The sequence below is a fragment of the Arthrobacter sp. NPDC093139 genome (assembly GCF_044754165.1).
Lineage (GTDB): Bacteria > Actinomycetota > Actinomycetes > Actinomycetales > Micrococcaceae > Arthrobacter.
Map to the genome: position 1 here is coordinate 1 of NZ_JBIVOO010000012.1, position 56359 is coordinate 56359.

Genomic DNA, 56359 nt, shown 5'->3' on the forward strand with positions numbered 1-56359 from the left:
TTTGTGTTCGCTCTCGACAAGCACCACACAACACCCGGAGGTCCTCTTATTGCTTCAAGTAAATCCCCGTGTCACCAACCTGCCGGGACAATACAGCTAGGGAGCCGGCCTGTCGCCAGGCCTGTGCACCCGGAACCAGCGGTAACCGTAGCGTCCCAGTTCAACGATGAACCCGCCGTCGGGCTCCAAGTCTTCGTTGCCGCCGTCGAGCAGGTCCATCAGGACGGCGCTCTTGAAAGCCCTCGGCGGGCCATCCTTTGGCCCCACGTTCCCGCTGACCTTTACGGTGTCCTCGCTGAAGTTGTGCAGCAGCACCAGGGTGGTCCCGGCCGAGCTGCAGGTGTGCGCGAAGACCGCCGGCTCGGGCTGGTCGATGACGGCGAACTCTCCCCAGCCCAGTTCAGGGCACTCGCGGTAGCGCTGGATGAGGGTGGCCATGAAGTTCCACAGTGACTCCGGGTCGCGCTTGGCAGCCGCCGCGTTGACGTTGTCCGGGCCGAAGTCCCCGCGCACCACAGGAGCCATCAGGTCGGAGGCCTTGGCATCCGAAAACCCGCCGTTCTTCTCGCTGGTCCACTGCATGGGCGTCCGGACCGCAGCCCGGCTCTTCTGCCGCAGGTCCTCACCCATCCCGATTTCTTCGCCGTAGTACAGCACGGGCGTGCCCGGCAGCGAGAACATCAGCGAGTAGACCATCCGGATCCGGCCGGCATCGCCGCCCAGCATCGGCGGCAACCTGCGCCGCAGGCCCCGGCCGTATACCTGCATGTTCTTCTCCGGGCCGAACGCGGCAAAGACCTCCTCCCGCTCGCCGTCACTGAGCTTGTCCAGGGTCAGCTCGTCATGGTTGCGGACAAACATGGCCCACTGGTTGTCCGGATTCAGCGGCGGCCGGGCCTTCAGCGTCTCCGCCAGCGGCCGGGCATCCTTCCGGGCCAGCGAAAGGTAGAGGTGCTGCATGGACATGAAGTCGAACTGCATGTTCAGCTCGTTGCCCTCGGCCCCGCCGAAGTATTCCAGTTGCTCCTTGTACGGCAGGTTCACCTCGCCCAGCAGCACCGCGCTGCCCTTGCGCCGGTCGAGGAAACTGCGCAGGGCGGCCAGGTAGTCGTGCGGATCGATGTTGGCGGCCTCATCTTTGGGCTGCCCGCGGGTTTCCAGGAAGAACGGCACGGCATCGAGCCGGAAACCCTCCAAGCCCAGCTCCAGCCACAGGCCCATGGCCTTGGCTATCTCATTTCGGACCTTGGGGTTGGTGACGTTGAGGTCCGGCTGGTGCTCGTTAAACATGTGCAGATACCACTCGCCGGTGGCGTCATCCTGGGTCCAGATGGACGTCTGTTCCCCCGGGAACACCACTTCCGAGGAGGTATCCGGCGGGGTGTCCTTGCGCCACACATAAAAGTCGCGGTACGGGTTGTCCACGGACTTCCTGGCTTCCAGGAACCACGGATGCTGGTTCGAGGTGTGGTTGACCACGAAGTCCGCGATCACCCGGATGCCGCGGTCCTTCGCCGTGCGGATGAACTCCACCAGATCGCCCATGGTACCCAGCCGGCTGTCCACGCTGAAAAAATCTGTGACGTCGTAGCCGTCGTCCCGGTCCGGCGACGGGTAGAACGGCATGAGCCAGATGCAGCTCACCCCCAGCGCCGCGAGGTAGTCCACACGCTGGGTGAGTCCGGCGAAATCGCCGGTGCCGTCACCGTCGTCGTCGAAAAAGGTCTCGACGTCGAGGCAGTAAATGACGGCGTTCTTCCACCACAGGTCCGAAGTCGCTGCGATTTTCATGCGGCGCGCACCTCCCGCAGCTGGGGCAACACCTTTCCGGCGAACGCATCGATGAACGGGGCCTGCTGCTGTCCCACGAAGTGGAGATACAGCTCGTCGAAACCGAGGTCCGCGTATTCCCCGAGCCACTCGGCATGCTGGTCCAGGCTGGCGGAGATGTTCACCGATTTGCGGAGCTGTTCCTCGCCCACCTCTGCGCTGACCCCGTCGAAATGGGCGGCGGTCGGCAAATCCCAGGGGATGGGCGGGGCAAAGACGTTGGACCGCCACTGGTCCCCGGCAATGGCCACGGCTTCCTCCTCTGTGGGGGCCCAGGACAGGTGGATCTGCAGGATCGCTTTGCCCCGGCCGCCGTGGTCCCGGTACGCGCTGAGCATCTCGCGGAGCTTGTCATGGGGCTGGTTCACGGTGACCAGCCCGTCCGCCCAGGCGGCGGAGCGTCGGGCGGTCTCCACGCTGATGGCAGGGGCGATGAGCTGCGGCGCGGGGTCCGGGACATCCCAGATCCGTGCCTGTTCCACCGTGACCAGCCCATGGTGCGTGACCTCCTCGCCGGCGTGCAGGCGACGGATTACGCTGACACACTCTTCCAGCCGCTGCTGGCGGGTCTCCTTCAGCGGCCATGGGTCCCCGGTGATGTGCTCGTTCATGTTCTCTCCGCTGCCCAGAGCCACCCAGAACCGCTCCGGGAACATCGAGGCCAGCGTGGCTGAGGCGTGGGCGATGATGGCGGGGTGGTAGCGCTGGCCCGGTGCGTTCACCACTCCGAACCGCATCCTCGTAGTTGCCAGCGCCGCCCCCAGCCAGGACCAGGCGAATCCGGAATGCCCCTGCCGCGCGGACCAGGGTTCGATGTGGTCCGAGCACATGGCGGCGTCGAAGCCGGCCTCCTCTGCGTGCTGGACATCCTTCAGGAGCTGTCCCGGGCTGATCTGTTCATGCGATGCGTGAAAACCGATGGCTGCCATCGTTAATGTCTACCGGCGGCCGTTGCCAGTGTCGAGGGCCGCCTCTGGCCCCGCTCCCGATTCAGCCCTAACCTATCGGGCAGGAGCACACGTCAATACACGGCCGTCCGCTGAACGGCGGCGCGAGGAGCAAACGGAGGCGCTACCCGTGGGACAGGACAAAATAGCCACCGCCATAGCGGCTGCGCGCGAATATCTCACCGCCAACCCCGAAGAGGCGCGGTACCGGGACAGTGCTGCCACGGCTGTGGTTGAAAACGGCCTCCGGATAAACATAACCGGCGTAGACGGCTCCTCCACCGTGACGGACATGGTCGCAGGCGTGGGCGGTGGCGGGACCGCGCCGTCCCCGGGCTGGCTTTTCCGCGCGGCCTACGCGTCTTGCGTGGCCACGCTCATTGCCATGCGAGCAGCAGAATCGGGGATCACCCTGGACCGGCTGGAGGTCACGGTGGACAGCGAGTCTGACGACCGGGGCATCCTAGGGATTGCAGCAGACATCCCTGCGGGGCCGATCCGCGCCGGGGTTGCCGTTCGGGCAGCCGCCGCCGGCGTTGACGCGGAGACACTGCGCGGGATCATCAGCTGGGGCGTGGCCCACTGCCCCGTTGACGATGCAGTGAGACGTGCCGTCCCCGTGGAACTTCGGGTGGACATCGGCTGATCCGGAGTAGGCCTTGCCATCTGTCGTTGCCCATAGGCAACCGGCCGCTTGCCACGGAGGGGGTGGCGTGGGAGCGGGCCGCGGGTAAGAATGGGGCCTATGCAGCTGCCGGTCATGCCTCCCGTTTCTCCGATGCTCGCCAAATCGGTGGCCACCATCCCGGACGGGGCCATGAGCTACGAGCCGAAGTGGGACGGGTTCCGGTCCATCATCTTCCGCGACGGCGACGACGTGGAGATCGGCAGCCGCAACGAAAAGCCGATGACGCGCTACTTCCCCGAGCTCGTGGAAGCGCTGAAGGCGAACCTGCCGCCAAAATGCGTGCTCGATGGCGAGATCGTGCTGGTGGGGGCTTCCGGGGACCGGCTCGACTTCGACGCCCTGCAGCAGCGGATCCACCCGGCCGCGAGCCGCGTGAAACTGTTGTCCCAGCAGACGCCCGCCAAGTTCGTGGCCTTTGATCTGCTGGCACTGGGCGATGAGGACTTCAGCGGCAGGCCCTTCGCGGAGCGCCGCGCAGCCCTGGAGGAAGTCTTCACCGCCGCCAGCGCCCCGGTCCACCTGACTGCCGCCACGCAGGACCGGGAGCTGGCCGGAAAATGGTTCCACCAGTTTGAGGGCGCAGGACTCGACGGGATCATCGCGAAACCCCTCAATGGCGTGTACCAGCCGGACAAGCGGGTCATGTTCAAGGTCAAGCATGAACGCACGGCCGACTGCGTCCTGGCCGGGTACCGGCTGCACAAGAGCGGCCCGGCTGCCATCGGATCCCTGCTGCTGGGCCTGTACAGGCCCGACGGCGAATTGGCCAGCGTAGGGGTGGTCGGCGCCTTTCCCATGCAGCGGCGGAAGGAGCTTTTCGAGGAGCTGCAGCCGCTGGTCACGGACTTTGACCACCACCCGTGGGCCTGGGCCAAGCAGGAGGAAGGGACCCGCACGCCGCGCAATGCCGAGGGCAGCCGTTGGAGCGCGGGAAAGGACCTGTCCTTCACCCCGCTGCGCCCGGAGCGGGTGCTGGAAGTGAAGTACGACCATATGGAGGGCGAGCGGTTCCGGCACACGGCGCAGTTTGTCCGCTGGCGCCCGGACCGCGACCCGGAGTCGTGCACGTATGAGCAGCTGGAGGAGCCGGTGAACTTCGATCTGGCAGAGGTGCTGGCAACGGGGTCGCCGTCGTGACCTTCTTTGAAGCTAAGCCCGCCGAATAGACGGGGGACTCGCCGTGTCATGGGGCGTTTGGCAGGCAAACGGGGTCACGACGGCGGGACGTACCTGCGCCGGTGCGAAGCCTGCCATCAGGAAGCCCAGCTGGGTGCCGATGGCCAGGCCGGAGAACCGGACCTTTGTGCTGAACATCTCGGCGTAGAAGGACGGCCAGACCGCGTTCGAGGCCGCGTAGCCGCAGGAGAAGAAGCCGATGGCCGCCAGGAATATCAGCGGCACGGTGCCCGACTCGAGGCTGAGCAGGAAGACCGGGGTGAGGACGGCGCTGGAGAGTGCGCTCGCCACCGCTGTTCCGGTGTTCCGCCTCACCTTGGAAGCCCTCGTGGCGCTGGTTCCCCTGCCGCAGCGCTGACTTGCCTGCTCATTTGTGTTCGTATGTAGAACAATGGTGCATGATGTGAACTTCTGCTGTACCGTAATTCCTATCACCTGGTTAGCCGGCGTGTCCTGCTCCCTGCAGGCCGTGTGCCGTTGTCAAAGGAGCCGCACGCATGAGCAATCGAACTGAGTCCTACCTCGTGGGACTGATCGGCGATGGCGTTGTGCCGTCCCGCTCCCCCCGCATGCATGAACACGAAGGCGATTTCACCTGGACGTTCCGGCCGCACCGCCGGTCTGCACCGGCAGGTCCAGTGCCTCGAGCCTGCGGGCCAAGGCGGCCAGTCCGGAGAACCCACTGAGCTGCCTCGCCAACACTGCCTTCAAGACAGCGCAGCAGGTTTTCCATGCAATGGAGAACGCTGAAATGGACAACACACCAATGGACAACACCGAAATGGACAGCAATTCATGAACCAGGCTTTTGTGTACGACGCCGTACGCACTCCTTTTGGAAAGTTCGGCTCCGGCCTTGCCGGCGTCCGTCCGGACGACCTCGCCGCCCACGTGATCAGGGAATCCGTAACGCGTGCTCCCGGTTTGGACCCCGAGCGGATCGACGAGGTCGTTTTCGGCAACGCCAACGGCGCGGGCGAGGAGAACCGCAACATCGCCCGGATGGGAACCCTGCTGGCAGGGCTGCCGGTGTCGATCCCCGGGACCACCGTCAACCGGCTCTGCGGCTCGTCCCTGGACGCGGCGATCATCGCCTCCCGGCAGATCAACGCCGGCGACGCCGAGCTGATGCTGGTGGGCGGGGCCGAGTCGATGTCCCGTGCCCCGTGGGTGCTGCCCAAGACAGAGAAGCCCTACCCGGCCGGGGACATGACCCTGGCCTCCACCACGCTGGGCTGGCGCCTGGTGAACAAGGCCATGCCGAAGGAGTGGACCATCTCCCTGGGCGAGGCCACCGAACGGCTGCGCGAGAAGTACAAGGTGACCCGGGCGCAGCAGGACGAGTTCGCCGCGAACTCCCACAACCTGTCCGCCGCAGCGTGGGACGAGGGATTCTACGACAACCTCGTCGCGCCGGTTCCGGGGACGGACCTCGTGCGCGATGAGGGCATCCGGCCCGGCTCAACTGCGGAGAAGCTCGCCGGGCTGAAGACCGTGTTCCGGACCGAGAACGGCGGGCCTGAGGGTGGCACGGTCACCGCGGGCAACGCGTCGCCGCTGTCCGACGGCGCGTCCGCGGCCTGGATTGGGTCCGAGAGTGCCGCCGGGCTGCTGGGCATGGAGCCGCTTAGCCGGATCGCGGGCCGGGGCGCACACGCCAACGACCCCCAGTACTTCGGCTACGCCCCAGTGGAAGCGGCCAATAAGGCCCTCGCGAAGGCGGGCATCGGCTGGGACCAGGTGGGCGCCGTCGAACTTAACGAAGCGTTCGCCGCCCAGTCCCTGGCGTGCATCAATGCCTGGGGCATCGACTCCTCGATCGTGAACCGGCACGGGGGCGCGATCGCCATGGGCCACCCGCTGGGCGCGTCCGGGACCAGGATCTTGGGCACGCTGGCCCGCAGCCTGCAGGCCTCCCGTGAGCGCTGGGGCGTCGCCGCGATCTGCATCGGCGTCGGCCAAGGCCTGGCCGTGGTCCTGGAAAACGTGACTGCCGGAAAGGGCTGAGCCATGGTGAACTTCGTAGATACGGTCCACGAGGCCGTCGGGGCCGTCAAGGACGGCTCTACCGTGATGATCGGCGGGTTCGGTAACGCCGGGCAGCCGTTCGAACTGATCGACGCGCTGCTGGACAGCGGCGCCACCGAGCTGACCGTGGTGAACAACAACGCGGGCCAGGGCGACCAGGGCCTGGCGCTGCTCATCAAGGAAGGCCGGGTCCGCAAGATGATCTGCTCCTTCCCGCGTCAGTCCGATTCCTGGCACTTTGACGCCAGGTACAAGGCCGGGCAGATCGAGCTGGAACTCGTGCCGCAGGGCAACCTCGCTGAACGCATCAGGGCGGCCGGCGCCGGCATCGGCGGCTTTTTCACTCCCACCGGCTACGGCACCATGCTCGCCGAGGGCAAGGAGACCCGGATCATCGACGGCCGCGGGCAGGTTTTTGAGACCCCGATCCATGCCGATGTCGCGCTGATCAAGGCGCTCAAGGCCGACGGCGTGGGGAACCTGGTGTACCGCAAGACCGCCCGGAACTTCGGCCCCATCATGGCCGCCGCGGCGAAGCACACCATCGCCCAGGTGGCCGAGCTCGTGCCCACCGGCGGGCTGGACCCGGAGAACGTCGTGACCCCCGGCATTTACGTCAACAGCATCGTTAAGGTGGCCTGACGTGAGCATCCAGACAGCACCGATCCAGACCAGCGAAATGTCCCTGGGCCGGGACGACCTTGCCCGGCTGGTGGCCCGCGACATCGCCCCTGGCTCTTTCGTGAACCTGGGCATTGGCCAGCCCACGCTGGTGTCGAACTACCTCCAGCCCGAGCAGAACATCACGCTCCACACCGAGAACGGCATGCTGGGCATGGGCCCTGTCGCTGAAGGGGATCAGATCGACGGCGACCTGATCAATGCCGGCAAGATCCCCGTAACCGAGCTGCCGGGCGCGTCCTACTTCCACCACGCCGATTCGTTCGCGATCATGCGCGGCGGGCACCTGGACATCTGCGTGCTGGGCGCCTTCCAGGTCTCCGCTGGCGGTGACCTCGCCAACTGGCACACCGGAGCCCCGGACGCCATCCCTGCTGTGGGCGGGGCAATGGACCTGGCCACCGGAGCCAAGGACGTGTTCGTGATGATGACGCTCCTGACGCGCGACGGCGCCTCCAAGATCGTCGAAGCCTGCACCTATCCGCTCACCGGCGTGGGCTGCGTGACGCGCGTCTACACCGACAAAGCAGTTTTCCTGACCGGCCCCGACGGCGTGCAGGTCCGCGAAACCTTCGGCTGCACCCTCGAGGAACTGCAGGCCCTGGTGCCCGTCCCCCTCACAGCAGCCCCCGCCGTCGACCGCTAACCAGACCACCCGCCTCCCCCTTCCCGCACGAACTGGCAGCAAATGCCTTCAAATCCGCATTTTGCGGGCATCACCTGCCAGTTCGCGCATGGGCACGGGGGTGGGCGCTTAAGTGTTCGTTCGCGCCAATAGGATTGGTAACCATGAGCGACGCAGCAGCAGGCACCGCGCCGGGGGCAAACCGCACGCCGAAGGCCGGAGCGGCACCGGCGGCGAGTGACCAGTACGTGCAGTCGCTGGCACGCGGGCTTGCCGTGATCCGGGCATTCGACAGCGACCACTCCGAAATGACCCTCACGGAGGTGGCCGCCCGCACCGACCTCACCCGGGCGACTGCACGCCGTTTCCTGCACACTCTGGTGGAGCTCGGCTACGTCCGCACCGACGGGAAGACCTTTGCACTGACCGCCCAGGTGCTGCAGCTCGGCTACGCCTACCTGTCGGGCCTGTCCCTTCCGCAGCTGGCGCAGCCGCACCTCGAGGAGCTGTCCGTGAAGCTCGGTGAGTCCACGTCGGCGGCCGTTTTGGACGGGACCGACATCGCCTACATCGCACGGGTGACGACCCGCCGGATCATGACCATCGGCATCACTGTGGGCACGAGGTTCCCCGCCTACGCCACCTCGATGGGCAGGGTGCTTCTCGCAGGCCTCCCGCCGGAGCAGCTCAAGCAATACCTGGCCGCGGCGGAGGTCAAGCCGCTCACGCCCCGGGCGGTCGGCACCGTGAAGGAGCTTTTGGCCGTCCTCGACACGGTACGGGCCCAGGGCTGGTGCCTGCTGGACCAGGAGCTCGAACTGGGGCTGATGTCCGTCGCCGCGCCCGTCTATCACGGCACGAAGGTGGTGGCGGCCGTCAACGTTTCGCTGCAGGCCCAGTCCGTGGCGGCCAAGCCGGATCCCGAGGGGTACCTGGATTCGGTCCGCAAGGAAACAGTGGCGACGGCTGAAAAAATCTCGGCCGACTTCTCGGCCGGACGGTAGCGCGCACGTGGCGGCAAACCGGCCGCTCCCGCTGAAATTTGCCCCCATGAATGACGTACCGCCCGGCGTCCCGGGGCCATAGACTCTAGCCAACTACGTGCAGCAGCGCCGCTCCGTGAATCCTGCCCCGGGCGGGGACCCCGAGGAGCGGGAAGCGCCGCTGCACCCGTTGGAAGGAAGTGGCGGGTGAAGCTGGGCATCGCGCGGGAGCGCAGGGAAGGCGAACGGCGGGTCGCCGCGACGCCAGAGACCGTGAAACAGCTGGCCGGACTGGGGCTGGAGGTGCTGGTCGAGTCCCGGGCGGGGGTCTTCGCGGGGCACGGTGACGACGACTACCTGCAGGCCGGTGCCCTGGTGGTTCAGGACCTGGACCTCGGGGAACTCGATGTGTACGCCCATGTCCGTCCGCTCGAACTTCCGACGGCGGCAGCCTTGCGCCGCGGGGCCGTCACCGTGGGACTGGCGTCGCCGTCGTCCGAACTCGCCACCGTGAGGGAACTCGCCGACGGAGGCGTCACATCGTTCGCCCTGGAGCTTGTCCCGCGGATCTCGCGCGCGCAGTCCATGGACGCCTTGTCCTCCCAGGCGCTTGTGGCCGGCTACCGCTGCGTGCTGGAGGCGGCCATCCGGCTGCCCCGCTTCTTTCCCCTCTATATGACTGCCGCCGGAACCGTCCCGCCCGCGCGGGTCCTGGTCCTCGGCGTCGGCGTGGCCGGGCTGCAGGCCATCGGCACGGCGAAGAGGCTCGGCGCGCGTGTTTCGGCCAACGACATCCGTCCCTCCTCTGCGGAGGAAGTCACCTCGATGGGCGGCACGTTCATCAAACTGGACCTTGAGACGGCGGAGGCGTCGGGCGGGTACGCACGCGAGCTCAGCGCCGACCGCGGGGCCCTGCAGCGCCGGCTGCTGGCGCCGCACGTCGCCGAGGCGGACGTGCTGATCACGACGGCGGCCGTCCCCGGACGGCGGGCACCGCTCCTGGTAACCCGGGACATGGTGGAGGCTATGCGCCCGGGGTCTGTCGTCGTCGACCTCGCCGCGGAGTCCGGCGGCAACGTGGAGGGTTCCCTGCCGGGACGGGACGTCCAGTTCCCAACCGCCGACGGCCGGGGCGCCGTCACCGTCGTCGGCCTGAAGGACGCGCCGTCCGCCATGCCCACTGACGCCTCCCGGCTGTACGCAAAGAACGTGGCCAACCTGCTGGCCCTGATGACCCGGGGCGGCACAGTGGCGCCGGATTTCGACGACGATGTGATTGCCGGCGCCTGCCTGACGCACGAGGGCGTGGTGCGGCATCCACCCACGGCGGAGGCGCTCGCCGCGCTCGCGGCAGAAAACGAGAAGGCGTCCGAGAACGAGGGGGTGGTCTGATGGACGGCATCAGCCTGCTGACGATCACCGTGCTGGCGGTCTTCGTGGGCTTTGAAGTGGTTTCCAAAGTCTCCAGCACGCTGCACACCCCGCTGATGTCCGGCGCCAACGCCATCCACGGCATCATCCTGGTGGGCGCCATCATTGTTGCGGGCCAGGCAGCACACCCGTGGGTGCTCGCCGTCGCACTCCTCGCAGTCGTTCTCGCCACCGCAAACCTGGTCGGCGGCTTCGTGGTGACGGACCGGATGCTGGAAATGTTCCGGGGGCGTTCGGGCAAGACGGAAAATCAGCCAGGAACATTCCGCAAAGGCGCGCCCCGCGAAGACCAGTCCCGCGAAGGACAGGAGAGCGTTAAATGACACTCCTTGACCCCACGCTGACGTCGCTGCTCTACCTCGTGGCGGCCGTGTTTTTTATCCTCGCCCTCAAAGGCCTGAACTCGCCGCGCACGGCACGCCGCGGCAACCTCATCGGCGCCTTTGGTGCGCTGGTCGCCGTCGTGACGGTCTTCTTTTCCGTCCGGCTGGACAACATCCCGTGGATCGTGGGCGCCATCGCCGTGGGGTCCGGCGTGGCAGCTCCAGTCGCCCGCCGCGTCAAGATGACCCAGATGCCGCAGCTGGTGGCGCTCTTCAACGGTGTGGGCGGCGGTGCGGCCGCGTTGGTGGCGCTGCTCGAACTGCCCCACGCCGAGGACTCCTGGATGCGCGTCGCCGTCGTCTTTACCCTGCTCGTAGGTGCCGTCTCCTTCTCCGGTTCCGGCGTCACGTTCGCCAAACTGCAGGAGCTGATGACCACCCGTCCGGTGGTGTTCCCGGGTCTGCCGGCCGTGATGGGCGCGGTGCTGCTGGCGGCGGTAGGGGCCGGGGCCGCCGTCGTTCTGGGTGGGTCGCTGGCGCTCGCGCTGGTGCTCCTGCTGCTCGGCCTGGTGGCCGGCGTGCTGCTGGTCCTGCCGGTCGGCGGCGCGGACGTACCGATCGTCATTTCCCTGCTCAACGCCTTCACCGGCCTCGCTGTCGCGGCCTCTGGCCTGGTGCTGGGAAATGTGCTCTTGGTGGTGGCGGGCACGCTGGTGGGAGCGTCGGGCACCATTCTCACCCGGGCCATGGCGGCGGCCATGGGCCGCAGCGTTGCCGGCATACTCTTCGGGGCGTTCCGGGGAGGTTCGACGGCGGGATCGACGGCGGTCAGCGACCGCCCCGTGCGCTCCTCCAGCGCGGAGGACGTGGCGGTGCTCCTGGGTTATGCGCAGCGGGTGATCATCGTGCCCGGGTACGGCCTCGCGGTGGCGCAGGGACAGCACACCGCCGCGGAGCTCGCCCTGGCCCTGGAGTCCCGCGGCATCAGCGTGGACTTCGCCATCCACCCCGTGGCCGGGCGCATGCCGGGGCACATGAACGTGCTGCTGGCCGAGGCCAATGTGCCCTACGAGTCGCTCAAGGAGATGGGTGAAATCAACTCCGAGTTCCGGACCGCCGACGTAGCGCTGGTTGTCGGAGCGAACGACGTCGTCAATCCCGCGGCCAAGACGTCCGCCGGTTCGCCGATCTACGGCATGCCCATCCTCGAGGTGGCCGACGCGCGGCAGGTGGTGTTCCTCAAGCGCTCGCTGCGCCCGGGCTTCGCTGGGATCGAAAACGATCTCATGTACGAGCCGCAGACCACCCTGCTGTTCGGCGATGCCAAAGAGTCGCTCACGAAGGTGCTGGGTGCCGTCAAGGCGCTGTAGGAGCGCGCCCTCACTGAGTGCACCCGTCGGGCGCCCGTCCGGTGAAGAAAACGTGGTGCTCGTGGCGGCAGGATTTACGAAGCATGCTGCGTAAATCCAGGGAACCCGGCTACCATTTGAGTTCCGCGGCTTTGCCGCCCTCATCAGTCGAAGGACATCATGCCAGCGAACATCGCCTCCCCGCCGCAACGGGCCGCCGTGGTCATCAATCCCGCCAAGGTCGCTGCTGGCGCAGACCTCCGCGCCGCGCTGATCCGGCTGTGCGACACGCAGGGCTGGGCTGAACCGTTGTGGCTGGAAACCACCGTTGAGGATCCGGGCACTGGCCAGGCTCGCCAGGCGGTGGAGGCCGGGGTCGACGTCGTTATCGCCGCCGGCGGCGACGGCACCGTGCGCTGTGTGGCGGAGGTGCTCGCAGGAACTGACACTCCGCTGGGGCTGGTGCCGCTCGGAACCGGCAACCTGCTGGCCCGCAACCTCGGCGTGGACGTCAGTGACCCCGTCTCTGCAGCGTATGACGTGCTGAATGGCACGGAACGCACCGTGGACGTGGTCAGGTGCAGCTTCGACCACTCCGAGGACGAGAACGTGTTCCTGGTGATGGCCGGAGTGGGCTACGACGCCGCAATCATGGCGGACACAGTGGATGTCCTCAAGGACCGGATGGGCTGGCTCGCTTACGTCGAAGCGGGTATCCGCAAGCTGCCCGGCAAGCCCGTCAGGGCCACCGTTCGTATGGAGGGCAAGCACCCGGTCAAGCGCCGGATCCGCAGTGTGATGATTGGCAACTGCGGCCGGCTCATGGGAGGAATAGAGATTTTCCCTGAGGCGAAGATCGACGACGGCCTCCTTGACCTGCTGGTCCTGGCCCCGCGCGGCAGGTTCGGCTGGCTGGGTGTCATCGCCGGTATTTTCGGCCGCAGGAAGAACAAGCGGCAATCAGCGGAGTACTTCCAGGGCAAGAGCGCAGAGGTCACCCTGGAGCATGCGCAGGAGTTCCAGCTCGACGGTGACCACGTCGGCGCCGGTAAACACATGGCCATCCGCTTGGAGCCGGGTGCACTCAGGATCCGCATGTAGCGCACGGGTCTAAGTGTCGACGGCGGTGGGCCGCTCCCAGTGGGCGTCCCGCCGCCGTCTATCTTGTCCGGACTGCTGTCTATCGGCGGGCTGGTGTCAGTCCGCGAGCAGCCTGCCCCACCTTGGTGCGAGCAAGGGGGACCCGGCAAGTTTGAGGCAGTGCCACAGGGTCACAGCCACGGAATCCAGTACGGGAACACCGGTTTCGGCTTCGACTTCGGCCGCGATGTTGGCACCGTACAGGTTGGTGCACAGGTAGACCAGGGCGTCCGGCGCCGCTGCCGCCAGTTCCAGTGAACCGGGGCGCATCTCCTCGTCGCTGACCCGGCCGAAGGACTCGTTGTCGCTCAGGCCCAGGCCGCGGTGGCCCACCGTTTTGATGCCGTCCCGCTCATAGGAGGTGATGACGGCAAGGTTCACGTCCTCCGTGTACGGCGTGAACAGCCCGATCCGCTCCGTGCCGAACGACCGGAACGCCTCCAGATAGGCAAGTGTGGACGTCGTGGCCGGGATGCCAGTGGCCTCGGAGATCTCCCGTACCAGCTCGCGGTCGTGGTCCGCTCCGAGCCAGGACCCCGAGGTGCCGTTCCAGGCAATGACGTCCACGTCCGCCGTCGCGAGGAGCCCGGCCGCATCACGCATGACGGCCGGATCGAACTGCTTATCTGAGGAGTCGTCCAAGGCTATCCGGGTCACGGGGATCCGGGTGAAGTGGATGGTGACGTCGTCCCGGTCACCCAGGATGCGGTAGCTCTGCGGTTCAAGACAAGTGTTGGAAGACGGCACGATCATGCCGATGCGGGTCTTGCGTGGTGCGGAAGGCATGGGTGCTCCTAAGACGTTGCGGGGACGGTCGCCGGCGTGGCCGGTGCTGCTGTGTGTTCGCGGAAGCCGTTGCGGGCCACGAAGCGGCCCACCGGGCCGGGATCGTGGAAGCTGCCGGCGTCCACCACCACGCGCCCGGCGGAAACCACGACGCCGGGCCAGCCGGTCAGCCGGACGCCGTCGAACGGGGAGAAGTCTGTGCCCATGTGGAGGCTCCCGCCGTCGACCGTGCGTTCCTCGGCGGGATCGAAGATCACGAGGTCGGCGTCGAAGCCCTCGGCGATGGTCCCCTTGCCCGGAACCGCGTTGATCCGGGCGGGCCCGGCGGAGAAGACCTCAACGAAGTCCTCCACCGTGTTGCGGGGGGATTCCATCATGGCCGTGAACGTGACCGGCATCCGCGTTTCCACGCCGGGCAGGCCGTGCGGCATGGCCCGGATGTCGTCGGTGCGTTCGCGCTTCTGCGAGAGGTCGTAGCAGGAGTGGTCCGAGGAGACGGTGTGGATGGCGCCGTCGGCAAGGCGCTCCTTGAGGGCGGCAACGGTTTCGGCGCTCCGCATCGGCGGGCAGCAGGCATACCATTCGGGGAAGGCCGAACCGTAGACGGAATCATCGAGGCTGAGGTAGTGGGGGCACGTCTCGGAGTACGCCTCCTGGCCGCTGCTGCGTGCCTCGGTGACCAGGTCCACGGCGCCGGGGGTTGACTGGTGGACAAAGTACACGGGAGCCCTGGTGTATTCGGCCATGGCCAGCGTTTCCTTGACCGAGATTTCCTCGGCCAGCTCCGGGCGGGTCCGGTGCAGATGTTCGATGCCGATCCGGCCGTCATCGGCGTGCTGTGCGGTGCAGTCCGCGATGATGGGGTCGTGTTCAGCGTGGATGTAGGTGAGGCCGTCCAGCCTCACCATCTCGCGCATGACCTTCAGGATGGTGTCCCCGTCGGCCATGGTGGTGCCGCGGTTGGTCGTGTACATCTTGACCGACCGCACGCCCTCGGCGGCCAGCTGTTCCAGCTGCCACGGCACGGTCTCATCCCAGCTGACCACCGAACCGTGGAGTGCGACGTCGCAGCGCGATTCCCGGGCCAGTTCCTTTTTGTTCAACACGGCCGCCAGCGGGGTTTCCCGGGCGTCGCGGGGGATGCCGAAGTCGATGATCGTGGTGGTGCCGCCCCACAGCGCTGCGGTGGAGGTGGTTTTGTAGTCGTCCAGGGTGCGGAAGCGTCCGGTCACCTGTGCCACGTGGCAGTGGCCGTCGACGCCGCCGGGGATCACGAGGCGGCCGGCGGCGTCGATGGTGCTTTCGGCCTCGGGCACCGGCTCAGAGGCTGCGACCAGCCGGATAATTTTGCCGTCGCGGATGACGATGTGGGCGTTTTGGCGGCCGAAGCTGTTGACCACGGTGCCGTTGGCGACCACGAGTTCTGGCGTGTGGGACATCATTGTCCTCCTTATCGGGGAAGCGGGTTGGACTAGTTGACCGGCGCCGGAGCTGCCGGGCGGGCGGCATACGCTGCCGTCTGGGCTTTCGCCAGGGCGGCGTCGAGGTTCTCGGAAAGTCCCTTGCGGGCCTTGACCGGCGGCGGAGCGAAGGCGCCGGCGCGGTGCGGCCCGGACTGGAGCCCCACTACGGCCTCCGCCATGCGGATGCCGGCCGAAATGCCGTCCACCACGGGGACAGGAATCTGACCCCGAAGGTCGCGGGCAAGCCCGGCGAGGGGCGCACCCGCCAGGATGACGACGTCGGCCCCATCCTCTGTGACGGCCTGCCGGCTGAGTGCCAGCAGGGTTTCCTTGAAGTCCTGCTGCACGGAGCCGATGGCATTCAGGGATTCATTGATCGAGCGGATGGAGGCCAGCCGGCCGGCAAGGCCGAACCGCTCCACGCAGTCCAGGTACCACGGCCGGATCCGGTCCGAGATGGCGATGATGGAGAAGCGGTGCCCCTGCAGGGCGGCCGCGCAGAGCGCCGCCTCCGTGATGCCGATGACCGGCACGTCTGTGAGTTCCTTCAGCGCCGGCATGCCGGGGTCGCCGAAGGCGGCCACTATGACGGCGTCGACAGGAGCGGCGTGGATAGCAGGGCAGTCGACGGCAGTGCCGTACTCGGCAATGATCTCCGCGGCAGCGCCTGCCGCGATGAGGGACTCAAAACGGGTTTCGATGTACTCCACGCCGTGGCCGGCCGTGCGGACCACCAGTTCCGTGCCCGCGGCTGCGGAGCGCAGGGCCTCGGACTCGATGAGGGCAGTGACGTCGTCGCTGATGTTGGGGTTGATGACGAGCAGTTTCATTTCTTCTTCCGATGCAGCGTGGGTTCGGTTTTCTGGAAGTCCTCGGGGAACTGCTCACGGTACTTGCCGATGTGCGACGCCGACTGTGCGGCCGCCCGGTCCGGGTCGCCGCTGGCGATCGCATCGTAGAGGTCGCGGTGTTCCTGGATCAGCTCCGGCAGGTCGCTGACGTGGCGGAAGAGCCAGTGCATGCGTCCCTGGAGGGGTTCCAGTGCGGATTTGAGGAAGTTGTTGTCGGCGATGCCGGTGATGGCATCGTGGAATTCACTGTTGGCCCGGTGGGCTTCCATCACGGCACCCTTGGTGAGGCAAAGCTCCGCCTCATCGAGCAGGCCCTTGAGGCGGGACAGCTCCTCCGGCGTGGCGCGGACGGCGGCCAGCCGGCAGGCCAACACCTCCAGGGACTGCCGGACATCGAACAGGTCCTCGACGTCCTTGGGGCTGAGTGTGCTGACTTCCGCGCCGCGGGCTCCCCGGTCGCTGATGAGGCCTTCCTGGCGGAGCATGCGCAGGGCTTCCCTGACGGGGAGCCGTGACACGTTGAATTCCGCGGCGAGGTCGCGTTCCACCAGCCGCGTGCCGGGAGCGTAGTGCCCTTCAAAAATCCGGGTGCGGAGGGTGTCCCGGACAGCCTCGCGGAGGGGGCGTTCCTTGTCCTGGGTCTCTTCTGCGGTAAGCATGGTGCTCCATTCGGATTCTTGTATGGCTTGCACTCCCGGCGGCGGGAGGAGGCGCTGTGTGGCTGGCTTTGGATAGCCAGCTTAGACAGGAAGCCGCTTGTTGTAGTTGAGGGTCAGCACGGACACTCCCATCACGATGGCGGATCCCACGAAGTACAGCAGCGCCCAGGTGTAGGAGCCGGTGGCGCCGACGATCAGGCCGACGGCGATGGGTGTGACAAAGCCGGAGATGTTGCCGCTGAAGTTCATCGCCCCGCCCAATACGCCGGCGTTGGTCCTGCCGCCCAGGATGGAGGGAATGCTCCAGAAGAGGCCAACCCAGCGGAGGAAGAACATGACCAGGGAGAGCAGGACGACGGCGGTGGTGGGGTCGGGCACCACGGTGACTCCGACCAGGCCGCCGATGACCACCGCACTGGAAATGCCCAGCAGCGTACGCATGACGCGGTTGGCCGAGGCGCCGGCTGCCCGCCACTTGTCCGCGATGCTGCCGCCCAGGATTTCGCCGACGAAGCCGGCGCCAAAGATCACGAACGTGGACCAGCCAATGGTCTTCAGGTCAAAGCCCTTGGCCTGCGCCAGATAGAGCGGACCCCAGGTCAGGAGGCCGTAAAAGACGCCGTTGAAGCCGAGCCAGCCAAAGCACATGGCCCAGAAGGACCGGAACTTCAGGTAGGGAAGCAGGGCGCGCTTGCCCTTGCTGCCGTCCAGCTCAGCCTCCGCATCCTCTGCTGCATGGGAGGCTTCGATGTAGCTGGCCTCGGCATCGTTGACGCCGCGGTGCTCGCGGGGGTTGTCCCTGACGTACCACCACACGGCCAGTCCCATGAGGACCGTGGCGGCACCGGCGATGATGAAGGCCATGCGCCAGCTGCCGGTGGAGGCAATCAGGCCTGCGATGATGATGCCGCCGAGACCTGCGCCCAGTGGAGCGCCGGCATCCAGGATGGTGGCACCGCGGCCGCGTTCGGACTTGTGCATCCAGATGGCATTGAGCTTTCCGCCGGCCGGCATGACGCCGGCCTCGGTGACGCCGATGCCCATCCGGGCGATGAACATGCTCAGGAATCCGCCGGCCAAGCCGGAGGCGGCCGTCGCCGCGCCCCAGCCGACGCACGATGCGGTCATGACCTTGCGCGGGCCGAACTTGTCGATCAACCAGCCAACGGGAATCTGCATCAGGGCGTATGTCCAGAAGAAGGCGGACAGGAGCAGGCCGACCAGCTCCGGTGCAAGGTTGAATTCCTTCTGGATGATGGGAAGCGCCACGGAAATCGACCCGCGGTCGATGTAGTTCACGGCGACAAGCACCAGTAGGAGCAGGAAGAGCTTCCAGCGGACGGTGGTGCGCCGTTGCACGCCGTCCTTGCCGGGTAGCTGGCCAGCGGAGGCTTCTGTGGTGCCTTGAGCCTCTGTAGTCGCTGTTTCGGTATTGGGGATAGACACAGCTTCTCCTTTACAGGGAAGTTTACGGACAGGGAAACGGGTCTTGATGATTCGAATAAGCGGCCGCGGGTGAGCGGGGAAAACTTTAAGCGGGCCTGTAGCGGCAATTCCGGACGCGCCTTGCGCTGATTTTGGGATCCCGCTTTGGGATCCCAAAATCTAAGTTAGAAGTGACCCGGCGCACTGTCAAGGGTTTTGGCGAAGTTGAGCCGGATGGCTGCTAATCACCGATTGTGACTGCCGTTTTGGGTTATGACTCCGCCGGTACCGGATCCGCATCCGGTCCAGTCGTGGATGAGGGCACGTGGGCCAGGATCTCGGCGAGCTCGGCGAGCCTGTGCGCCCGGGCGGATTCGGCGGGCGTGAACGGTTCCCCGGGGCGGTAGAAGGTGATGGGGCCGTGCCAGGCGGTGGGGATCTTAAGGAGCGTGCCGGCGTCGTTCGTTTCCCCGGGAATCCGGGCGGTTTCCGACCCGGGATCAAGTATCCGGGCGGACAGCAGCTCCGCCACGGCCAGCGGAAGTTCGTCGGGCGATGCCGCGATACGGGCAGCCAGGCTCAGCGCTTTGGTCTGGCCGTCAGCCATCGCCAAGGCGGTGGTCGGCCACACCTGCGACTGCCTGCCGCCTCCGTCCGCCAGTGCGTCAAGCAGCTGGCGCTCGCTGAGTTCACCGGGGGCTGACAGCACGAACTCATCCATCACTCCGCCGCGCACCGGGTGGACGTGGATGCTCAGGATGTTGGTGTCGAGCAACTCCAGTGACCGGGTGATTTTCTTCAGGGAACCGGGCTGGTCCCGCAGGATGGTCCGTGCCCGCCACAGGGCGGGGGCGGTGCCCAGCCGACGCCGGTGCCGCAGCGCCGGAGCGTGGAGCCAGCGGCGCAGGATGCGTGCCGCCGACGGTTCCGCCACCCAGATCACCAGGACCGTGGCCGTGAGCGTCAGGACAAGCACCTTCGCCACATAGGGCAGGTGCGTCTGCACCACCAGAGCGTGCACCAGCAGTTCGATGGGAAGCATCACGGCAACGTTGGCCACCGTGAGGCGGGACTTTGGAGGCTCGGGCATCTGCCCGCAGACTTCGCAGCTCAGGTCAGCCGTGGCAGGGAGCGGTGCTTTGGGCTTCATGGTTGCATCCTGCCGTGCCGGTGTTACGGACTCGTTGCCCCGGCGTTCCGATCTGGGGAACGAACGTGCCGCGCCGCTGGACGGCGGTTTCCCGGCACATCTGGTCAGGCATATCGGCCGAATCTACACTGAAGGGACCAACGTGCGGAGCTCCCGTACAACGGTCAGCTCGCACGGAAAATCACCCAGTTCCGGAGAGCATCATGCGCCTCAGTACGAAAAATTCAGGTTCCGCACGCCGTCGTGCGGCCGCCGGCCTGGCCGCCCTCGCGGCTCTTCTCGTCCCGGCTCCGCTCGCACCGGCCGCATCGGCCAGCGAGGACAACTCCAAGGACCGGCTCCCGGTCATCGTCCTTCCCGGCGCCAAGGGCGCCGAAGGCATTGCTGCCGGTGAAGGCAGCACTTTCTATGCGGGTGACCTCGCCACGGGGGACATTTTCCGCGGTGACATCCGCAAGGGAACTGCCAAGAAGTTCATCGATGTGCCTGACGGCAGGGTTGCGGTGGGGATGAAGGCGGACAATGAAAATGACCTCCTCTTCGTGGCCGGGGGCGCGTCCGGCAAGGCCTATGTGTATGACACGGACGACCGCAGGACCGTTAAGACGATCCAGCTGACGACGAAGGCAGCGTTCATCAACGACGTCGCGCTCACCGACCGCGGTGCCTGGTTCACCAACTCCAGGCAGGCCGAGCTTTACTTCGTGCCCGTTGGCGACGAAGGGAATCTCGGCAAGGTCCGGACGCTGAAGCTGACGGGGCCCGCAGCTGACGCAGCTGATCAGTTCAACCTGAACGGCATCGCCAGTGCGCGGAATGATCGCACCTTGGTGGTGGCCCACTCCGGCAACAAGGCCCTGTACACCGTCAACCCCAGGACCGGAGCGAGCGCCCAGATCAAGGGCCTGACCCTCCCCAATGTCGACGGCATCGTGGTAAAGGACAGCACCATCTGGGCCGTCCAGAACTTCTCCAACCAGATCAGCCGCGCCTCCGTGGATTTCCGCGCGCTCTCAGGAACCGTCAGGGAGGTCATCAAGAACAAGAACTTCAACATTCCGACGACGGCGGCCCTGTTCGGGGATAAGCTCGCCGCTGTGAACGCGAAGTTCATGGTCGCGAACGCGAAGACGTTCGAGGTGGTCGTGGTAAAGGCCCGTTCCTAGCTGACCGCTCAGGCGGGGCCGGATCAAAGAGTTGCCAGCCGTCGTCGGGCTTAACATCGGTCCCATGGAAGCCATAACCATCATCGGCGGAGGCATTGCCGGCCTTGCACTCGCGGCAGGGCTCGACCGGGACCGCTTCGACGTGACCATCCACGAGCAGCGGCCCGGCCTGCCGACGGTGGAAACCTCCCTCGCCATGTGGCCGGAGGCCCAAGGCTCGTTGGCCGTTCTCGGGATCCTTCCGGAGATCAGGGCGGTCGGCGCCACCTTCGGCGGGATGGCCTTGCGGGATGCCGCCGGTGACGCATGGGTTTCACCGGAAGTCCGCGGCGTGTTGGGCGTGTCCCGGGCAGACCTGATCAGGCTCCTTGGCGCCGCCGTTCCCAGGAACGTGCGCCGGGCGGAGGGCAAGGTGGACGACATCCCCGCCACGGGACCGCTGGCCGCCGGCCTGCTGGTCGGCGCCGACGGCGTCCACAGCGTGGTCCGCCGCGCATTCTGGGGTCCGAAGGCCAACGCCAGGCTGACGCCCTACGTGGCACTGCGCGGTATTCTTCCCGTGCCCGTTGAGGCGAACGCCGGCGGTGAGTACTGGGGGCGCGGGCAGCTGTTTGGCATCACCCCGGCCTCCAGCGGCAGGACGTACTGGTATGCCTCCTTCCGCTCTGAACTCGGGCCGGCAGGTGTCGGGGCCGCTGAAGTGCTGGCGCGTGCACGGGAACGGTTCGACGCCGGCGCTCCGGCCGTCAGGAACGTGCTGGAGCAGGCCACGCCGGAGTCAACGCTCGCGCAGCGGATCTGGACAGCTCCGGACCTCGGCAGCTTCGTGCGGCCAGGGGCTGTCCTCGTAGGCGACGCGGCGCACGGGATGACGCCCAACCTGGGCCGCGGCGCGTGCGAAGCGCTCGTCGACGCCGTGACGCTCGCCGAACTCCTCAACACCAGGCCCGTGGGCGAGGCCCTCAGGGAATACAACAGACAGAGGCTGCTCCGGACCCGGCTGCTGCGGGTGGCCTCCTCTGCCATGACGCGGCTGGCCCTCGCCGAACGGGCACAGCCGCTGCGCGACCGGCTGCTCCGGCTCGCGGCCCGGTAGGCACACCGGCACGGTAAAGGCACGATAAGCAGGCCGGCCCCCCCAGCGGGATAGGCCCTGCCTCCGACCGGGTCAGGCCATGGCAGTATGCGCCGCGCTGCGGGCGTTGATGGACTTGGCATAGCAGTAGGAGTGTTCGACGCCGATGTAGGGACCGAAGTTCGGAACCTGTTCGAAGCCGGAGTTCTCGTAGAAGTTCCTGCCGTCGGGTTGGGCCGAGCCTGCCTCTGCCGTTATGCGTGTGATGCCCTGGGCGTACGCTTCCGCCTCGAGAGCCGCCAGGATGGAGCTGGCCACGCCGGAGCCACGGGTGTACGGAAGAACATACAGGCGCTTGATTTCGGCGGTGGAGGAATCCAGCAGCCGCAGGCCTCCGCAGCCTACGGGCTGGCCCGACCCCTTGTCGTAGGCCACCAGGAAGACAGCGGTGTCCACTTCAGACGGCTTCGGCCCGGGCTCGTGATCTGTGCGGCCAAAGCGCGCATCGAGCTCTGCCTGCTGGGCAGCCCGCAGGTCGGCACCCACCGGGTTGGACCAGCTGACTTTGCGGATGTTGAGCCTGGGGTTGGTCTGCATCTCTGCCTCGATTCGCCGAAGGGTTATGCACATCAACGGTAAGGACGCGGGGTTACCACTGTGTTTCCCGTGCGTAAGCGTCCAGAGAACACTGTCCAGACAAGGCTGTCCAGACAATACTTAGGGGACACAACCTCAGGTCCGGTACCCAAAGCGGTCAGCCGGTCCGCAGTACGGCTATCCGGCGGAGCGGCCCATCGGATCTTCGGCGGTCGGATCCGCCAGGGCCAGGCCGCCCACCGGGCTCGCGTCCCAGTGGATGAGGGTCCAGCCGGCGTCGGGATCCCCTTCCAGGGCCACGATGCCGGTGTTTGCGAGCACGTGCCTCGCCGCAAATTGCATGTCGATGTTGTCCGCCCGCAGGCCCGCCCAGACGCGGATGGCGGCGCCGTGGCTAACGACGGCGACGGCGCCGGCGTCGTCAGCAGCGGCGGCCACCTTGGCGATGGCAGCGTCGTAGCGCTCAAAGAACGCGTGCCCGTCGGGCCCTGCAGGCATCCGGCGGTCGAAATCACCATCGCTCCAGGCGAAGACCGTCGTCATGTACCGCCGGTGCGCCTCGTGGTCGGTCAGCTTCTCAAGGGCGCCGGCCTCGATTTCATGGATCCCGTCCAACACCTTCACATCCAGGCCGAGCTCACGCCCCAGCGGCGCAGCGGTGACCTGGGTCCGCAGGAGCGTTGAGGCGTACAACGCACTAATCGGCTCATTCACGAGCGCCCTCGGCAACGCTTCTGCCTGGCGTTCTCCAAGCTGCGTCAGCCCCGGTCCGGGGTGCGCGGTGTCCAGCTGCCCCAACACGTTCCCGGGAGTTTCGCCGTGGCGGATGAGCAGCAGCCTCATGATTACATGTCCTTGTCATCGTCGGGAAGGTAGGACCCGGGCGCTTTCCTGAAGGCCGGCCGGGAAGGAAGCGGCGCCGGACCGCGAAGCCCGGCACCGCCGTCGTCCTTTTACTTCAAGTGGTCCACCAGCTGGTCCGCGATGCCGGTGTACTTGCCCGGCGTCAGGGCCAGCAGCCGCGCCTCTGCCTCAGCAGAGAGGCCCAGGCCCTGGACGAACTCCTTCATCCGTGCGGCGTCGACGCGCTGGCCGCGGGTGAGGTCCTTGAGCCGTTCGTACGGGTTCTCCATACCCTCGACTCCGGCAATCGCCTCGGCGCGCATAACCATCTGGATGGCCTCGCCCAGGACTTCCCAGTTGGTGTCCAGGTCTTCTGCGAGAACGCTTTCCGCTACGTCCAGCCGCTCCAGGCCCTTGGCCACGTTGGAGATGGCCAGCAGCGAGTGGCCGAACGCCACCCCGATATTGCGCTGGCTGGAGGAATCCGTGAGGTCCCGCTGCCAACGGGAGGTGACCAGGGTGGAGCCCAGCACGTCCAAGAGCCCGGAGGAAATCTCCAGGTTGGCCTCGGCGTTTTCAAAACGGATCGGGTTGACCTTGTGCGGCATCGTGGAGGAGCCTGTGGCGCCGGCCACCGGGATCTGTGCGAAGTAGCCGATGGAGATGTAGCTCCAGATGTCCGTGCAGACGTTGTGCAGGATCCGGTTGAACCGCGCAACATCGGCGTACAGCTCGGCCTGCCAGTCGTGGCTTTCGATCTGCGTGGTCAGCGGGTTCCAGGTGAGGCCCAGTCCCTCGACGAAGGACTTGGAGATCTGCTGCCAGTCGGCGCCCGGGACCGAGGCCACATGCGCGGCGTACGTGCCGGTGGCGCCGTTGATCTTGCCGAGGTACTCGGTCTTGGCGATGCGGTCCAGCTGGCGAGTGAGGCGGTGCGCGATGACGGCGAGTTCCTTGCCCAGCGTGGTGGGGGTGGCGGGCTGGCCGTGGGTGCGGGACAGCATGGGGACGGCGCGGTTGTCCTCGGCCATCTTGCTGATCTGGGCCACGAGGGCGCGTGCGGCCGGCAGCCACACGTCCTCCACAGCACCCTTCACGCCGAGCGCGTAGGAGAGGTTGTTGATGTCTTCGGACGTGCAGCCGAAGTGCACCATGGCCGTCAGGTGCTCGATGCCGATGGCGGGCAGGCGGCGGCCGATGTAGTACTCCACTGCCTTCACGTCGTGGACGGTCACGGCTTCGATTTCGGCCAGTTCGGAGACGGAGGCGGCGTCGAATTCGGTGACGATCGCCCGGAGCTGTTCCTGCTGGTCTGAGGTCAGCGGCCCGGCGCCCGGGAGGACGTTGTTGCTGGTCAGGTGGATGAGCCACTCTACTTCGACGGCGACCCGGTCACGGTTGAGGGCAGCCTCGGACAGGTAGTCAACGAGCGGCGCGACGGCGGACTGGTAGCGGCCGTCCAGCGGGCCGAGCGCGATTTGTTCCGGTGACGCAGCGAGGGCCAGGCGTCCGGAGGGCGTACGGGTGTCAGCTGTGGCGGCAGTTTCAGGCATGAGCTGATTCTTTCATGAACTCCGCTGCCCGCTGAAGCACGCGGTTGCTTGTGACTTGCCCTCCCCAGCCTGTGTCCTGGGCGGCTGTCCACATAGCCCCCGGCGGGTGTTCCGGCGGGGGACAGCGCGCCCTAGTTTTGTCTGCAAGAGGCAGAAAGGTCTGTGGCAGGGCTGGGGCAGGTCTGCGACACAGACAGCGCCGGCCGGAAGGAGAGGGGGAAACTGAATGAGCGCCAGCATTGCCGCCGCGGACGCGGCGTCGTGCTCTTCGCGGCAGTTTGAGGTGCAGCTCCTGGCGGGAAGGGCGGACGCTTGTGCTGGGCAGCTCGATGCTGTTCTGGTCCGGCTTTCGCAGTTGCAGCTGGCGGACTGGCAGTCCCCTGCGGGCACGGCGTACAGGGCGAGCATCGGGCTGCAGGCAGCTGCCCTGCGGAGGGCGAAGGAGCGTATGGAACTGGCCGCCCAGGTCATCCGTCGGCATGCCCGGAACGTCTCGTTGTCGTCGATGCGGACCAGAACCGGAGACTACTGATGGCTGAGGTGACGCCGTGGGGGAGCGGCGGCCCGCTCCGGCCACTGAAGCCGGAGCCCGACGGCCATTTCTCGGTCCGGGGCGGGGTAGCGGGCATCGCCTTTCAGCTGGAGGAGCTGGACGCTGGAGTGCGGGGCCTGGACGGCCTCGCGGAGGACGTTACGACGGTGGAGATCGCTGCCCACAGGATCTGGGCGGAGCTGGGGCAATATCAAAACGATCCACCGTCCAGCGGGGTCGAAGCGCTCGACGCCACAGGGGAAGGGTGGCGTGCTGTGGCGAAAGTGCGGGAGGAACTGCAGGACATCGGAAGCCAGGTACAAGCCTGTCTGCAGGAGTATGAGGGGGCCGAACAGCGAACCCTGTCCAACCTGCGCCTGGGCACGGACTCCCACAAGCTGTGGCTGCCGCAGTTCCTGGATATGCTCCTCGGCGGGTTCCCTAACCCCTACAGTCCTGACCTCAGCCGGCTGCTGAACAGGGACAGTACAGAGGCGCTCACAGGCAATTATCCGGTCCTCGTGGCCCTTCTGGGGGCGAGGCCCGAGCGGGTGACCGAGGCCATCCAGATGGCGACGGCGACCGGGATGCAGGGTTCGGGCATCCCTATCGTTGTACGCGCGCTGGCTGAGGGACTGGCCCCCCACCTCAAACCGCGCGACGTCAAAGCGATCGGAGGTCCCAGCACGGATGTCGCCCTCGATGCCTCCCCTGCAGGGCTCCTGTCCCGGGCGCGGTCCGTTGACGAGGACGGCCGGGGCACGATTGAAATCCTCAGGACGGGCAGCGGGGATCACGAGGCCTTCGTCGTGATCATTCCCGGCACGCAGCCAGGAGACGCGGGAGGGCCCAACCCGTTCGATGAGGCCGGAATCGTCGAAGCACTCGGGTACGGCTCCGAGCATACGAGTGCCGCCATCCGGTCAGCACTGCAGGAAGCCGGGGCAGAGGCCGGCGCCCAGGTGGTTGCTGTTGGCTACAGCCAGGGCGGGATCCATGCCATGAACCTGAGCCAGGACAAGGCCTTCCTCGCGGAGTACGACCTCAAGTACGTGCTGACCGCGGGCTCACCCGTAGGCGGAATCCATCCTGAGCCGGGCATCAGCAGCCTGCACCTGGAACACCGGCAGGACTGGGTTCCAGGGAGCGAGGGGGCAATCAACCCGGACACCCGGGACCGCGTCACCCTCACGCTCGAGAACCGGGTGCTGACGCCCTCCGGCGAGGCGCCGGGGCTCGGTCCGGGCCACAGGCTCACGAACTATGAGGCCGGTGCCCGGGCGGTCTCCGCAAGCAGCGATCCGTCCCTCATCGCATCAACGGGCGCGCTCGCCGGGGTCGTGGGTACCGGCGGAGCGGCCACGGCCACGCGCTTCCAGCTCGTCCGCACCCCGAAGCCGCAGGAATCAGGGCGTCCAGGCATGCCCGTCCGCCCGGTGGAACAGCCCGACATCCGCCCGCCCGGTGGCCGGTAGCCGAGTCCCGGTGTGGACGGTCCCCAGCGGCCGGCGGCTGCAAGCGGCTGCCGGCCCCACGCAGCGTCGACGCGGCGTCCACGCAGCGGCCTGCAACTACCGGTGGCGTGCCCCCGGGATCCTGTCGGCCACCAGGGAAACGATGGTGATGATGATTGCCGCCAGCACCGCAGTCCAGAAGAAGGAGTCAATCGTGAAATCCACCGGTGTGTAGCTGCTGATCCACGATGTCAGGTACAGCATGGCCGCGTTGATGACGATCGTGAACAGCCCGAGGGTGAGGATGGTGATGGGCAGCGAAAGGAAACTGACGATCGGACGCACGAAAGCATTGACCAGCCCGAAAATCAGCCCGACAAAGAGGTAAGCCAGGACTATGCCGGCAGCATCGGTCCCCTGGCTGACGCCGGCGTTAGCCACCGCGTCGGTCGCGGCCGAAGTGGTGATGTTCAGCCCGGGGAGAATCCAGCTGGCAATCCACAGCGCCAGTCCGTTGATGAGCACCCGAACGATGAAAGAACGCATGCGCCCATGCTGTCATACCTCGCGGGATGCGGGCGCACCCGCAACAGACGGGCGAAGTAGGCTAGTTGGCATGACTTCATCAGAGACTATGGCTGGCGGTGTCAGGCCGAGGCCGGTTGTTGACCGGTTGCCCCGCTATGCCGCAGGCAAGCCACCCGTCGCCGTCGACGGCCTGGCCAGCTACAAACTGTCGTCCAACGAGAACCCGCTGCCGCCAATTCCGGCCGTAGCCGAGGCCATTGCGGCGCAGACCGACTTCAACCGCTACCCGGACCCCCTGAGCACCAAGCTCCGGACCGCGCTCGCGGACTTCCTGGAGGTGCCGGCCGAGGACATCGTCACCGGCGCAGGAAGCCTTGGGGCGCTCAACCAGCTGCTGAGCGCCTTCGCCGGCCAGAACGACGACGGCAAAGCCGATGAAGTGATCTATGCCTGGCGATCCTTCGAGGCGTATCCCATCTGCGTTGGCCTGGCCGGCGCCGAGAGTGTGCGTATCCCCCTCACCGCGGACGGCCGTCACGATCTTGACGCCATGGCGGCCGCCGTGACCACGCGCACCAAGGTGATCCTGCTGTGCACGCCGAACAACCCCACCGGCCCGATCCTGAGGGCAGAGGAAACGGAACGGTTCATCAAGGCAGTCCCTTCGGACGTGGTGGTGGTCATCGATGAGGCCTACCAGGAATTCATACGGGCGGACGACGCCGTGGACGGCATTCGGATGTACCGGAAATACCCCAACGTCGTGGTGCTCCGGACCTTCTCCAAGGCACACGGCCTCGCCGGGTTGCGCGTGGGCTACAGCATCTCCCAGCCGGAACTGACGCAGTACCTCCGCGTGGCCGCCACACCCTTCGCGGTGTCCCAGATCGCGGAACAGGCCGCCGTGGTGTCCCTTCAGAATTTCGACCAAGTTGTAGAAAGGGTACAAAGCCTGGTGGATGAGCGGGACCGCGTGACAGCCGGTCTGCGTGATCTGGGGTGGTTCGTTCCAGAGGCTCAGGGGAATTTCGTCTGGCTGGATCTGGGCGATAACAGCGCGGAGTTCGCCCAGCTGGCGGGGGAGCGGGCGCTTTCGATGCGGGCTTTCGGAAATGAGGGCGTCCGGGTCAGCATCGGCGAGGTGGAGGCGAATACCCGCTTCCTCGAGCTCTGTGCGGTTTATACAAAACCCCCGAGGCGTTCCTAGCGGTTAACAACTGCCCGCTGTTAGTTGCGCCGGATAAAGTAAGGAACAGTAAGCCAAAATATATGCCGCACATGGAATGCATTCCGTGCGGGGCATATATCCCAGCGACATTGCAACGCATCCGCATGCGGCAAGCAAGGAGACGGTATGGGCGCCACACATCTGCCCTCCACCGAGTTCGACGGAACAGACGTGGATGACCAGCTAGAGGCCGAGGCCGAGGCTGCCCTGGGCGAGCCGCCGGTCGAGATGGTCCAGCTGCTTGGCCCGGACGGCAAGCTCGGCACGAACGCCATCTTTTCGGAGTATGCCGAAAGGTTGGATGCGGAACAGCTGCGCGGCTTTTATGCCGACATGGCCGCGATCAGGCGCTTCGACCAGGAGGCCACAGCGCTCCAGCGCCAGGGCCAGCTGGCGCTCTGGGTTCCGCTGACCGGCCAGGAGGCTGCGCAGATAGGCTCCGGGCGGGCCAGCCAGCCCCAGGACTACATCTTCCCCACGTACCGCGAGCACGGTGTGGCCCTCACGCGGAACGTCGACCTCGCCGAGCTCCTGCGGCAGTTCCGTGGCATCTCCAATGGCGGCTGGAACCCCAAGGACACCAATTTCCACCTGTACACACTGGTCCTGGCTGCCCAGACACCCCACGCCGTCGGCTATGCCATGGGCATTCAGCGCGACCAGCGCCTCGCGGAGGCCAACGGCATGGCGGAGTCCGGCGCGGCCGAGCCGAAGGCTGCCGTCATGGTCTACTTCGGCGACGGCGCCAGCTCTGAAGGCGACGTTCACGAATCCATGGTGTTTGCATCGTCCTACAAGGCGCCCGTGGTCTTCTTCTGCCAGAACAACCACTGGGCCATCTCCGTGCCCACAGCAGTGCAGACCCGCATCCCGCTGTCCAACCGGGCCAAGGGCTACGGCTTCCCGGGCATCAGGGTGGACGGCAACGACGTCATAGCCGTGCACGCCGTCACCGAGTGGGCGCTGGAGCACGCACGGCAGGGCAACGGGCCGGTGCTGATCGAGGCCTTCACCTACCGCGTCGGCGCACACACCACGGCTGACGACCCCACGAAATACCGCGAATCCTCCGAGGAAGCGCTGTGGCGGGCCAAGGATCCGCTGGAGCGGCTGGAGAAGTACCTCCGCTCCGAGGACATGGCCGATGATGCATTCTTCAAGCAGGTGGCCGCTGAGGGCGACGAGCTGGCGGCCTATATCCGCAAGTCAACCTATGATTCCGACGCCCCGGACATCCGGACGGCCTTCGCTAATACGTATGTGGAGGCACATCCCCTCGTGGCCGAGGAACTGGCCTGGTTCGAGGAGTACGCCGCGGGATTTGCCGGCGGGGACACCGCAGAAGGGGCTGGCCACTGATGACCACCATGACCATTGCCAAGGCCATCAACGAAGGCCTGCGCGCCACGCTCAACAACAACCCCAAGACGCTGCTGATGGGCGAGGACATCGGACCGCTCGGAGGCGTCTACCGCGTGACCGACGGCCTGATCGGTGAGTTCGGTGCCGACCGCGTGGTGGATACTCCGCTCGCTGAATCCGGAATCATCGGCACGGCGATCGGCCTGGCGCTGCGCGGCTACCTGCCGGTCTGTGAAATCCAGTTCGACGGCTTCGTGTTCCCCGGCTTCAACCAGATCACCACCCAGCTCGCAAAGATGCACTCGCGCAGCAACGGGAACCTGACTGTACCGGTCGTCATCCGCATTCCCTACGGCGGCGGCATCGGCTCGATCGAACACCACTCGGAATCTCCTGAGGCGCTGTTCGCGCACACCGCAGGCATCCGCATCATCACCCCGTCCAACCCGCACGACGCCTACTGGATGATCCAGCAGGCCGTCGACTGCCAGGACCCGGTGATCGTCTTCGAACCCAAGCGCCGCTACTGGCTCAAGGGTGAGGTGGACACTGAGACGGCAGGCCTCGCCGGGGATCCGTTCAAGGCCCACGTTGTCAGGGAAGGCACCGACGCCACAGTGGTGGTCTACGGTCCGCTGGTTCCCGTGGCCCTCGCCGCGGCCAACGCCGCAGCTGAGGACGGACGCAGCATTGAGGTCATCGACCTCCGCTCGATCTCGCCGATCGACTTCGACACCATCGAAGCCTCGGTGAAGAAGACCGGCCGGCTGATCGTGTCCCATGAAGCCCCCACGTTTGGCGGGATCGGCGGCGAAATAGCGGCCAGGATCGGTGAACGCGCCTTCCACTCGCTCGAGGCGCCCGTCATCCGCGTGGGCGGCTTCCACATGCCCTACCCCGTGGCAAAGGTGGAAGAGGACTACCTCCCGGACATCGACCGCATCCTTGAGGCGCTCGACCGCGCCTTCAGCTACTGACCCCTCCGCTTACTGACGTTTCCGCCTGCAGTCGCCTCCGGGCACCGGCCGGCCAGCCTGAGCTTTTGAAACCCGAGGACCCCATGACGCTTAACAAGTTCAACCTCCCCGACGTGGGCGAGGGCCTGACCGAGGCCGAGATTGTCTCCTGGAAGGTCAAGCCGGGGGACACGGTGGCCATCAACGATGTCCTCTGCGAAATCGAGACGGCCAAGTCCCTCGTGGAACTGCCGTCTCCCTTCGCCGGCACCGTCACGGAACTGCTCGTTCCCGAAGGCGTGACGATCGACGTCGGGACGGCCATCATCAGCGTTTCCGACGACGTTTCCGGCGACCCCACTCCGGCCGACGTCCCGCTGCCCCCCTTGCAGGAGGCCGAGCCCGAGCCGCTCATGCACGGGAAGCTGCACCCGCACCCCCACGAACCGGCTTCCCACGGCGATGCTGCCGCAGGCGGTCCGGCCGGGGGCCCGCTGGTGGGTTCCGGCCCGAAGGCCGACGCCGTTAAGCCGCGCCCGCGGAAGGCGTCCGCCAGGCCTGTGGTCCAGCCTGTTGAGAGCGGCGGTACCGCTCCGCTGGCCGAGCCAGCCATTTCGACAGGGTCAATCAGCGGCAGGGCTCCGCTGGCCGAGCCCGTCGAGACCGGTCAGGACAAGCCCACCCTTGGTGGCGCCATCACCGGGCTGATGAACAAGGTCCTGGCGAAGCCGCCGGTACGGAAGATTGCCCGGGACCTTGGCATTGACCTGGCCGATGTGGTGCCCACCGGCGCCCGCGGCGAGGTGACCCGGGAGGACCTGGTCAGCTACCAGGCCCAGCGGGACGCGGAGCTGGACAAGGCGGACACCTTCTGGGGCAAGTCGGGCCGGCCGCAGGACCAGCGGATCGAACGGATCCCGGTGAAGGGCGTCCGCAAGGCCACTGCCAAGGCGATGGTGGACTCTGCCTTCTCCGCGCCGCACGTCAGCATCTTCGTGGACGTGGACGCCAGCCGCACCATGGAATTCGTCAAGCGCCTGAAGGCCTCGCGCGATTTCGAGGGCATCAAAGTCTCCCCGCTCCTGATCCTGGCCAAGGCGGTCATCTGGGCTGCGGCCCGGAACCCCAGCGTCAACGCCACCTGGGTGGACAACCCCGGGGGTGATTCGGCTGAGATCCAGGTCAAGCACTTCATGAACCTGGGCATTGCCGCGGCCACGCCGCGGGGCCTGATGGTTCCGAACATCAAGAACGCCCAGGATCTCTCCCTGAAGGAGCTGGCGCTGGCTTTGAATGATCTTGCCACCACCGCCCGTGCCGGCAAGACCCAGCCTGCCCAGATGCAGGGTGGCACCCTGACCATCACGAATATCGGTGCCCTCGGCATCGACACCGGAACCCCCATCATCAACCCGGGCGAGGTGGCCATCGTGGCATTCGGCACGATCAAGCAGAAACCCTGGGTGCTGGACGGCGAGGTCATTCCGCGCTGGATCACGACTCTTGGCGGGTCCTTCGACCACCGTGTTGTGGACGGAGATCTGTCCGCGCGCTTCATGGCTGACGTCGCCGCCATCCTTGAAGAGCCTGCCCTCCTGCTGGATTGATCGGCTTCCTGACCAGCCGGGATCCCGGCCTGCGGCGTCAGTTCACCGGATGACGGAGGGTCCCCGCGTGGGGCGAGAGCAAACGGTCATGGTCATCCGCAACCGCGTGGCGCTGTTCCTCTCGGCGGTCTTCCAGCCGCCGGTCACTGTGGCTGCGTTGCTGATGCTCAGCCCGGTGATTGAACCGGGTTTCCCGGGGACCATCTGGTTCGGTGCGCTGGCCGTGCTGTTTGTCTGCGTGTTGCCGTTCGCCGCCGTGTTGCTGCTGGTGCGGCTGGGCAAGGTCTCGGATCATCACGTCAGTGAACGCCGCCAGCGGGCACCGGTGATGGGCATGGCCATGCTGTCGCTGCTGGCTGGCCTGGGCGTGCTGACGGTCGTCAAGTCGCCCGTCAGCGTGATTGTCATGGTCCTGACGATCGTCGGCAGCGTGGTGGTGCTTGCCGTGATTAGCCTCTTCTGGAAAATCAGCGGGCACGCAGGAGCGATCGCGCTCTCGACGGGCATCGCCCTCCTTATGCTGGGCCCGCCGTGGCTTCCGCTGCTGCTGCTGATCCCTGCCGTCAGCTGGTCCCGTGTGGTGCTGCGCGCACATACCGTGGCCGAGGTTGTGATGGGTGTGCTGGTTGGCGGCGGTGTGGCGTCCGGATTGTGGTGGCTGCTGAGGGAACTGATGATCCTCGCTCATTGAGCCCCTCTGTCACCGGGGGTCCTGACGCCGGTGGCAGCAGCATGCGCCGGAGGGCGGTTTAGTACGCCTGGTACGTGGTCATCAGTTCCGCCAGAGCGGGATCGGCGGAGAGGCCGGCGAGGCTGAACGCGGCGGCGATCATGACGCCGGCGAGGCCGGCCACGCAGCCGGACACGGTGGCCAGGAACTTCCAGTCGTTCCGCAGGACGCTCTGTATTGTTTCGGGAAGCTGCAGGTCCGGCGAGATGAGGTTCGGCGCGCTGTCCACGGAGCCGTCGTCCAGCAGGGCGATGACCCGTCCCGTGCTGCGGTCCAGCCGCATCGAGCAGATGTGGTTGCCGTGGCGGGCAAGAAGGATGTCGTGGCCGACGAGCTGGCGTCGCTGAAGCGTAAGCATTTTTAGGTCCTGGCGCTGGTAGGTGCTGGGCTGTCCGCACCATCGGGGGCACCATTGATTTTACCGTTGGGCCACCCGCCAATTCCCGGAAAGCCGGGTGAGGCTGCCCACCAGGAGGCGTGACGCTGGTCAAATCGGGCGCGGTCCTTCGGTCCCCTTCAATGTCCTGGCTGCCCGCCTCACCGACTACGGCACGGTCCCTGGGGGCTGGCCCTGTACCTTGATCCAGGCAGGAGAGGTGGCGGCAGTCCGGAGCCAGCCTCGGAACCGGCGCCGGCCCCGGAGCCAGCGCCGGCCCCGGCGCCAGCGCCGGCGCCAGCCGCCGGAACCCGCGTGGCAGAACGGCTGCACAGCTAATCAGAACGGCTGCCGCGCACCTCCTGAGGGGTTAGCAGCGTGCCCTAGCCCCAGAGGAAAGTTAGGGAATCACCGTGCCCAGTCGGCACGACCTCCCGATACGATGTGCTTGTCCTGGCCTAGTCCGCCCCGTAGGTGTTGGCGATGTAGACGTCGCAGGACGCAGTGTGGGCAACGCTGTTGGCGATGCTGCCCAGCACCCGCCCCAGGCCGTGCATGCGGCGGTTGCCCACAACGATCATCCTCGCGTCGGAGCGTTCGGCCTCTTTAACGAGGGCTTCGGCCGGCTTGCCGCGCACCGCCGAGTAGGTCACAGTGAGCCCCGCGACGGCGAGGCCGGCGGCAACGTCCTTGGCAACTTTCTCGGCCGCGCCGGCATCGGAGACGATCCATTTGTCGGAGCCGCTGCCGTAAACCTCGGTCCGATCGGTGTCAAAAGCCGACACGACGTGCAGGGTCGCCCCCAGCGCCACCGCAAGGTCCCGGGCCGCCTCTGCGGCCTTGCGTGCTGTGGCGCTGCCGTCCACGCCGACAACAATGATTCCACTCATGATCCACTCTCTTTCGTTCGCAGCATCCGGGCGGGCTGCATGTTCGCATCCTGCGTCTGCCCGGCTGGTGTCCATCATTAGGCTACAGCGCCGGCCAGACACGCGGGTCAACTGGCCGGGTGGCCTGTGGCTTGTGGCTTGATGGCTTCCTTGAGCACCGGCGCGAGCCGCCGCACACCTTCGGCGATGCGTTCCGGAGGCACGGCGCTGAAGGCCAGGCGCAGCTTATTGGAAGGTTCGGCCGAGTGGCTGAAGGCAGCTCCCGGGATGAAGACGACGCCGGCGTCAATCGCCTTGCGGAGCAGGGGATACGTATCTACGCCCTCCGGAAGTGTGACCCACACAAAGAAGCCGCCCTCCGGTCGTGTCCACGTCAGCCCGTCCGGCATGTATTTCTCCAGCGCAGCAAGCATGGCGTGGCAGCGCTCCGCATACAGTCCCCGGTACGTTTCGATCTGGCCCTTCCAGTCGTAGTCCCTGAGGTAAGCCGAAACCAGCATCTGGTTCAGCGTGGGCGGGCACAGCGTCACGGCCTCGGCTGCCAGATAGTAACGGCGCTGCAAATGCGAGGGGACGAGCGCCCAGCCGATGCGCAGCCCCGGCGCGAAGATCTTGGAAAACGACCCCATATAAATGACATCGTCAGGATTGGCGGCGCGCAGCGGTTCCAGTGGCTTCCCCTCAAAGCGGATCAGGCCGTAGGGGTTGTCCTCGAGCACCAGGATGTTGGCGCGGCGGCAGATGTCGACGATCCGCTGGCGCCGCTCCTGCGCCAGGGTGATCCCCGAGGGATTGTTGAAGTTCGGGATCGTGTAGAGGAACTTGATGTTTTTCCCGGCGCCCTGGAGTTCGCCGATCCTGGCCTCGAGAAGCTCAGGCACCAGGCCGTCGTCATCCATTGCGGCGGCCTCAACCTGGACCTGGTACGCCTCAAAGGTGTTCAGGGCGCCCACATAGGTGGGTTCCTCGACGAGCACCACGTCCCCAGGGTTGCAGAAAACCTTGGTGGCCACGTCTTGGGCGGACTGGGAGCCGGCGGTGATCACCACGTTTTCGGGCAGCGCGTCCAGGATGCCCTCGGCGGCCATGACTTCGCAGACCTGGGTGCGAAGCTCTTCCGTGCCCTGCCCGCTGCCATACTGCAGGGCGGTCAGGCCCTGTTCGGCGATGATCGCCGCAGCCGTCTGGCCCAGCCTCTGCAGGGGCAGTGACTGGAGGTAGGGGCTGCCGCCCGCCAGGGAGACGAGTCCCGGGCGCAGCGAGATGTCGAAGACGTCACGGACAGCCGACTGCTTGATGTTCGCGGCGCGCTCCGAAAAGAGTCCTTCGTGGCGATGCGAAGACGTTGCCGCCCGTTCAATCGCGTCAATCGCTTCGGCGGGGAGGACGGCCGCGGCGGCGTCGAGTGTCTCGTGGGTCACAGTCCCTAGGATACAACCAACTGTTGTCAAGAAGGCAACAGTTGTTCACGAAATAGGACGATTCGAAGCCCAGGGTCCTTTACGCGGGCACGCCGAGGGCATGGAATGGAGCCATGACCACGTTCCAGTCCTTTCCTGCCCAGTCGGACAAGGCCGCAGCCTTCCGGGAACTCCACGCGGAAGGGCCGGTGCCGCTGGTGCTGGTGAATGTGTGGGACGCCGCCTCGGCAAAGCTCGTGGAGCAAGCCGGTGCCCAGGCCCTGGCCACATCCAGCTCAGCCATCTCCTGGAGCCTGGGCTTTCCGGACGGCAACCATTTGCCCCGTGCCCTCGCCATGGCGGCGCTCAACAGGATTGCGGCCGCGACGGACCTGCCGGTGACGGCCGACATCGAAACGGGGTACGCCGGCAGTGACGGCGCCTTCGACGATGCCCAGCTGGAGCAGACCATCACGGCGGTCCTGGCAGCCGGGGCCGTGGGGGTGAATATCGAGGACTCCGGGAGTGAACCGCTGACCGACGTCGCCGAGCAGGCCCGCAGGATCGGGACCGTCAGGAGGCTGGCGGAGGAGTATGGGGTGCGGCTCTTCATTAACGCCAGGACGGACACCTACCTGTCCGGGCGGTTTCCGGAATCGGCCTTCGAGGAAACAATGCAGCGGGCCCCGGCATACCTGGCGGCCGGAGCGGACGGGATCTTCGTCCCCGGCGTGACGGACCTGCATGTCCTGCACGAGCTCTCCCGGCGGATCCCTGCGCCGCTGAACGCACTTGCCGGCGTGGGGGCACCCTCAGTCGGGGAACTGCATGACGCCGGCGTGCGGCGGATCAGCATCGGCGGCAATACCGCGAAGGCGGCTTATGCAACGGTGTCCAGGGTGGCTGCCGAAGTCCTGGGCGATGGCAACTGGTCCAAGCTGGCCGGAGCCCGCAGCCATGCCGAGATGGACGCCCTCTTCACCCGGGCCAATGCACGTGAGTGACGCTCGCCTGGTCACGCATGTGCATGACTCTCAAGTGGTGATTCAGGCGGTGTGTGCCTAGCGCAGGCTCAGCACGTCCGCCAGCCTGACGCCGTCGACGTAAATCTCCGCCCGGACGGCGCCGACGGCCGTCACGGCCGTGTGGGTCAGCTGGGCCTCAATCCGCGGGATGTCGCAGGTGCCCCCTGGCTGAACCGCCCCGCTTAAGTTGACCACCACCGTCTCCCCGTCCAGGAAGCCGGAAACGTACTTCAGCGCGGATGACTCCAGGGCGCTGTACAGTCCAGCCGGTGTTCCGCTTCCAGACAGCAGCCGGCTCATGGCTGCCTGAAGCGGCTCGCGGATCGCGGGGTCCGTGTGGCGCACGGGGACGAGGCTGTCGTTGCAGCCGAAGCGCACGCCGGAACTGCCGCCGTCGTCCACGGCCACGTAGTACACAGCCGTGCCGGCGAGGACTCCCGCCGCCCCGCCTGCGCCGCTCCCGGCGCCCGTTCCGAAGCCCGCTGCAGGTCCGGCTGCCGCACCTTCTGTCCCCGTGCCCGGCTCCGGAGGGCCTGGTGCACTGACTGCAGGCTGCTCGTGGATTGCTGGTCCGCCTGCGGAGCCTGCAACCGGTCCCTCAGCGGACCCCGGCTCTGCAGGCTGTTCCAGTGGCAGGACGGCGGGCGGAACGGGGGTCGCAACATCCTGCGGGACGGAATTCGTGCCCGCGCCTGACCCCAGGGCTGGCTCCGCGCCGGATCCCTGGGCCGGTTTTCCGCTCGGCCCCGCCGGAGGGGCCGCAGGCACGGCATCCTCCGGTGCGGGGGCCGGTGCCGGTGCAGGGACGGGTCGGGGGTCGGGGGCGGCCAGGCCCGGCGCGCCGGCGGGAGCCTGTTCGGCAGCGGTCCCGCCTGGCGTGGCCGGGACGGAAACGCAGGATCCCAGCCCCAGCGGGAGCAGCAGGCATAGGGCGGCAGCCGCCGTCGTCAGCGTCCTGCCGCACTGACTGGTCTTCATGACTGCACCGCACTTCCCGCTCGCGCGTCCCGTATATCAACGGTAGTGCGGTGGAAGCCGGCGGGGAACGGAGTGCCGGTGACAGTTCGGCCGCAGCTCAGTTACGGAATGGTTGCGCTGCACGGCGCCGGGCCGGTGCGGGCCGGGACGCCAACGCCCCCGGCAACTGTCCAGTTGCCGGGGGCGCCTCGGGGGGATGGGAGGGGTGGCTTGGGGCTAGGCTGCGGCCTCTGCCTTCTCGGCGGCGGCAAGGGCACTGAAGATTCCCTTGATCTGCTCGACAACCTCGGCGTCGTCCTTCGGGTGGGTCTCGGCGAAGCGGACCATGGAGCCCGGAACGGCGAGCTTGACGTCCTCGAGGACGCGGGCGCCGGCGATGCCGGCAGCTTTGCGGGCCTCGTCCTGGGCCCAGACGCCGCCGAACTGGCCGAAGGCGGTGCCGACGACGGCGGTGGGCTTGCCGGCAAGGGCGCCGGCGCCGTACGGGCGGGACAGCCAGTCAATAGCGTTCTTGAGCGACGCCGGCATGGTTCCGTTGTGTTCGGGGGTGACCAGCAGCAGGGCGTCGGCGTCATTCGCTGCGGCGCGAAGGGCTGCGGCGGCCTCCGGGACCTGGCCCTCGACGTCAATGTCCTCGTTGTAGAAGGGGAGGTTGCCCAGGCTCTCGTGGATGACGATTTCGAGATCCTCCGGGGCGTTGAGCTGGATAGCCTCGGCGAGCTTGCGGTTGTGGGAATCGGCGCGAAGGCTGCCGACCAGGGCAAGTACGGTGTTCTTGGACATGTGAACTCCTAGTGTCAGCCGCGGAGTGTCCGCGGCGGCTGGTTGTCGAGGCGTTTTTTGCCTTCACCGATACTAAACGGACTACGGTCCGGATATTATTCCCCAGTCTAGAATGATTTGTGTGAGCCTCATCCCAATCCGCTCCGGAATGTCCGGCGGCTCCGGTCCGGAGCGCCGCGACGCCGCCCGCAACCGGGAACTGCTGCTGTGTGCAGCCCGGCAGCTCATCGAGGAGTGCGGCGCGGATGGCCTCACCATGGACAAACTGGCGGAACGGGCAGGCGTGGGCAAGGGAACAATCTTCCGGCGCTTCGGCAGCCGGGCCGGACTCATGATGACGCTGCTCAGTGATGCCGAGGCCGAGTTCCAGGGCCGCTTCATGTTCGGCCCTCCGCCCCTGGGCCCGGGGGCGCCTCCCCTGGAACGGCTCATCGCGTTCGGCGCCAGCCGCATTGGCTACATCCTGGAATACGGCGACCTCGCCCGGGCCGCCGACCATTCGGTGTACAACCGTTTTGAGGTTCCCGCCGTGGTGCTGTGGCACAGGCATATCGAGCATCTGCTGCTCGACGCAGGCTTCGACGCGGACGCGTGGCTCATGGCCATGTCGCTGAGTGCCACCCTGGATGCGGAACGGCTGCTCCACACCGTCCGCGTGCACGGCGTCTCCCCCGAGCGGCTCGAGGAGTCATGGCGCCAGCTGGTCACCCGCGTGGTCGGATCTGCGGAGGGCGGCATCCCGGAGTAGCGTTGCACCATGAGCACCGCATCCCCCTCCTCGCCCCTCTCCCCGTCGGGACGGCAGCCGTCCGGTGAACGCGGACCCATCCGCACCGCCGTCGTGGGTTTTGGCCTCTCCGGCAGCGTTTTTCACGCCCCGCTGATCGCTGCCGATTCCCGATACTCACTGGAGGTCATCGCGACGTCGGATGCCGGCCGCCAGGCGGCCGCCGTCGACCGTTATCCGGGTGTGAAAACGGTTCCCGACGCCGAGGCCGTCCTTGCCATGGCCGGGGACCTTGACCTTGTGGTCCTGGGGACGCCCCCGGCAACCCATTACCCGCTGGCGAAGGCCGCGCTCGAGGCCGGGCTCGATGTCGTGGTGGACAAACCGTTCGCAGTGACCAGCGCCGAGGGCGTGGAGCTGACCACGCTGGCAGAAAACCTGCATCGGGTGCTGACCGTCTTCCAAAACCGCCGCTGGGACGGCGACTTCCTGACCGTCCAAGGTCTGCTCGACGCCGGGGCGCTGGGGCAGGTGATGCGGTTCGAATCACGCTTCGAACGCTGGTCCCCGGAAGTGTCCAAGGCCTGGAAAGCGGAGGCCACGGCAGCGACCGGCGGAGGCGTCCTGTTCGACCTGGGCACCCACCTGCTGGACCAGGCGCTGGAACTGTTCGGGCCCGGCCAGATTGTTCATGCGGAACTCAACGCCCGGCGGCCGGGTGAAAACACGGACGACGACTGCTTCCTCGTCCTGAAGCACGGATCCGGCGTGCTCAGCCACCTCTGGATGAACATGCTGTGCGCGCAGCAGGGCCCGCGCTTCCGCGTGCTGGGTTCTGAGGGCGCCTTCACAAAACACGGCGTGGATCCGCAGGAACCGTACATCGTGGCTGGCGGAGGCCCACTGGACGAGGAGTACGGTGTGGAGGCCCCGGAGTGGGCCGGGCAGCTGGGCCGCGACGGCCACCTTGACCGGGTGTCCACCGAACGCGGCGCCTACCCGGAGTTCTACCGGATCCTCGCTGACAAGATCACCGACGGCGGCGCCGCCTCCGATCTTCCGCTTCCGGTGGATCCGGCAGGCCCCGTAGAGGTCCTCAAACTGATCGAACAGGCCCGTGCCATCGCTTAAATGAAACCGCTGGCTGGGCCTGCCGAAACCTGGGTGCGGCTTCGACTGGCTCAGCCAGCGGTGGTCTCCCGGTGTTAGGCGGATACCAGTTCGTGCCAGTCCGCCACGAGGGGCAGGTCGTGCGCCTCGGAGACGGAGTGGTGTGCCACGTGGCCTGCTGCGATGTTCAGGCCGGCGGCGAGGGCGGGGTCCTTTTCGAACGCGGCCCTGACGCCGAGGTTTGCCAGGGCCACGCCGTAGCGGAGGGTGACGTTGGTCAGTGCGTAGGTGGACGTGTTCGGAACGGCGCCGGGCATGTTGGCCACGCAGTAGAAGATCGTGTTGTGGACCTTGTACGTGGGTTCCTGGTGCGTGGTGGGGTGGGTGTCCTCGAAGCAGCCGCCCTGGTCCACTGCGATGTCCACGAGCACCGACCCGGGCTTCATGCGGGCCACGAGTTCGTTGGTCACGAGCTTGGGGGCCCTGGCGCCGGGAATCAGCACTGAGCCGATCACCAGGTCCGCGTCCACTACTGACTTTTCGATCTCGTACTTGTTGGACGCGACGGTCTTCAGCCGGCCCTGGTACTGGGCATCGAGTTCACGGAGGCGGTTGATGTTGATGTCCAGGATGGTGACGTCCGCTCCGAGCCCCAGGGCCATGGCGGCGGCGTTGGTACCCGCCACTCCGGCACCCAGGACAACGACCTTGGCCGGACGGACTCCGGGGACGCCGCCCAGGAGCACGCCCTTGCCGCCGGCCGGGGCCATGAGGGAGGTGGCTCCGACCTGGACGGAGAGGCGGCCGGCGACCTCGGACATCGGGGCCAGCAGGGGAAGGGTGCGGCCTTCCTGGACGGTTTCGTATGCGATCGCCGTGACGCCGGAGTTGATGAGCTCGCGGGTCAGTTCGGGCTCGGCGGCGAGGTGCAGGTAGGTGAAGAGGATCAGGCCCTTGCGGAAGCGGTGGTATTCCGCGGCGATGGGTTCCTTGACCTTCATGACCATGTCGGCCCGGGCCCAGACGTCGTCGGCTTCGGCGACGATTTCGGCGCCTGCTATGGCGTATTCCTCATCCGTGATGCCGGAGCCCAGGCCTGCGCCGCGCTCCACGAGGACCGTGTGGCCGTGGGTGCGGAACTCGTGAACGCCGGCGGCGGTGATGGCGACGCGGAATTCGTTGTTCTTGATCTCTTTGGGGATACCGATGATCATTTTTTGGGCTCCATGTTCGATGGCTGTGTGAGCCAAGGGTTGCGGGGGAGTTGTGTTTCCAGAATAAATCCGGCTGTGAGGCACGCGACAGGTTGGGGGTCGTGGGGCTGCAGCAAAAACCGCAGAATTCCGGGGTTTTTACTCGAAACGGTTAGACATTTGTCGAGGCTGGGAGCGTCAAGTGTCGCCTGCTGTCCGTTCGCCCCGGATGCCTTCCGGGACGTAGTCTTGCTGCATGCAACAGGATGTGGAGCAGCTCGTGGAGCGGGTGGCGCAGAAGCTGGGCCGGGGTCTGTCGCTCGAGGACCTGGACGGACTCTTGCTTGCGTACAGTTCCAACCAGTCGCATGCCGACCGGGTCAGGGTGAACTTCCTGCTCAGCAAGCGCGTGCCCGTAGACGTGAAGGCGTGGCAGCTCTCGCACGGGATCGCCACCGCGGTGCGTCCCGTCGTCGTTCCCGCCAATGAGGAACTGGGCATGCTGGGGCGTGTCTGCGTGCCGCTGATGGTCCGCGGCTTCCGCGTCGGCTACCTCTGGGTCCAGCAGGACCTTGAGGAGGAAAGCGCGACGGCGATACTCGCCCAGCTGCCCGACGTCCGGGAGGAGCTTGACCTGCTTTCCGGCCTGCTGCTGGACTCCAATACAGCCGAATCAGAATTCCGCCGCGGCCGCGAACGTGAGTTCCTGGCGGCCTGCGCGGGTGAGGCCAACGCAGTGGCCGCCGTGGCAGGCTGGAAGGAAGTGCAGGACCGCGGACCGTGGCAGCTGGTGACAGTCCTCGATGCGGACGGGTGGGCCGCCGGACCGGATCCCATAGCGTCGACGCTGATCCACCGGTCTGCGGCGCTGCAGGCAACCATCGGCGTCGATGCCGCACTCTTCAGCGCCGGCGCCGAAACCCACGCCGTCGTGCTGTTCCGGGAATCGACAGGCAGGGCCAGCCACGCACAGGTGCTGGTGCACTACCAGCTGGAACTCGTAAAAAGGGCGGGACGCCCGGTTGACCGCATCATCCTCGGCATCAGTGAAGGTTTCACCCGCACCAAGGAGCTGGCCGAGGCGTACCGGCAGTCGAGGGTGGCCGCGCAGGCCGCGGCGGTGGACGCGCAGCTGGGTGAACTGGTGGATTGCCGGGCCACGGGCGTCTACCAGCTCCTGGCCTCGGCCGGCGGCGGCGCCGGCGTCTGGGGCGATGCCGGGTCCGTGAACTTCCAGGCCCTGGAAGACCACGACCGCAACGGCGAACTGCTGCCCGTCCTGGAACTGCTCTACGACAACGACGGTTCGGTCCAGGACGTTGCCGCGAAACTGCATCTTCACCGCAGCAGCATCTATAACCGGCTGGGCCGCATCCGGCAGCTGCTGGGCGTGGATCCGCTGAAGGGCATGGTCCGCCTGGAACTGCATGCCACGCTCAAGGCGCGGCGGTGGGCGGCGAGGCCGCGGATCTAGCCGGGAACGTCAGGCGGCAGTGCCTTCGCCGCGCGGGCGCTGGTCGCCGCCGGGCTGCTCCCCGCCGCGGGATTCAAGCGGGCGCTGGTCGCCCATACCCTGTTCGCTTAGCTGTTCGTCAACTAGTTGCTCACCCGTGGGCTGTTCCCGGTTCCGGTGCCGCGCAATCCTGCTTTCCGTCCACATGGAAACGGCCACGTAGGCCACGCAGCTGGATGTGAAGATGGCCGTATTGTTCAGATCCATGACCATTCCGAGGACGGCGGCAACACCCATGGCGGCAATGCCCGCCACGATGTGCAACCCCCGGAATCTCAACACGAATAAAGAGTAACCCCGGTCAGCGGATGGTTTCCCTCCCGGCGCAGGATCGTTGCTTTATCCTTATCACGCCGTCACCGAGGGGCAGCGGCGCGTCATTTTTGCCCGCGGCCTGCCTCCGGTGCATCGTCCGCGGCAGTGCCTTCGGCCGCCTGCTTTTTCTTTTGCCCGTCCAGCCAGGCCATGATGGCGGCCAGCCGGATCCGGCGGTGGGTACCGCGGTATTCCACCGGTATCTCGCCCCGATCCGTCATGTTCCGCAAGTAGGTGTGGGAGATGCCGGCCAGCTCTGCCGCCTGGGACGTGGTGAGCATTTCCTCCACGCTGCTGACCGTTACGGCCTCGCCGCGGCTGAACCTGGCGAGGAGGTCGACGACGGCGTCCCGCGCCTGGGGCGGCAGCCGGTGGACCGTGCCGTCCACGAACACGGTGATGTCCGTGCCGCCGTCGAGCGCCTGCCGGAGTTTCTGCGCGTCGTCGGCGGGAAGTGCGCCCGCCACCCTGGGAGCTATCAGTGCCATGGCAGAAGCCTAACTGCTGCCATGGTGATAGCTCCCGTCCGCGCGCTGGGCGGGTATGCTCAGCGGATGAAACTGGGTGACGGGATGGACGTTTCCGCGAACGGCCTGACGGGCCGCCTGTACTTGTCGGCGGCCGCTCCAGGGCAGGAGCCCGGCTCCTCGCAGCAGGAGTTCGGCAACGCGGAACGGCCGTCCAAGACGGGCGGGCAGGTCTTTGTGCTGCTCCACGGCATCGGGGTTTCCCACCGTTACTTTGCCCGGCTGCACAGTGAACTGGCCAGCGGCAGGCAGGCGGGCGACGCCGTCGTCTATTCCTTCGATCTGCCGGGATTCGGCGGCACCTCCCGCCCCGGCCGCCGGGTGACCGTCGGTGAATACGCGGCTTTCGTCGCCGCGGTCCTCGCCGATGCCGGTGTCCAGTCCTGTGTGGTGGTGGGCCACTCCATGGGGGCGCAGTTCGCCGTGGAACTCGCACTTCAGGAGCCGGACCTGGTCAGCCGTGTGGTGCTCATGGGACCCGTGGTGGATCCTGCCCGGCGGAGCGCGGCCTGGCATGCGCTGGCCCTGACGCGGGACGCGCTGTTCAGCGAAAGTCCGTCCACCAACGTGGTGGTGTTCAGCGACTACTTCAAGACCGGGCTCCGCTGGTACCTGACGCAGTTGCCCGTGATGTTGGGCTATCCGCTGGAGACGAGGGTCTGCGGCGTGGCCCAGCCAGTGCTGGTGCTCCGGGGCAGCCGGGACCCGATCGCCCGCCGCCCCTGGTGCGAGTTCCTCGCTTCCCAAGCCCAACACGGCACGATAGCGGACGTGCTGGGGCGCGGCCACGTCGTCCAGGACACCGCCCCGGAGGCCGTGGCTCAAGCCATTGTCCACTGGGCCAGCACGGCGGCCGGCGGCGTCACTGCGTAAGCGGTGCGCATCACTGCCGCGGCGGCACCCGGAAAATCCGGGCACCGTCCGCTGGCGGCAATCAGGTTAGGCCAGAGTTCCGGGCCGGGTTACAGCCCGAGTTCCTCGAGGACGGGAAGCTTTTCCCGGACCCAGGCGCGCGCCTCGGTGGCGCTGGGAGCGGAGAGGGCCAGTTTGGCCAGCTCTTGCGCCTCGGCCAGCGTGACGGTCTTGAGCACCGCGGCCACCGCGGCCAGGGACCGGGCAGTCATGGACAGCGTGGTCACGCCGAGGCCGGTCAGCACGACGGCGAGGGCCGGGTCCGCTGCTGCCTCGCCGCAGACACCCACAGGCTTGTTATGGCCCTCTACCGCTGCCCCTTCCACCGTCAGCCCCACGAGGCGCAGCACCGCAGGCTGCCAGGGCGTGTTCAGTCCGGCAAGCGGGCCGAGCTGCCGGTCAGCCGCCATGGCGTACTGCGTGAGGTCATTGGTGCCGAGGCTGGCGAAGGCCACTTCACGCAGGATGGTGTCGGCGGTGAGTGCCGCGGACGGCACCTCCACCATGACACCCGGGGTCTTGATGCCTGCATCGGCGCACATGGAGGCGAACCGGGCTGCCTCCTCGGCCGTGGAGATCATGGGGGCCATGACCCAGACGTCTGCCTCGGACTGCTTCTCGGCGAGGGCGATGGCCTCCAGCTGACGGTCGAGGACGCCCGGAGTGGTGAAGTCCGTGCGGTAGCCGCGGACGCCGAGGGCGGGGTTCGGTTCGGTGGAGTCGGTCAGGAAGGGCAGCGGCTTGTCGGCGCCGGCGTCCAGCGTCCGGAGGACCACCTTCTTGCCGGGGAAGGCGTCGAAGACGCCCTTGTAGGCGGCCGCCTGTTCTTCGACGGTCGGTTCGGTGTCGCGTTCCAGGAAGCAGAATTCCGTGCGGAACAGGCCCACGCCCTGCGCCCCGAGCTTGGCTGCGGCCACGGCGTCCTTGGCGCCGCCAACGTTGGCGAGGAGCGGGACCAGGTGGCCGTCCGCAGTCGCGCCCGTGCCGCTGAACTCGGCGAGGAGGGATGCCGTGGCCGCCCAGGCCTCCGCGGCGGAGCGCAGCGACTCGTCAGGATCCGCGGTGATGGAGCCTGCGGCGCCGTCCACATAGACCTCGGTGCCGTCCGGCAGTTCGTCCACGCCCACGGCGGCCACCACGGCAGGCAGGCCGAGGGAGCGGGCAATGATAGCGGTGTGGGACTGCGGGCCGCCGCCTGCCGTCACCAGCGCGAGGACCTTGTTCGGGTCCAGGGTTGCGGTGTCCGCCGGCGCCAGGTCCTCGGCCACGAGGATGAAGGGGGTTTCCGAAGTCGGAATGCCGGGGGCCGGCACGCCCCGGAGTTCCGCCACGATGCGGGAGCGGACGTCAAGGATGTCCGTGGCACGCTCCGCCATGTAGCCGCCCAGGTTGTGCAGCATTTCGGACACCGAGGAGCCCGACTCCCAGATGGCTCGCTGGGCCGACGTGCCGCGGGCAATGAGCTTCGCGGCACCCTTGATCAGCATGGTGTCCTTGGCCATCAGCGCAGTCGCTTCCAGAACGGCTTTGCCGTCGCCGGTGGCGTGGTCGGCCCGTGCTTTCAGTTCATCGTGGACGGCGGCGGCTGCTGCCTTGAGTGCCGCCGTCGCCTCCTCGGGGGTGGTGCCTGCCGGCAGCTGCTCGCCGGCCGGAGGTTCGCTGATGGGCTTGGGCATCTGGCGGATGGTTCCGATGATGCGGCCTGGGCTGACGCCAACTCCTGGGAAGTTCTGCACTGAAGGTCCTCGTTCTCTGCCGGTAGCCAGGCCCGCCTGTCTGTGCCCGGACTCTCCGGGCCGTTCGGAACAGCTGCGTCCGACGGTGTTCTGCGGTGCCTGAAAAAATTGTATGTGATGCAGTTCATATAGCGTTGCTATAGGTGATAGGGTAGCGGTTATGAGTTTCGATGGCCAGTTGCCGCCCAAAATGAGGCTGTTGCGTGCGGCAGCCGAACTGCTGGCCAATTCCGCGGGGGCACCCGTCTCCACTCGCCAGATCACGCAACTGGCGGGGGTGACCGCGCCAACCCTGTACCACCACTTCGGTGACAAGGAGGGCCTGTTTGACGCCGTCGTTTCCGCAGGATTTGAAGAGTATGTGGCGGGTGAACGGGACTTCGCCCCGTCCGGCCAGCCGCTGGAAGATATCCGGCGGATGTGGGATAACCACGTCCAGTTCGGGCTGAACCAGCCGGAACTTTATCTGGTCATGTTCGGTAACATCCGCCCGGAAAGCCGCCCCGCCATCGTTGCCGATGCCGAGGCGCTGATGGAGGAGATGCTGAACAAGGCGGCCGCGGCGGGGCAGCTGAACGTCCAGCCGCGGGAAGCCGCCAGGAGCATCCTGGCGGCCAACGTGGGCGTCACGCTCATGCTGATCTCGGAACCGGCCACGGACCGGAACCTCGAACTGTCCGCCATGACCCGGGACGCCATGATCTTCGCGGTGTCCACGGACCAGGCAAGAAAAGCCGGGCCGGACGAATCCGGGAAGTCCTCAGTGGTGGTGGCTGCCATCGCCCTGAACGCGGCTTTGCAGGCATCGCACTCAGACCAGCTCTCGAGCTCGGAACTCAAGCTCTTTCTCGAATGGCTCCACCGGATCTCCACGGGTCCGAACAGTTAGTCGTTGAAAATATCGGACCATCCTGCGAAGCAGCAGGAATCACGGTTAGGAAATCACATGGCAACAGAGACAGTTGCGAAACCCCGCACCAGCATGCGCGTAGGCGTCCAGAAGTTCGGGACGTTCCTCTCCGGCATGATCATGCCCAACATCGGTGCCTTCATCGCCTGGGGCCTCATTACCGCGCTCTTCATCGAGAAGGGCTGGATCCCGGTCCCGCAGCTTGGCGGCTTCGGCACCAACGCGGAGGGGGTAGCGAACACCGGCCTCGTGGGCCCCATGATCACCTACCTGCTGCCTCTCCTGATTGCCTACACCGGCGGCAAGATGGTCTATGACGTCCGGGGCGGCGTCGTCGGCGCCATCGGCACCATGGGCGTCATCGTCGGCGCAGGCATCCCGATGTTCATCGGTGCCATGATCATGGGCCCCCTCGGCGGCTGGACCATGAAAAAGCTCGACGCAATCTGGCACGGTAAGATCCGGCCCGGCTTTGAGATGCTGGTGAACAACTTCTCCGCCGGCATCTGGGGTGCGCTGCTCGCCATGCTCGGCTTCTACGGCATCTCCCCGTTGGTCACGGCCTTCAGCACGGGCGCAGGCAACGTGGTCCAGTTCCTGGTCAACAACGGTCTGCTGCCCCTGACCAGCATCCTGATCGAACCGGCCAAGGTGCTGTTCCTCAACAACGCCATCAACCATGGCGTGCTGACGCCGCTGGGCATCCAGCAGTCGCTTGAGCAGGGCAAGTCCATCCTGTTCCTGCTTGAGGCCAACCCCGGCCCGGGCCTCGGTATCCTGCTCGCCTACATGTTCTTCGGCAAGGGCCTGGCCAAGGCATCGGCTCCCGGTGCCGCTATCATCCACTTCTTCGGCGGCATCCACGAGATCTACTTCCCCTACGTGCTGATGAAGCCGGTCCTCATTCTCGCCGCAATTGGAGGCGGCATGACCGGGATCGCGACATTGGCCATCACCAACTCCGGCCTCGTGGCGCCCGCGGCCCCAGGGTCCATCATCGCGGTGATCGCCCAAACCTCCCGCGACAGCTATGTCGGAGTGATCCTCTCCGTCCTGCTCGCGGCCATCGTTTCCTTCCTGATCGCTTCGGTAATCCTCAAGTCCAGCAAGACTCCCGTCGGTGACACCGAGGAAGACACCCTCAGCGCCGCCACGTCGAAGATGGAAGCCATGAAGGGCAAAAAGAGCTCCGTGTCCTCTGCCCTGACCGGCGCAGGTGCGGGCGGCGTTGCCGTGATGGCCGGCCCCATCAAGAACATTGTCTTTGCCTGCGACGCCGGCATGGGTTCCAGCGCCATGGGCGCCTCAGTGCTTCGGAACAAAATCAAGGACGCCGGCTTCCCGGACGTCACGGTCACCAACGCCTCCATCGCCAACCTCAGCGACACCTACGACGTCGTGGTCACCCACCAGGACCTCACCGAACGCGCCAAGCCCGTCACCTCCAGCGCAGTGCACGTCTCCGTGGACAACTTCATGAACAGCCCGCGCTACGAGGAGATCGTGGAACTGGTCCAGCGCAGCAACACGGCAGGAACCGCCGATGGCGGCTCAGCCGCTCCCGCCGCTGCGGCACCTGCCGCCGGGGCTCCTGGTGAGGCAGCCGAGACGGCCGCCAAAGCCGCCGCCGCGCCGTCGGACATCCTGGTAGCGGAGAGCGTGGTCCTCAACGGCTCCGCCACCACCCGTGACGCCGCCATCGACGAAGCGGGCCAGCTGCTGCTGGCACGCGGAGCCGTGGACAACGACTACATCCTCGCGATGCACGAGCGCGAGGAATCCGTGTCCACCTACATGGGCAGCTTCCTGGCAATCCCGCACGGCACCAACGCCGCCAAGGACCACATCATGAAGTCCGCCGTTTCCGTGATCCGGTACCCGGAAGGCATTGACTGGAACGGCAAGCAGGTCAAGTTTGTGGTGGGCGTGGCCGGAGTGAACAACGAGCACCTCCACATCCTGTCGTCGATCGCGAAAGTTTTCACGAACAAGTCGCAGGTAGCGCAGCTTGAGGCGGCAACATCTGTGGACGAGGTCCTGGAACTCTTCGGAAAGGTCAACGCGTAGTGAAGGCAGTACATTTCGGAGCCGGAAACATCGGCCGGGGATTTGTGGGGCTGCTGCTGCACCAGGCCGGGTATGAGGTGGTGTTCGCTGATGTTGCGGATGACCTGATCGCCCAGCTTGCCGCCGCGGACAGCTATCAGGTGCATGAGGTGGGGGAGAACCCGGCTGTGAGCACCGTGGACAACTTCCGGGCGATCAACTCCAGCACGCATGAAGCGCAGCTGATCGAGGAGATCGCGACTGCGGACATCGTCACCACTGCCGTGGGGCCGCACATCCTGAAGTTCGTGGCCCCGGCAATCGCCAAGGGCATTACGGCCCGGGCCCCCGGCCTGGCGCCGCTCCAGGTGATGGCCTGCGAGAACGCCATCAACGCCACGGACATCCTGCGCGAAGCGATCGTCTCGTCCTGGGACGAGGCCGCCGGGCAGCTGGCGGACGCGGCGGTGTTCGCCAACACCGCCGTGGACAGAATCGTGCCCAACCAGGAACCCGGCCAGGGGCTGGATGTCACGGTGGAGACGTTCTACGAGTGGGTCATCGACCGCACGCCCTTCGGAGGTGCGGCCCCCGTCATCCCCGGCGCCACATTCGTGGACCAGCTCGGGCCCTACATCGAGCGCAAGCTGTTCACGGTCAACACCGGCCACGCCTCCGCCGCATATTTCGGCTTCGAGGCCGGGCTGGAGAAGATCTCCGAGGCCATGGCGGACCAGGACGTCGCGGCGGATGTGCGGGCCGTGCTCGACGAGACCAAGCAGCTGCTGGTGGCCAAGCACGGGTTCGGCTACGACGAGCAGGAAGCGTACGTGCAGAAAATCCTGGGCCGCTTCACCAACCCCCACCTGCCGGACACCGTGCACCGTGTGGGCCGGGCGCCGCTGCGCAAGCTCAGCCGGCACGAACGGTTTATCGGCCCTGCCGCTGAACTTGCCGAGCGGGGCATCGTACCGGAAGCGCTGCTCGGAGCGATCGCCGCAGCCCTGCGGTTCAATGACCCGGCCGACGCCGAAGCGGTGGAGCTGGGGCAGATCCTGGCCTCCTCCGAGCCGGCCGACGCGACCGAACGGATCACGGGGCTCACGTCCGATCACCCGCTCTTCGCGGCCGTCTGCGGCCTGGTTGAGGAGCGCAAAGCGGAAGGGGTCAACGCCACCGTCTAGGCGATACCCACCGCACGGGGAACGCGCTTAGTTTCGGGGCCGCAGCCGCGTGGTGGGAAGCGCGGGGGCGGGGAGGGCAGCGGGTTCACCGGCGGGGAACGTGCCGAAGCGCAGCGTGCCTCCAATGCCCGGCGCGGCTGGCTTCTCCACGCCGATCTCGGCCTGCCACTGATCCCGGTAACTGACGATTTCCTCGTGGCTGCGTCCCACGAAGTTCCACCACATGAGAATCTTCTCGCCCAGCGGCTCGCCTCCGATGAGGAGCAGGCGCACGGGATCGGTGCCGGCGCCGAGGGTCAGGGACGACCGGCCCACCGGCAGGAACGCGAGATGATCCGTGGCGAGCGGATGTCCGTCCAGGTGCACGGAGCCCGCGTCCAGCAGCACGCCGTGCTCAAACGTGGGGTCCGTTGCAAGTTCCAGCGTCGCCCCGGGTTCGAGCAGGATCTCGGCCCCGAGGAGCGGGCTGTGCGTCGTGACTGGCGACGTGCTGCCGGCCAGGGAGCCCAGGAAGACGCGCAAGGTCCAGCCCGCTCCCGTGAGGGGTTCCGGGCGGTAGCTCTCGAACGTGGGCTCCATGTGGCGGGCGCTGTCGGGGAGGGCCACCCAGAGCTGGGCGCCGTGCAGCACGTCTGTTTCCGGGGTGGAGTATTCGGAGTGGCTGATGCCCCGGCCTGCTGTCATCAGGTTGATCTCGCCGGGCCGAACCATCGCGTGGAACCCGGCGGAGTCCCGGTGCTCGACCTCCCCGGTGAAGAGCCAGCTGACAGTTTGCAGGCCGGTATGGGGGTGGCGGGGGACCTGCATTCCCCCGGTCGCACCGACATGGTCGGGACCGTAATGGTCCAGGAAGCACCAGGCACCGATCAGGCTGCGCTGGCGCTGGGGCAGGGTGCGGCGCACGTCCATGGCCCTTGGACCGCCCAGCGGCACTGCGCGGGGCACGAGTATTTCGATATCCACGGCGGTACCCGCCGCTTCGCAAAGCACTTCCCGGGGAACGGCTTCGGTGTTGCTCATGGGGTCAAGCCTAGCCCTGCTCCGCCCGAACCCGAACGGCCGTTGGAACACCGCCGTCCGGGGTCGGTGCAGAGCGGGCCTGACTCAGGCGAAAACGGCTCCGGCTAACTGGCCGACGCCATCTCAGCGTCCGCCATGGCCTTCCACTCAGCCACGCGCGCCTGGTGCAGCGGGGACCGGCGGACCAGTGCATAGGCGACGCCGAGGACTGCAAACCAGAGCGGTGTGACGAGCAGCGCGGTCAGCGTGTCCGGCTGCGTGGTGAGAGCCCAGACCAGGAACGCGAAGAAGGCGAACACCACCCAGACCATGGGAATGCCGCCGGGCATCTTGAATGGCGAGGACTTGTGCAGCCCGGGGCGGCGCCTCCGGAACACAAGGTAGCTGGCCAGGATGATGAACCAGACGAACATGAAGCAGACAGCGGAGACGGTGGTGACCATGTCGAACGCCACTCCGACGTCCTTGCCCGCGTAGAGGAGAGCCACGCCCGCGAGCAGCAGGACGCAGGAAAGGAACAGCGCGTTCTGCGGAACCTTCCGTCGGGAGAGCCGGCCGAACAGCTTGGGGGCGTCGCCGTCATTTGCCAGGCCGAAGACCATGCGCGAAGTGGAATATATGCCGGAGTTTGCCGAGGACATGGCCGAGGTCAGCACCACGAGGTTCACCACCATGGCCGCCATGCCCAGTCCCGCCAGGGAGAACATGCCGATGAACGGGCTGTGGCCCGCCTGGAATTCGGTCCATGGAGTGACCGACATCAGGATGATCAGGGCGCCCACGTAGAAGAGCATCACGCGGAGCGGAATGGCGTTGATGGCACGGGGCAGGTTGTGCTCCGGATTCTTGGTTTCAGCCGCAGCCGTACCCACGAGTTCAATGCCCACGAAAGCGAAGACCGCGATCTGGAAACCGGCCACGAAGCCCATGAACTCCCGGGGGAAGAAGCCCCCGTGGCTCCAGAGGTTCGTGAAGCTGGCCGTGCCGGCGTCGGACTGGAACCCGGTGAAGATCATGACCAGGCCCACCGCGATCAGTGCCACGATGGCCACGATCTTGATCAGCGCAAACCAGAACTCGGTCTCACCAAAGGCCTTGACCGTAGGCAGGTTCAGCAGCAGCAGGATGATGATCGTGGCCAGGCCAGGGATCCACAGCTGGATGCCGGGCCACAGCTCATTGGCGTAGCCGGCAATCGCGATCACGTCGGCCACACCTGTGACCACCCAGCAGAACCAGTAGGTCCAGCCGGTGAAAAAGCCGGCCCAGGGGCCCAGCAGGTCGCCGGCGAAGTCGCTAAAGGACTTGTAGTTCAGGTTGGACAGCAGGAGCTGACCCATTGCCCGCATCACGAAGAACAGCATGAAGCCGATGATCATATACACGAAGATCACGGACGGGCCGGCCACCGAAATGGTCTTGCCGGAGCCCATGAAGAGGCCGGTGCCAATGGCGCCGCCGATGGCCAGGAGCTGGATGTGCCGGTTGCTCAGCGAGCGTGATAGGTGGGGCTCGCTGTCCTGGCTGGAGGCAGTTCTCTGCCCGGTGGTTGTCTGCTCAGACATGTGCAAAATCCTTTGAAAGGACCGCCGCGAGGGTGGCGGCGGTTACAAAATCAGCCTTTCCAACCTATATGGTGCCCGCACAGAGGGCCGTATTGGCGGGCCGCCTGTCCGGACCAGCCGCAGATGACAGGAGGCGCCAACATTCCTTGGGAACGTTGGCGCCTCCACATGTCCGGGAGCCAAGAGCCGGTCAGGCCTTAACGGACCCCTTCGGAACAAACAGGGTTTCAGCCTGTTCCAGCGACATGCCGTTCGTCTCCGGCACCTTGTACATGACGAAGAAGAATGATGCTGCGGCGAAGAGCGCGTACATGGCGTACGTCAGCGGCAGCGAACCGGCGGCCATCACCGGGAAGCTCAGAGTGATGGCGAAGTTGGCGATCCACTGGGCGGCCGCAGCCAGGCCCAGGGCGCGGGCACGGATCCGGGACGGGAAGATCTCACCGAGCAGCACCCAGACGAGCGGGCCCCAGGACGCGCCGAAGCTGATGACGAACACGTTCGCGGCAACGAGGGCAACGGGGCCCCATGCACCAGGCAGCGAAATCTCGGACCCGGTGCCCCGCGCGGAGGCGAAGGCCACGGCCATGGCTGCCAGGGAGACGGCCATGCCGATGGACCCGGCCAGCAGGATGGGACGGCGCCCGATCCGGTCGACGAGGGCGATGGCCACGAGCGTCACCAGGATGTTGGTGATGGAGGTGGCCACGGAGATGGTGAGCGAGTCCTTCTCTTGGAAGCCGACGGCCTTCCACAGCGTGGTGGAGTAGTAGAAGATCACGTTGATGCCCACGAATTGCTGCAGCACGGACAGCGTGATGCCGACCCAGACGACGGCCTGGAGGCCGAAGGTCTTGCCGCGCAGGGAACCCTTCTTGCCGGCGAGCTGGTCCTCCTCGATGGCCTCGCGGATTTCGCGGAGGTGGCGGTCGGTGTCCTCGCTGGGTGCGATGGAGTCAAAGACCTTGCGTGCTTCGGCTTCCTTGCCCTGAATGACGAGGAACCGGGGGGATTCGGGCAGCGTGTAGGAGATCCAGCCGTAAACCACGGCGGGCAGGGCGGCGCCCAGGAACATCCAGCGCCAGGCCTCGATGCCAAGCCAGAACGGCTGGTCGGCTCCGCCGGCGGAGGTGGCGAAGAGTGCGTCGGACAGCAGGGCGGCGAAAATACCGGTGGTGATCGCGAGCTGCTGCAGCGAGGCGAGGCGGCCGCGGACGTGCCGGGGGGAGATCTCGGAGATGTAGGCCGGGGCGATCACCGAGGCCAAGCCAATGCCGAGGCCGCCGACCAGCCGCCAGAAGATGAGGTCCCAGACGCTGAAGGCGAAGCCGGTGCCGACCGCGCTGACCAGGAACAGCAGGGCGCCCAGCTTCATGGCGGGGATGCGGCCGTAGCGGTCGGCCACCTTGCCGGCCATGTAGGCGCCGGCGGCGCATCCGAGCAGGGCGACCGCCACGGCAAAGCCGGTCACGGCTTCACTCAGCGCGAATTCGTCCTTCATGGCGTCGACGGCGCCGTTGACCACTGAGGAGTCAAAGCCGAAGAGGAAGCCTCCAACGGCGCCGGCAAGCGCCAGCCAAATGACCCGTTTCGGGATCTTGGCGGTAGGTTGCTCGGTGGCGGTGGACATGGTTCTCCCTTGGCTTTTGGGGGTTGGTTTCTGCGGTGCGGACGTCGTCGGCTGCGGTACCGGCCAGAGGGCCGGCGCACACGCGCCTAACAGTGTGGCACGTCACGGCGCGCTGATCCACTTCGCGTCAGAAGACGACGACGGCGGGCGTCCCGCCGTCGTCGTCCTTTGCGTCTTGCTTTCCGGGTGGTTAGTGCGCCGCCACCGGTTCCTTGGCGGCAGCGGCCTTCGGGTCCGTGAGCTTCTTGTTCGGGAGGGCGAAGCTGATCAGGAATGCAATGCCGGTGAGGACCGCGGCGGTGAGCATCACCGCGTCGATGGAGTGCGCGAAGCCCTCGGTGATGGGCCGGGTCAGCACGGGGTTGGCCGCGTGGAGCCAGCTGGTGTCGTTGAGGGAGTCGTTGGTGGCGCCGTGCTCGAAGAACTCATACAGCTTGGCGTTCGCGGGATCGGCGGCCACGGCGGGGTCCTTGAGGACCTTGAGGAACTCCGCGCTCTGCATGGCGTCCTTCATGCCCGTGCCGATTTTGTCCGCAGCGAGGCTGAACAGCATGGAGATGAACACCGCGGTTCCCACGGCACCGCCCATGGAGCGGAAGAACGCGGCGGAGGACGTGCCCACGCCCATGTCCTTCGGCGGGACAGAGACCTGCATGGCGAGCGTGAGCGGCTGCATGCAGAAGCCCAGGCCAAGGCCGAAGAACACCGCGATCAGGCCGGGGACCCAAAGCTCGGTGTCAGCGCCCAGGGAGAGTCCCATGACGACGGCGGCCGCGGTGAGGACGGCGGTGCCCGTGATCGGGAAGATCCGGTAGGTTCCCGATGCAGAGATGGTCCGTCCGGCCGTGATGGAGCCGGAGAGGATGCCCACGGTGAAGGTGATCATCATCAGCCCGGCCTCGGTGGGGGTGAGGCCCTTGACCAGCTGGAGGTACATGGGGAGCATGGCGATGGCGCCGAACATGCCGATGCCGATGATGAAGTTCAGCAGCGAGGACAGGCCGAACGTGAGGTTGCGGAAGAGCCGGAGCGGGATCAGCGCGTAGTCCCCGGCGCGCTTCTCGGCCGCCAGGAACGCCAGGATGCCGATGACGCCCAGGCCGATGCACAGCAGGGAGGCCGCCGAGGTCCAGCCCCAGCTGCGGCCCTGTTCAGCCACCAGGAGCAGCGGAACAATGGCCAGGGTGATGGCCGCGGCGCCCCAGTAGTCGATCTTCTGCTTCACGTGCTTGGCGGGCAGGTGCAGGTACAGGAAGACCACAACGAGTGCCGCCAGGCCGATCGGCAGGTTGATGAAGAACACCCAGCGCCAGCCGTCGAAGCCCAGGATGTTGGCGGAACCGGCGAAGGCGC

General features: G+C 66.6%; 52 protein-coding genes and 1 pseudogene (1 of these 53 cut by a window edge). 27 read left to right on the forward strand and 26 right to left on the reverse strand.

Annotated elements, in window-relative coordinates:
- Positions 1–96: 96 nt before the first annotated feature.
- Together ACIP90_RS16610 and ACIP90_RS16615 are read right to left on the reverse strand one after the other, a co-directional pair.
- Positions 97–1791 (reverse strand): alpha-amylase family protein, encoded by a 1695-nt coding sequence (locus ACIP90_RS16610; RefSeq protein ID WP_400580662.1) that lies wholly within the window; start codon positions 1789–1791, stop codon positions 97–99.
- A complete protein-coding gene (locus ACIP90_RS16615) occupies positions 1788–2759 on the reverse strand; it encodes a TIGR03885 family FMN-dependent LLM class oxidoreductase (protein ID WP_400580663.1) in 972 nt (323 codons plus the stop codon). The genes ACIP90_RS16610 and ACIP90_RS16615 overlap by 4 nt, the downstream gene beginning before the upstream one ends.
- A 148-nt stretch (positions 2760–2907) precedes the next feature.
- Here ACIP90_RS16615 and ACIP90_RS16620 point away from each other — a divergent pair, with 148 nt between their 5' ends.
- On the forward strand, positions 2908–3423 hold the full coding sequence (locus ACIP90_RS16620; protein ID WP_400580664.1) for an OsmC family protein: 516 nt from the start codon (positions 2908–2910) through the stop codon (positions 3421–3423).
- Positions 3424–3522: 99 nt separating this feature from the next.
- Positions 3523–4602 (forward strand): ATP-dependent DNA ligase, encoded by a 1080-nt coding sequence (locus ACIP90_RS16625; RefSeq protein ID WP_400580665.1) that lies wholly within the window; start codon positions 3523–3525, stop codon positions 4600–4602.
- Between the two features lie 90 nt (positions 4603–4692).
- Here ACIP90_RS16625 and ACIP90_RS16630 read toward each other — a convergent pair.
- Positions 4693–4932, reverse strand: a pseudogene (locus ACIP90_RS16630) (MFS transporter); the annotation flags it as partial.
- A 504-nt stretch (positions 4933–5436) separates the two neighbouring features.
- Between ACIP90_RS16630 and ACIP90_RS16635 the strand changes: the two are divergent.
- From ACIP90_RS16635 to ACIP90_RS16670, 8 genes are all read left to right on the forward strand, one after another.
- On the forward strand, positions 5437–6648 hold the full coding sequence (locus ACIP90_RS16635; protein ID WP_400580666.1) for a thiolase family protein: 1212 nt from the start codon (positions 5437–5439) through the stop codon (positions 6646–6648).
- 3 nt (positions 6649–6651) lie between these two features.
- Entirely contained in the window at positions 6652–7311 is a 660-nt protein-coding gene (locus ACIP90_RS16640; protein WP_400580667.1) for a 3-oxoacid CoA-transferase subunit A, read from the forward strand.
- A 37-nt stretch (positions 7312–7348) separates the two neighbouring features.
- Positions 7349–7996, forward strand: coding sequence for a 3-oxoacid CoA-transferase subunit B (locus tag ACIP90_RS16645; RefSeq protein WP_400580775.1), 648 nt, complete (start codon positions 7349–7351; stop codon positions 7994–7996).
- 143 nt (positions 7997–8139) lie between these two features.
- Positions 8140–8979: an IclR family transcriptional regulator C-terminal domain-containing protein gene (locus ACIP90_RS16650; RefSeq protein ID WP_400580668.1), complete on the forward strand. Its 840-nt coding sequence runs from the start codon at positions 8140–8142 to the stop codon at positions 8977–8979.
- Positions 8980–9165: 186 nt separating this feature from the next.
- Complete coding sequence (locus ACIP90_RS16655; RefSeq protein WP_400580669.1) at positions 9166–10350, forward strand: Re/Si-specific NAD(P)(+) transhydrogenase subunit alpha; 1185 nt, start codon at positions 9166–9168, stop codon at positions 10348–10350.
- Positions 10350–10712 carry an NAD(P) transhydrogenase subunit alpha gene (locus tag ACIP90_RS16660; RefSeq protein ID WP_400580670.1) on the forward strand — a complete coding sequence of 121 codons (363 nt, stop codon included), beginning with the start codon at positions 10350–10352 and terminating at the stop codon, positions 10710–10712. The genes ACIP90_RS16655 and ACIP90_RS16660 overlap by 1 nt, the downstream gene beginning before the upstream one ends.
- Positions 10709–12082 carry an NAD(P)(+) transhydrogenase (Re/Si-specific) subunit beta gene (locus tag ACIP90_RS16665; protein WP_400580671.1) on the forward strand — a complete coding sequence of 458 codons (1374 nt, stop codon included), beginning with the start codon at positions 10709–10711 and terminating at the stop codon, positions 12080–12082. The genes ACIP90_RS16660 and ACIP90_RS16665 overlap by 4 nt, the downstream gene beginning before the upstream one ends.
- Positions 12083–12241: 159 nt before the next feature.
- Complete coding sequence (locus ACIP90_RS16670; RefSeq protein ID WP_400580672.1) at positions 12242–13162, forward strand: diacylglycerol/lipid kinase family protein; 921 nt, start codon at positions 12242–12244, stop codon at positions 13160–13162.
- 96 nt (positions 13163–13258) lie between these two features.
- Here ACIP90_RS16670 and ACIP90_RS16675 read toward each other — a convergent pair whose 3' ends face one another.
- The 6 genes from ACIP90_RS16675 to ACIP90_RS16700 form a co-directional block, all read right to left on the reverse strand.
- Entirely contained in the window at positions 13259–13987 is a 729-nt protein-coding gene (locus tag ACIP90_RS16675; protein WP_400580673.1) for an aspartate/glutamate racemase family protein, read from the reverse strand.
- An 8-nt stretch (positions 13988–13995) separates the two neighbouring features.
- Positions 13996–15426: an amidohydrolase family protein gene (locus ACIP90_RS16680; RefSeq protein WP_400580674.1), complete on the reverse strand. Its 1431-nt coding sequence runs from the start codon at positions 15424–15426 to the stop codon at positions 13996–13998.
- Positions 15427–15458: 32 nt separating this feature from the next.
- Positions 15459–16280 (reverse strand): aspartate/glutamate racemase family protein, encoded by an 822-nt coding sequence (locus tag ACIP90_RS16685; protein ID WP_400580675.1) that lies wholly within the window; start codon positions 16278–16280, stop codon positions 15459–15461.
- Positions 16277–16960 carry a GntR family transcriptional regulator gene (locus tag ACIP90_RS16690; RefSeq protein WP_400580676.1) on the reverse strand — a complete coding sequence of 228 codons (684 nt, stop codon included), beginning with the start codon at positions 16958–16960 and terminating at the stop codon, positions 16277–16279. The genes ACIP90_RS16685 and ACIP90_RS16690 overlap by 4 nt, the downstream gene beginning before the upstream one ends.
- A gap of 81 nt (positions 16961–17041) precedes the next feature.
- The gene (locus ACIP90_RS16695; RefSeq protein WP_400580677.1) at positions 17042–18406 is read right to left on the reverse strand and encodes an MFS transporter; all 1365 of its coding nucleotides are present in this window, start codon (positions 18404–18406) and stop codon (positions 17042–17044) included.
- A 250-nt stretch (positions 18407–18656) separates the two neighbouring features.
- Positions 18657–19535 carry an amino acid-binding protein gene (locus ACIP90_RS16700; RefSeq protein WP_400580678.1) on the reverse strand — a complete coding sequence of 293 codons (879 nt, stop codon included), beginning with the start codon at positions 19533–19535 and terminating at the stop codon, positions 18657–18659.
- A gap of 203 nt (positions 19536–19738) precedes the next feature.
- Between ACIP90_RS16700 and ACIP90_RS16705 the strand changes: the two genes are divergently transcribed.
- Positions 19739–20701: a hypothetical protein gene (locus tag ACIP90_RS16705; RefSeq protein WP_400580679.1), complete on the forward strand. Its 963-nt coding sequence runs from the start codon at positions 19739–19741 to the stop codon at positions 20699–20701.
- 64 nt (positions 20702–20765) lie between these two features.
- Positions 20766–21797 carry an FAD-dependent monooxygenase gene (locus ACIP90_RS16710; RefSeq protein WP_400580680.1) on the forward strand — a complete coding sequence of 344 codons (1032 nt, stop codon included), beginning with the start codon at positions 20766–20768 and terminating at the stop codon, positions 21795–21797.
- A gap of 72 nt (positions 21798–21869) precedes the next feature.
- Here ACIP90_RS16710 and ACIP90_RS16715 read toward each other — a convergent pair whose 3' ends face one another.
- From ACIP90_RS16715 to purB, 3 genes are all read right to left on the reverse strand, one after another.
- Positions 21870–22373, reverse strand: coding sequence for a GNAT family N-acetyltransferase (locus ACIP90_RS16715; protein WP_400580681.1), 504 nt, complete (start codon positions 22371–22373; stop codon positions 21870–21872).
- Positions 22374–22550: 177 nt separating this feature from the next.
- The gene (locus ACIP90_RS16720) at positions 22551–23216 is read right to left on the reverse strand and encodes a histidine phosphatase family protein (protein WP_400580682.1); all 666 of its coding nucleotides are present in this window, start codon (positions 23214–23216) and stop codon (positions 22551–22553) included.
- A gap of 110 nt (positions 23217–23326) precedes the next feature.
- Positions 23327–24769, reverse strand: a complete 1443-nt coding sequence (purB, locus tag ACIP90_RS16725) for an adenylosuccinate lyase (protein ID WP_400580683.1) — start codon at positions 24767–24769, stop codon at positions 23327–23329.
- 226 nt (positions 24770–24995) lie between these two features.
- Here purB and ACIP90_RS16730 point away from each other — a divergent pair, with 226 nt between their 5' ends.
- Both ACIP90_RS16730 and ACIP90_RS16735 read left to right on the forward strand, forming a co-directional pair.
- A complete protein-coding gene (locus ACIP90_RS16730) occupies positions 24996–25301 on the forward strand; it encodes a hypothetical protein (RefSeq protein ID WP_400580684.1) in 306 nt (101 codons plus the stop codon).
- Positions 25301–26776, forward strand: a complete 1476-nt coding sequence (locus ACIP90_RS16735; RefSeq protein WP_400580685.1) for a hypothetical protein — start codon at positions 25301–25303, stop codon at positions 26774–26776. The genes ACIP90_RS16730 and ACIP90_RS16735 overlap by 1 nt, the downstream gene beginning before the upstream one ends.
- A 96-nt stretch (positions 26777–26872) precedes the next feature.
- Here the strand turns inward: ACIP90_RS16735 and ACIP90_RS16740 are convergent, their stop codons facing one another.
- Entirely contained in the window at positions 26873–27301 is a 429-nt protein-coding gene (locus tag ACIP90_RS16740) for a phage holin family protein (RefSeq protein WP_400580686.1), read from the reverse strand.
- A 70-nt stretch (positions 27302–27371) separates the two neighbouring features.
- Between ACIP90_RS16740 and ACIP90_RS16745 the strand changes: the two genes are divergently transcribed.
- From ACIP90_RS16745 to ACIP90_RS16765, 5 genes are all read left to right on the forward strand, one after another.
- Positions 27372–28490, forward strand: coding sequence for a histidinol-phosphate transaminase (locus ACIP90_RS16745; protein ID WP_400580687.1), 1119 nt, complete (start codon positions 27372–27374; stop codon positions 28488–28490).
- Between the two features lie 147 nt (positions 28491–28637).
- Positions 28638–29870 carry a pyruvate dehydrogenase (acetyl-transferring) E1 component subunit alpha gene (gene pdhA / locus ACIP90_RS16750; protein ID WP_400580688.1) on the forward strand — a complete coding sequence of 411 codons (1233 nt, stop codon included), beginning with the start codon at positions 28638–28640 and terminating at the stop codon, positions 29868–29870.
- Positions 29870–30850, forward strand: coding sequence for an alpha-ketoacid dehydrogenase subunit beta (locus ACIP90_RS16755; protein WP_400580689.1), 981 nt, complete (start codon positions 29870–29872; stop codon positions 30848–30850). The genes pdhA and ACIP90_RS16755 overlap by 1 nt, the downstream gene beginning before the upstream one ends.
- Before the next feature lie 83 nt (positions 30851–30933).
- The gene (locus tag ACIP90_RS16760; protein WP_400580690.1) at positions 30934–32436 is read left to right on the forward strand and encodes a dihydrolipoamide acetyltransferase family protein; all 1503 of its coding nucleotides are present in this window, start codon (positions 30934–30936) and stop codon (positions 32434–32436) included.
- A gap of 67 nt (positions 32437–32503) precedes the next feature.
- Positions 32504–33127 carry a phosphatase PAP2 family protein gene (locus tag ACIP90_RS16765; protein WP_400580691.1) on the forward strand — a complete coding sequence of 208 codons (624 nt, stop codon included), beginning with the start codon at positions 32504–32506 and terminating at the stop codon, positions 33125–33127.
- Positions 33128–33185: 58 nt separating this feature from the next.
- Here the strand turns inward: ACIP90_RS16765 and ACIP90_RS16770 are convergent, their stop codons facing one another.
- The 3 genes from ACIP90_RS16770 to ACIP90_RS16780 form a co-directional block, all read right to left on the reverse strand.
- Complete coding sequence (locus ACIP90_RS16770) at positions 33186–33524, reverse strand: hypothetical protein (RefSeq protein WP_400580692.1); 339 nt, start codon at positions 33522–33524, stop codon at positions 33186–33188.
- Between the two features lie 476 nt (positions 33525–34000).
- Positions 34001–34432, reverse strand: coding sequence for a universal stress protein (locus tag ACIP90_RS16775; RefSeq protein WP_400580693.1), 432 nt, complete (start codon positions 34430–34432; stop codon positions 34001–34003).
- 107 nt (positions 34433–34539) lie between these two features.
- Positions 34540–35853, reverse strand: coding sequence for a PLP-dependent aminotransferase family protein (locus ACIP90_RS16780; RefSeq protein ID WP_400580694.1), 1314 nt, complete (start codon positions 35851–35853; stop codon positions 34540–34542).
- Between the two features lie 113 nt (positions 35854–35966).
- Between ACIP90_RS16780 and ACIP90_RS16785 the strand changes: the two genes are divergently transcribed.
- Entirely contained in the window at positions 35967–36836 is an 870-nt protein-coding gene (locus tag ACIP90_RS16785; RefSeq protein WP_400580695.1) for an isocitrate lyase/phosphoenolpyruvate mutase family protein, read from the forward strand.
- A gap of 57 nt (positions 36837–36893) precedes the next feature.
- Here ACIP90_RS16785 and ACIP90_RS16790 read toward each other — a convergent pair whose 3' ends face one another.
- Both ACIP90_RS16790 and ACIP90_RS16795 read right to left on the reverse strand, forming a co-directional pair.
- Entirely contained in the window at positions 36894–37835 is a 942-nt protein-coding gene (locus ACIP90_RS16790) for a GerMN domain-containing protein (RefSeq protein ID WP_400580696.1), read from the reverse strand.
- A gap of 216 nt (positions 37836–38051) precedes the next feature.
- The gene (locus tag ACIP90_RS16795; RefSeq protein ID WP_400580697.1) at positions 38052–38618 is read right to left on the reverse strand and encodes an NAD(P)H-dependent oxidoreductase; all 567 of its coding nucleotides are present in this window, start codon (positions 38616–38618) and stop codon (positions 38052–38054) included.
- A gap of 121 nt (positions 38619–38739) precedes the next feature.
- Here ACIP90_RS16795 and ACIP90_RS16800 point away from each other — a divergent pair, with 121 nt between their 5' ends.
- Entirely contained in the window at positions 38740–39366 is a 627-nt protein-coding gene (locus tag ACIP90_RS16800; protein WP_400580698.1) for a TetR/AcrR family transcriptional regulator, read from the forward strand.
- 9 nt (positions 39367–39375) lie between these two features.
- The gene (locus tag ACIP90_RS16805; protein WP_400580699.1) at positions 39376–40476 is read left to right on the forward strand and encodes a Gfo/Idh/MocA family oxidoreductase; all 1101 of its coding nucleotides are present in this window, start codon (positions 39376–39378) and stop codon (positions 40474–40476) included.
- Between the two features lie 74 nt (positions 40477–40550).
- Here the strand turns inward: ACIP90_RS16805 and ald are convergent, their stop codons facing one another.
- Positions 40551–41669, reverse strand: coding sequence for an alanine dehydrogenase (ald, locus tag ACIP90_RS16810; protein ID WP_400580700.1), 1119 nt, complete (start codon positions 41667–41669; stop codon positions 40551–40553).
- Positions 41670–41904: 235 nt separating this feature from the next.
- Here ald and ACIP90_RS16815 point away from each other — a divergent pair, with 235 nt between their 5' ends.
- Positions 41905–43122 carry a PucR family transcriptional regulator gene (locus ACIP90_RS16815; protein WP_400580701.1) on the forward strand — a complete coding sequence of 406 codons (1218 nt, stop codon included), beginning with the start codon at positions 41905–41907 and terminating at the stop codon, positions 43120–43122.
- Between the two features lie 9 nt (positions 43123–43131).
- Here the strand turns inward: ACIP90_RS16815 and ACIP90_RS16820 are convergent, their stop codons facing one another.
- Both ACIP90_RS16820 and ACIP90_RS16825 read right to left on the reverse strand, forming a co-directional pair.
- A complete protein-coding gene (locus ACIP90_RS16820; protein WP_400580702.1) occupies positions 43132–43443 on the reverse strand; it encodes a hypothetical protein in 312 nt (103 codons plus the stop codon).
- A gap of 95 nt (positions 43444–43538) precedes the next feature.
- A complete protein-coding gene (locus ACIP90_RS16825) occupies positions 43539–43964 on the reverse strand; it encodes a helix-turn-helix domain-containing protein (protein WP_400580703.1) in 426 nt (141 codons plus the stop codon).
- A gap of 66 nt (positions 43965–44030) precedes the next feature.
- On the opposite strand from ACIP90_RS16825, the gene ACIP90_RS16830 reads away from it, so the two are divergent.
- Positions 44031–44876, forward strand: coding sequence for an alpha/beta fold hydrolase (locus tag ACIP90_RS16830; RefSeq protein ID WP_400580704.1), 846 nt, complete (start codon positions 44031–44033; stop codon positions 44874–44876).
- An 89-nt stretch (positions 44877–44965) separates the two neighbouring features.
- On the opposite strand, the gene ptsP is transcribed toward ACIP90_RS16830, so the two are convergent.
- Positions 44966–46651: a phosphoenolpyruvate--protein phosphotransferase gene (ptsP, locus tag ACIP90_RS16835; protein ID WP_400580705.1), complete on the reverse strand. Its 1686-nt coding sequence runs from the start codon at positions 46649–46651 to the stop codon at positions 44966–44968.
- A 160-nt stretch (positions 46652–46811) separates the two neighbouring features.
- On the opposite strand from ptsP, the gene ACIP90_RS16840 reads away from it, so the two are divergent.
- From ACIP90_RS16840 to ACIP90_RS16850, 3 genes are read left to right on the forward strand one after another with little or no spacing between them, the layout of a single operon-like run.
- Positions 46812–47540, forward strand: coding sequence for a TetR/AcrR family transcriptional regulator (locus ACIP90_RS16840; RefSeq protein WP_400580706.1), 729 nt, complete (start codon positions 46812–46814; stop codon positions 47538–47540).
- A 57-nt stretch (positions 47541–47597) separates the two neighbouring features.
- Positions 47598–49628 (forward strand): PTS mannitol transporter subunit IICBA, encoded by a 2031-nt coding sequence (locus ACIP90_RS16845; RefSeq protein ID WP_400580707.1) that lies wholly within the window; start codon positions 47598–47600, stop codon positions 49626–49628.
- Positions 49628–50791, forward strand: coding sequence for a mannitol-1-phosphate 5-dehydrogenase (locus ACIP90_RS16850; RefSeq protein ID WP_400580708.1), 1164 nt, complete (start codon positions 49628–49630; stop codon positions 50789–50791). The genes ACIP90_RS16845 and ACIP90_RS16850 overlap by 1 nt, the downstream gene beginning before the upstream one ends.
- Before the next feature lie 27 nt (positions 50792–50818).
- Here the strand turns inward: ACIP90_RS16850 and ACIP90_RS16855 are convergent, their stop codons facing one another.
- From ACIP90_RS16855 to ACIP90_RS16870, 4 genes are all read right to left on the reverse strand, one after another.
- A complete protein-coding gene (locus tag ACIP90_RS16855) occupies positions 50819–51811 on the reverse strand; it encodes a pirin family protein (protein WP_400580709.1) in 993 nt (330 codons plus the stop codon).
- A 104-nt stretch (positions 51812–51915) separates the two neighbouring features.
- On the reverse strand, positions 51916–53376 hold the full coding sequence (locus ACIP90_RS16860) for an amino acid permease (protein ID WP_400580710.1): 1461 nt from the start codon (positions 53374–53376) through the stop codon (positions 51916–51918).
- A 190-nt stretch (positions 53377–53566) separates the two neighbouring features.
- Positions 53567–55006, reverse strand: a complete 1440-nt coding sequence (locus ACIP90_RS16865; protein ID WP_400580711.1) for a sugar porter family MFS transporter — start codon at positions 55004–55006, stop codon at positions 53567–53569.
- A 190-nt stretch (positions 55007–55196) separates the two neighbouring features.
- On the reverse strand, positions 55197–56359 hold the 3' portion of the coding sequence (locus ACIP90_RS16870; RefSeq protein WP_400580712.1) for an MDR family MFS transporter. The gene runs 493 nt beyond the window's last position; 1163 of the gene's 1656 nt are visible here — the last part of the coding sequence; the start codon falls outside the window, past its right edge; the stop codon is at positions 55197–55199.

Bases quoted from the DNA above. Each gene is read 5' to 3' on its own strand.
- ACIP90_RS16830 (WP_400580704.1), top strand. From the start codon at position 44,031: ATGAAACTGGGTGACGGGATGGACGTTTCCGCGAACGGCCTGACGGGC.
- ACIP90_RS16770 (WP_400580692.1), bottom strand. From the start codon at position 33,524: ATGCTTACGCTTCAGCGACGCCAGCTCGTCGGCCACGACATCCTTCTT.
- ACIP90_RS16665 (WP_400580671.1), top strand. From the start codon at position 10,709: ATGACACTCCTTGACCCCACGCTGACGTCGCTGCTCTACCTCGTGGCG.
- ACIP90_RS16865 (WP_400580711.1), bottom strand. From the start codon at position 55,006: ATGTCCACCGCCACCGAGCAACCTACCGCCAAGATCCCGAAACGGGTC.
- ald (WP_400580700.1), bottom strand. From the start codon at position 41,669: ATGATCATCGGTATCCCCAAAGAGATCAAGAACAACGAATTCCGCGTC.
- ACIP90_RS16855 (WP_400580709.1), bottom strand. From the start codon at position 51,811: ATGAGCAACACCGAAGCCGTTCCCCGGGAAGTGCTTTGCGAAGCGGCG.
- ACIP90_RS16660 (WP_400580670.1), top strand. From the start codon at position 10,350: ATGGACGGCATCAGCCTGCTGACGATCACCGTGCTGGCGGTCTTCGTG.
- ACIP90_RS16840 (WP_400580706.1), top strand. From the start codon at position 46,812: ATGAGTTTCGATGGCCAGTTGCCGCCCAAAATGAGGCTGTTGCGTGCG.
- ACIP90_RS16710 (WP_400580680.1), top strand. From the start codon at position 20,766: ATGGAAGCCATAACCATCATCGGCGGAGGCATTGCCGGCCTTGCACTC.
- ACIP90_RS16740 (WP_400580686.1), bottom strand. From the start codon at position 27,301: ATGCGTTCTTTCATCGTTCGGGTGCTCATCAACGGACTGGCGCTGTGG.
- ACIP90_RS16730 (WP_400580684.1), top strand. From the start codon at position 24,996: ATGAGCGCCAGCATTGCCGCCGCGGACGCGGCGTCGTGCTCTTCGCGG.
- ACIP90_RS16845 (WP_400580707.1), top strand. From the start codon at position 47,598: ATGGCAACAGAGACAGTTGCGAAACCCCGCACCAGCATGCGCGTAGGC.
- ACIP90_RS16815 (WP_400580701.1), top strand. From the start codon at position 41,905: ATGCAACAGGATGTGGAGCAGCTCGTGGAGCGGGTGGCGCAGAAGCTG.
- ACIP90_RS16805 (WP_400580699.1), top strand. From the start codon at position 39,376: ATGAGCACCGCATCCCCCTCCTCGCCCCTCTCCCCGTCGGGACGGCAG.
- ACIP90_RS16790 (WP_400580696.1), bottom strand. From the start codon at position 37,835: ATGAAGACCAGTCAGTGCGGCAGGACGCTGACGACGGCGGCTGCCGCC.
- ACIP90_RS16745 (WP_400580687.1), top strand. From the start codon at position 27,372: ATGACTTCATCAGAGACTATGGCTGGCGGTGTCAGGCCGAGGCCGGTT.
- ACIP90_RS16650 (WP_400580668.1), top strand. From the start codon at position 8,140: ATGAGCGACGCAGCAGCAGGCACCGCGCCGGGGGCAAACCGCACGCCG.
- ACIP90_RS16680 (WP_400580674.1), bottom strand. From the start codon at position 15,426: ATGTCCCACACGCCAGAACTCGTGGTCGCCAACGGCACCGTGGTCAAC.
- ACIP90_RS16760 (WP_400580690.1), top strand. From the start codon at position 30,934: ATGACGCTTAACAAGTTCAACCTCCCCGACGTGGGCGAGGGCCTGACC.
- ACIP90_RS16645 (WP_400580775.1), top strand. From the start codon at position 7,349: ATGTCCCTGGGCCGGGACGACCTTGCCCGGCTGGTGGCCCGCGACATC.
- ACIP90_RS16670 (WP_400580672.1), top strand. From the start codon at position 12,242: ATGCCAGCGAACATCGCCTCCCCGCCGCAACGGGCCGCCGTGGTCATC.
- ACIP90_RS16785 (WP_400580695.1), top strand. From the start codon at position 35,967: ATGACCACGTTCCAGTCCTTTCCTGCCCAGTCGGACAAGGCCGCAGCC.
- ACIP90_RS16675 (WP_400580673.1), bottom strand. From the start codon at position 13,987: ATGCCTTCCGCACCACGCAAGACCCGCATCGGCATGATCGTGCCGTCT.
- ACIP90_RS16795 (WP_400580697.1), bottom strand. From the start codon at position 38,618: ATGTCCAAGAACACCGTACTTGCCCTGGTCGGCAGCCTTCGCGCCGAT.
- purB (WP_400580683.1), bottom strand. From the start codon at position 24,769: ATGCCTGAAACTGCCGCCACAGCTGACACCCGTACGCCCTCCGGACGC.
- ACIP90_RS16635 (WP_400580666.1), top strand. From the start codon at position 5,437: ATGAACCAGGCTTTTGTGTACGACGCCGTACGCACTCCTTTTGGAAAG.
- ACIP90_RS16775 (WP_400580693.1), bottom strand. From the start codon at position 34,432: ATGAGTGGAATCATTGTTGTCGGCGTGGACGGCAGCGCCACAGCACGC.
- ACIP90_RS16705 (WP_400580679.1), top strand. From the start codon at position 19,739: ATGCGCCTCAGTACGAAAAATTCAGGTTCCGCACGCCGTCGTGCGGCC.
- ACIP90_RS16860 (WP_400580710.1), bottom strand. From the start codon at position 53,376: ATGTCTGAGCAGACAACCACCGGGCAGAGAACTGCCTCCAGCCAGGAC.
- ACIP90_RS16690 (WP_400580676.1), bottom strand. From the start codon at position 16,960: ATGCTTACCGCAGAAGAGACCCAGGACAAGGAACGCCCCCTCCGCGAG.
- ACIP90_RS16825 (WP_400580703.1), bottom strand. From the start codon at position 43,964: ATGGCACTGATAGCTCCCAGGGTGGCGGGCGCACTTCCCGCCGACGAC.
- ACIP90_RS16755 (WP_400580689.1), top strand. From the start codon at position 29,870: ATGACCACCATGACCATTGCCAAGGCCATCAACGAAGGCCTGCGCGCC.
- ACIP90_RS16615 (WP_400580663.1), bottom strand. From the start codon at position 2,759: ATGGCAGCCATCGGTTTTCACGCATCGCATGAACAGATCAGCCCGGGA.
- ACIP90_RS16625 (WP_400580665.1), top strand. From the start codon at position 3,523: ATGCAGCTGCCGGTCATGCCTCCCGTTTCTCCGATGCTCGCCAAATCG.
- ACIP90_RS16720 (WP_400580682.1), bottom strand. From the start codon at position 23,216: ATGAGGCTGCTGCTCATCCGCCACGGCGAAACTCCCGGGAACGTGTTG.
- ACIP90_RS16735 (WP_400580685.1), top strand. From the start codon at position 25,301: ATGGCTGAGGTGACGCCGTGGGGGAGCGGCGGCCCGCTCCGGCCACTG.
- ACIP90_RS16610 (WP_400580662.1), bottom strand. From the start codon at position 1,791: ATGAAAATCGCAGCGACTTCGGACCTGTGGTGGAAGAACGCCGTCATT.
- ACIP90_RS16700 (WP_400580678.1), bottom strand. From the start codon at position 19,535: ATGAAGCCCAAAGCACCGCTCCCTGCCACGGCTGACCTGAGCTGCGAA.
- ACIP90_RS16640 (WP_400580667.1), top strand. From the start codon at position 6,652: ATGGTGAACTTCGTAGATACGGTCCACGAGGCCGTCGGGGCCGTCAAG.
- ACIP90_RS16715 (WP_400580681.1), bottom strand. From the start codon at position 22,373: ATGCAGACCAACCCCAGGCTCAACATCCGCAAAGTCAGCTGGTCCAAC.
- pdhA (WP_400580688.1), top strand. From the start codon at position 28,638: ATGGGCGCCACACATCTGCCCTCCACCGAGTTCGACGGAACAGACGTG.
- ACIP90_RS16685 (WP_400580675.1), bottom strand. From the start codon at position 16,280: ATGAAACTGCTCGTCATCAACCCCAACATCAGCGACGACGTCACTGCC.